This window comes from Gemmobacter serpentinus (assembly GCF_008973825.1).
GTDB lineage: Bacteria > Pseudomonadota > Alphaproteobacteria > Rhodobacterales > Rhodobacteraceae > Gemmobacter > Gemmobacter serpentinus.
The window spans coordinates 1-57,671 of the sequence record NZ_WCHR01000010.1 but is presented as its reverse complement, the minus strand read 5'-3'; the positions used below and the strand labels follow the sequence as shown (position 1 = coordinate 57,671).

At 63.2% G+C, this 57,671-nt stretch carries 48 protein-coding genes (1 of these 48 running past the window's edge); 27 read left to right on the top strand and 21 right to left on the bottom strand.

The features are described from left to right. Positions 1 to 28, bottom strand: the start of a protein-coding gene (locus GBJ34_RS06620; RefSeq protein WP_151718487.1) for a cell division protein ZapA. The gene continues 344 nt to the left of window position 1, outside the view; only the first 28 of its 372 coding nucleotides appear in the window; its start codon is at positions 26 to 28; its stop codon lies off the left edge, out of view. Next, the gene (locus tag GBJ34_RS06615) at positions 21 to 602 is read right to left on the bottom strand and encodes a hypothetical protein (RefSeq protein WP_151718486.1); all 582 of its coding nucleotides are present in this window, start codon (positions 600 to 602) and stop codon (positions 21 to 23) included. The genes GBJ34_RS06620 and GBJ34_RS06615 overlap by 8 nt, the downstream gene beginning before the upstream one ends. A 269-nt stretch (positions 603 to 871) precedes the next feature. Between GBJ34_RS06615 and tkt the strand changes: the two genes are divergently transcribed. Both tkt and GBJ34_RS06605 read left to right on the top strand, forming a co-directional pair. Continuing rightward, complete coding sequence (tkt, locus tag GBJ34_RS06610) at positions 872 to 2,887, top strand: transketolase (RefSeq protein WP_151718485.1); 2,016 nt, start codon at positions 872 to 874, stop codon at positions 2,885 to 2,887. A 94-nt stretch (positions 2,888 to 2,981) separates the two neighbouring features. Further along, complete coding sequence (locus GBJ34_RS06605) at positions 2,982 to 3,188, top strand: hypothetical protein (RefSeq protein ID WP_151718484.1); 207 nt, start codon at positions 2,982 to 2,984, stop codon at positions 3,186 to 3,188. Between the two features lie 37 nt (positions 3,189 to 3,225). Here GBJ34_RS06605 and GBJ34_RS06600 read toward each other — a convergent pair whose 3' ends face one another. After that, positions 3,226 to 4,194 (bottom strand): DUF808 domain-containing protein, encoded by a 969-nt coding sequence (locus GBJ34_RS06600; RefSeq protein ID WP_151718483.1) that lies wholly within the window; start codon positions 4,192 to 4,194, stop codon positions 3,226 to 3,228. Positions 4,195 to 4,396: 202 nt separating this feature from the next. Between GBJ34_RS06600 and gap (GBJ34_RS06595) the strand changes: the two genes are divergently transcribed. From gap (GBJ34_RS06595) to GBJ34_RS20485, 4 genes are all read left to right on the top strand, one after another. Continuing rightward, positions 4,397 to 5,401 carry a type I glyceraldehyde-3-phosphate dehydrogenase gene (gene gap / locus GBJ34_RS06595; protein ID WP_151718482.1) on the top strand — a complete coding sequence of 335 codons (1,005 nt, stop codon included), beginning with the start codon at positions 4,397 to 4,399 and terminating at the stop codon, positions 5,399 to 5,401. An 11-nt stretch (positions 5,402 to 5,412) separates the two neighbouring features. Further along, positions 5,413 to 5,556, top strand: a complete 144-nt coding sequence (locus GBJ34_RS20490) for a hypothetical protein (RefSeq protein ID WP_192931129.1) — start codon at positions 5,413 to 5,415, stop codon at positions 5,554 to 5,556. A 102-nt stretch (positions 5,557 to 5,658) separates the two neighbouring features. Continuing rightward, entirely contained in the window at positions 5,659 to 6,660 is a 1,002-nt protein-coding gene (gap, locus tag GBJ34_RS06590) for a type I glyceraldehyde-3-phosphate dehydrogenase (protein WP_151718481.1), read from the top strand. Between the two features lie 204 nt (positions 6,661 to 6,864). Further along, complete coding sequence (locus GBJ34_RS20485) at positions 6,865 to 7,035, top strand: hypothetical protein (protein WP_192931128.1); 171 nt, start codon at positions 6,865 to 6,867, stop codon at positions 7,033 to 7,035. 72 nt (positions 7,036 to 7,107) lie between these two features. Here the strand turns inward: GBJ34_RS20485 and GBJ34_RS21040 are convergent, their stop codons facing one another. The 4 genes from GBJ34_RS21040 to GBJ34_RS06570 form a co-directional block, all read right to left on the bottom strand. Beyond that, the gene (locus tag GBJ34_RS21040; RefSeq protein WP_151718480.1) at positions 7,108 to 8,754 is read right to left on the bottom strand and encodes a calcium-binding protein; all 1,647 of its coding nucleotides are present in this window, start codon (positions 8,752 to 8,754) and stop codon (positions 7,108 to 7,110) included. 176 nt (positions 8,755 to 8,930) lie between these two features. Next, a complete protein-coding gene (coaD, locus tag GBJ34_RS06580; RefSeq protein WP_151718479.1) occupies positions 8,931 to 9,434 on the bottom strand; it encodes a pantetheine-phosphate adenylyltransferase in 504 nt (167 codons plus the stop codon). Between the two features lie 88 nt (positions 9,435 to 9,522). Next, positions 9,523 to 9,957: a CBS domain-containing protein gene (locus GBJ34_RS06575; RefSeq protein ID WP_151718478.1), complete on the bottom strand. Its 435-nt coding sequence runs from the start codon at positions 9,955 to 9,957 to the stop codon at positions 9,523 to 9,525. Positions 9,958 to 10,007: 50 nt separating this feature from the next. After that, the gene (locus tag GBJ34_RS06570; RefSeq protein WP_151718477.1) at positions 10,008 to 10,895 is read right to left on the bottom strand and encodes a LysR family transcriptional regulator; all 888 of its coding nucleotides are present in this window, start codon (positions 10,893 to 10,895) and stop codon (positions 10,008 to 10,010) included. A 102-nt stretch (positions 10,896 to 10,997) separates the two neighbouring features. On the opposite strand from GBJ34_RS06570, the gene GBJ34_RS06565 reads away from it, so the two are divergent. The 4 genes from GBJ34_RS06565 to mmsB all read left to right on the top strand — a co-directional run bounded on the left by GBJ34_RS06565 (position 10,998) and on the right by mmsB (position 15,847). Further along, positions 10,998 to 12,497 carry a CoA-acylating methylmalonate-semialdehyde dehydrogenase gene (locus tag GBJ34_RS06565; protein ID WP_151718476.1) on the top strand — a complete coding sequence of 500 codons (1,500 nt, stop codon included), beginning with the start codon at positions 10,998 to 11,000 and terminating at the stop codon, positions 12,495 to 12,497. 312 nt (positions 12,498 to 12,809) lie between these two features. Beyond that, on the top strand, positions 12,810 to 13,949 hold the full coding sequence (locus GBJ34_RS06560) for an acyl-CoA dehydrogenase family protein (protein ID WP_151718475.1): 1,140 nt from the start codon (positions 12,810 to 12,812) through the stop codon (positions 13,947 to 13,949). Beyond that, positions 13,946 to 14,971 carry an enoyl-CoA hydratase/isomerase family protein gene (locus GBJ34_RS06555; RefSeq protein WP_151718474.1) on the top strand — a complete coding sequence of 342 codons (1,026 nt, stop codon included), beginning with the start codon at positions 13,946 to 13,948 and terminating at the stop codon, positions 14,969 to 14,971. The genes GBJ34_RS06560 and GBJ34_RS06555 overlap by 4 nt, the downstream gene beginning before the upstream one ends. A gap of 3 nt (positions 14,972 to 14,974) precedes the next feature. Further along, positions 14,975 to 15,847, top strand: a complete 873-nt coding sequence (gene mmsB / locus GBJ34_RS06550) for a 3-hydroxyisobutyrate dehydrogenase (protein ID WP_151718473.1) — start codon at positions 14,975 to 14,977, stop codon at positions 15,845 to 15,847. A gap of 76 nt (positions 15,848 to 15,923) precedes the next feature. On the opposite strand, the gene uvrA is transcribed toward mmsB, so the two are convergent. From uvrA to GBJ34_RS06515, 7 genes are all read right to left on the bottom strand, one after another. Then, positions 15,924 to 18,782 carry an excinuclease ABC subunit UvrA gene (gene uvrA, locus GBJ34_RS06545; protein WP_151718472.1) on the bottom strand — a complete coding sequence of 953 codons (2,859 nt, stop codon included), beginning with the start codon at positions 18,780 to 18,782 and terminating at the stop codon, positions 15,924 to 15,926. A gap of 136 nt (positions 18,783 to 18,918) precedes the next feature. Continuing rightward, complete coding sequence (locus tag GBJ34_RS06540) at positions 18,919 to 20,091, bottom strand: MFS transporter (protein WP_151718471.1); 1,173 nt, start codon at positions 20,089 to 20,091, stop codon at positions 18,919 to 18,921. Positions 20,092 to 20,323: 232 nt separating this feature from the next. Further along, positions 20,324 to 21,721: a dihydrolipoyl dehydrogenase gene (gene lpdA, locus GBJ34_RS06535; RefSeq protein ID WP_151718470.1), complete on the bottom strand. Its 1,398-nt coding sequence runs from the start codon at positions 21,719 to 21,721 to the stop codon at positions 20,324 to 20,326. Positions 21,722 to 21,805: 84 nt separating this feature from the next. Then, positions 21,806 to 22,387, bottom strand: a complete 582-nt coding sequence (locus GBJ34_RS06530; protein WP_151718469.1) for a DUF924 family protein — start codon at positions 22,385 to 22,387, stop codon at positions 21,806 to 21,808. A 68-nt stretch (positions 22,388 to 22,455) separates the two neighbouring features. After that, positions 22,456 to 23,709, bottom strand: a complete 1,254-nt coding sequence (locus GBJ34_RS06525) for an MFS transporter (protein WP_151718468.1) — start codon at positions 23,707 to 23,709, stop codon at positions 22,456 to 22,458. A gap of 112 nt (positions 23,710 to 23,821) precedes the next feature. Then, positions 23,822 to 24,874 (bottom strand): tRNA preQ1(34) S-adenosylmethionine ribosyltransferase-isomerase QueA, encoded by a 1,053-nt coding sequence (gene queA / locus GBJ34_RS06520; RefSeq protein ID WP_151718467.1) that lies wholly within the window; start codon positions 24,872 to 24,874, stop codon positions 23,822 to 23,824. Between the two features lie 2 nt (positions 24,875 to 24,876). Next, positions 24,877 to 28,269: a YhdP family protein gene (locus GBJ34_RS06515; protein ID WP_226341071.1), complete on the bottom strand. Its 3,393-nt coding sequence runs from the start codon at positions 28,267 to 28,269 to the stop codon at positions 24,877 to 24,879. A 170-nt stretch (positions 28,270 to 28,439) separates the two neighbouring features. On the opposite strand from GBJ34_RS06515, the gene bcp reads away from it, so the two are divergent. The 4 genes from bcp (at position 28,440) to GBJ34_RS06495 (ending at position 31,962) form a co-directional block, all read left to right on the top strand. Further along, positions 28,440 to 28,931, top strand: a complete 492-nt coding sequence (bcp, locus tag GBJ34_RS06510; protein WP_151718466.1) for a thioredoxin-dependent thiol peroxidase — start codon at positions 28,440 to 28,442, stop codon at positions 28,929 to 28,931. Next, positions 28,928 to 29,758: a ferritin-like domain-containing protein gene (locus GBJ34_RS06505; protein WP_151718465.1), complete on the top strand. Its 831-nt coding sequence runs from the start codon at positions 28,928 to 28,930 to the stop codon at positions 29,756 to 29,758. Before bcp ends, GBJ34_RS06505 begins: the two co-directional genes overlap by 4 nt. 397 nt (positions 29,759 to 30,155) lie before the next feature. Further along, positions 30,156 to 31,493 carry a DUF5930 domain-containing protein gene (locus tag GBJ34_RS06500; RefSeq protein WP_151718464.1) on the top strand — a complete coding sequence of 446 codons (1,338 nt, stop codon included), beginning with the start codon at positions 30,156 to 30,158 and terminating at the stop codon, positions 31,491 to 31,493. After that, entirely contained in the window at positions 31,483 to 31,962 is a 480-nt protein-coding gene (locus GBJ34_RS06495; protein WP_151718463.1) for a bactofilin family protein, read from the top strand. The genes GBJ34_RS06500 and GBJ34_RS06495 overlap by 11 nt, the downstream gene beginning before the upstream one ends. 273 nt (positions 31,963 to 32,235) lie before the next feature. Here the strand turns inward: GBJ34_RS06495 and gstA are convergent, their stop codons facing one another. Next, entirely contained in the window at positions 32,236 to 32,838 is a 603-nt protein-coding gene (gene gstA, locus GBJ34_RS06490) for a glutathione transferase GstA (protein WP_151718462.1), read from the bottom strand. 443 nt (positions 32,839 to 33,281) lie between these two features. Between gstA and GBJ34_RS06485 the strand changes: the two genes are divergently transcribed. The 3 genes from GBJ34_RS06485 (at position 33,282) to ilvN (ending at position 36,090) form a co-directional block, all read left to right on the top strand. Continuing rightward, on the top strand, positions 33,282 to 35,048 hold the full coding sequence (locus tag GBJ34_RS06485) for an acetolactate synthase 3 large subunit (protein WP_151718461.1): 1,767 nt from the start codon (positions 33,282 to 33,284) through the stop codon (positions 35,046 to 35,048). 77 nt (positions 35,049 to 35,125) lie between these two features. Beyond that, on the top strand, positions 35,126 to 35,530 hold the full coding sequence (locus GBJ34_RS06480) for a hypothetical protein (protein ID WP_151718460.1): 405 nt from the start codon (positions 35,126 to 35,128) through the stop codon (positions 35,528 to 35,530). Next, positions 35,530 to 36,090 carry an acetolactate synthase small subunit gene (gene ilvN, locus GBJ34_RS06475; RefSeq protein ID WP_151718459.1) on the top strand — a complete coding sequence of 187 codons (561 nt, stop codon included), beginning with the start codon at positions 35,530 to 35,532 and terminating at the stop codon, positions 36,088 to 36,090. The genes GBJ34_RS06480 and ilvN overlap by 1 nt, the downstream gene beginning before the upstream one ends. A 77-nt stretch (positions 36,091 to 36,167) precedes the next feature. Here the strand turns inward: ilvN and GBJ34_RS06470 are convergent, their stop codons facing one another. The 4 genes from GBJ34_RS06470 to GBJ34_RS06455 form a co-directional block, all read right to left on the bottom strand. Beyond that, positions 36,168 to 36,941: an enoyl-CoA hydratase-related protein gene (locus GBJ34_RS06470; protein ID WP_151718458.1), complete on the bottom strand. Its 774-nt coding sequence runs from the start codon at positions 36,939 to 36,941 to the stop codon at positions 36,168 to 36,170. A 64-nt stretch (positions 36,942 to 37,005) separates the two neighbouring features. After that, positions 37,006 to 37,452, bottom strand: a complete 447-nt coding sequence (locus tag GBJ34_RS06465) for a cytochrome c-type biogenesis protein (RefSeq protein WP_151718457.1) — start codon at positions 37,450 to 37,452, stop codon at positions 37,006 to 37,008. Between the two features lie 4 nt (positions 37,453 to 37,456). Then, entirely contained in the window at positions 37,457 to 39,484 is a 2,028-nt protein-coding gene (locus GBJ34_RS06460) for a heme lyase CcmF/NrfE family subunit (RefSeq protein WP_151718456.1), read from the bottom strand. Between the two features lie 254 nt (positions 39,485 to 39,738). Continuing rightward, positions 39,739 to 40,176: an Lrp/AsnC family transcriptional regulator gene (locus GBJ34_RS06455; RefSeq protein WP_151718455.1), complete on the bottom strand. Its 438-nt coding sequence runs from the start codon at positions 40,174 to 40,176 to the stop codon at positions 39,739 to 39,741. 108 nt (positions 40,177 to 40,284) lie between these two features. Here GBJ34_RS06455 and rocF point away from each other — a divergent pair, with 108 nt between their 5' ends. The 8 genes from rocF (at position 40,285) to GBJ34_RS06415 (ending at position 52,381) form a co-directional block, all read left to right on the top strand. Then, positions 40,285 to 41,211, top strand: coding sequence for an arginase (gene rocF, locus GBJ34_RS06450; protein ID WP_151718454.1), 927 nt, complete (start codon positions 40,285 to 40,287; stop codon positions 41,209 to 41,211). 7 nt (positions 41,212 to 41,218) lie between these two features. Then, positions 41,219 to 42,268: an ornithine cyclodeaminase gene (locus tag GBJ34_RS06445; RefSeq protein WP_192931127.1), complete on the top strand. Its 1,050-nt coding sequence runs from the start codon at positions 41,219 to 41,221 to the stop codon at positions 42,266 to 42,268. A gap of 194 nt (positions 42,269 to 42,462) precedes the next feature. Beyond that, the gene (gene gyrA, locus GBJ34_RS06440; RefSeq protein WP_151718507.1) at positions 42,463 to 45,186 is read left to right on the top strand and encodes a DNA gyrase subunit A; all 2,724 of its coding nucleotides are present in this window, start codon (positions 42,463 to 42,465) and stop codon (positions 45,184 to 45,186) included. 139 nt (positions 45,187 to 45,325) lie between these two features. Further along, on the top strand, positions 45,326 to 45,676 hold the full coding sequence (locus tag GBJ34_RS06435) for a DUF6614 family protein (RefSeq protein ID WP_151718452.1): 351 nt from the start codon (positions 45,326 to 45,328) through the stop codon (positions 45,674 to 45,676). A 27-nt stretch (positions 45,677 to 45,703) separates the two neighbouring features. Continuing rightward, positions 45,704 to 47,035: a methylenetetrahydrofolate--tRNA-(uracil(54)-C(5))-methyltransferase (FADH(2)-oxidizing) TrmFO gene (gene trmFO, locus GBJ34_RS06430; RefSeq protein WP_151718451.1), complete on the top strand. Its 1,332-nt coding sequence runs from the start codon at positions 45,704 to 45,706 to the stop codon at positions 47,033 to 47,035. Further along, positions 47,023 to 47,862 carry a tRNA glutamyl-Q(34) synthetase GluQRS gene (gene gluQRS, locus GBJ34_RS06425; RefSeq protein WP_151718450.1) on the top strand — a complete coding sequence of 280 codons (840 nt, stop codon included), beginning with the start codon at positions 47,023 to 47,025 and terminating at the stop codon, positions 47,860 to 47,862. The genes trmFO and gluQRS overlap by 13 nt, the downstream gene beginning before the upstream one ends. Before the next feature lie 121 nt (positions 47,863 to 47,983). Continuing rightward, a complete protein-coding gene (locus GBJ34_RS06420; protein ID WP_192931125.1) occupies positions 47,984 to 49,291 on the top strand; it encodes an efflux RND transporter periplasmic adaptor subunit in 1,308 nt (435 codons plus the stop codon). A gap of 3 nt (positions 49,292 to 49,294) precedes the next feature. After that, positions 49,295 to 52,381 (top strand): efflux RND transporter permease subunit, encoded by a 3,087-nt coding sequence (locus tag GBJ34_RS06415; protein WP_151718448.1) that lies wholly within the window; start codon positions 49,295 to 49,297, stop codon positions 52,379 to 52,381. A 101-nt stretch (positions 52,382 to 52,482) separates the two neighbouring features. On the opposite strand, the gene metH is transcribed toward GBJ34_RS06415, so the two are convergent. Continuing rightward, positions 52,483 to 55,176 carry a methionine synthase gene (metH, locus tag GBJ34_RS06410; RefSeq protein WP_151718447.1) on the bottom strand — a complete coding sequence of 898 codons (2,694 nt, stop codon included), beginning with the start codon at positions 55,174 to 55,176 and terminating at the stop codon, positions 52,483 to 52,485. Next, complete coding sequence (locus GBJ34_RS06405) at positions 55,173 to 56,225, bottom strand: homocysteine S-methyltransferase family protein (protein ID WP_151718446.1); 1,053 nt, start codon at positions 56,223 to 56,225, stop codon at positions 55,173 to 55,175. The genes metH and GBJ34_RS06405 overlap by 4 nt, the downstream gene beginning before the upstream one ends. 242 nt (positions 56,226 to 56,467) lie before the next feature. On the opposite strand from GBJ34_RS06405, the gene GBJ34_RS06400 reads away from it, so the two are divergent. Together GBJ34_RS06400 and GBJ34_RS06395 are read left to right on the top strand one after the other, a co-directional pair. Further along, complete coding sequence (locus tag GBJ34_RS06400) at positions 56,468 to 56,887, top strand: Fur family transcriptional regulator (protein ID WP_151718445.1); 420 nt, start codon at positions 56,468 to 56,470, stop codon at positions 56,885 to 56,887. A gap of 132 nt (positions 56,888 to 57,019) precedes the next feature. Beyond that, a complete protein-coding gene (locus GBJ34_RS06395) occupies positions 57,020 to 57,298 on the top strand; it encodes an SH3 domain-containing protein (RefSeq protein ID WP_151718444.1) in 279 nt (92 codons plus the stop codon). The last annotated feature ends 373 nt before the right edge of the window (positions 57,299 to 57,671 follow it).

Genomic DNA, 57,671 nt, shown 5'->3' with positions numbered 1-57,671 from the left:
CGCCGATGGTGACATCCAGTTCAGGCATCCTCGGCCTCCTTCCCGATCAGTGTCGTCAGTTCCGCGATGATCTCTTCCAGCTCCACCGTCTCGGACGACCGGGCGGCGCGCAGCGCCTCCAGCTCGGCCAGCAGGGCCTTGTTGATCATGGCGGCATCGATCGTGCCCGCCTCCGAGGCCTCGCGCAGCACGCGCAGCGCCTCGCGCAGCTGGATCGTGCCCTTGCGCAAGCGATGCAGTTCCAGCCCCTGCACATCAAGCTGCTTGGTCAGCTGTTCGATCCGCGCCTCCAGCCCGGCCTCGTTGCGGCTTTCGCGCTGCTTAAGGCTGCGGACCCGGTCGGTCAGCTGGGTATTGCTGCGCCGCTCGGCCTCCAACTCGCCCTCAAGACGGGCGATGGTGGCCTGGGCAGCAGCCAGATCGACGGCAAGGCCGGTATCGAAAGCCTCGGCATCGGCCCCGACCTCTTCCTCTGGCACGGCCTCTGCGGCAGCAGGCACCGCGGCGGCCTGGCGGCGCAGATCCTGCCAGCGGTCCAGCCCGGCATCAATCCGCCCGAGCGCCGCGACGATCCTGCGTTCCAGCTCTGCCAATTCCGTCATGCTTTTTGCCTTTGGTCTGCTTCTTTCCCGGGCCGCGATCCTGCGCACGCCTTGCCCCTATACTCGCGCCGGAACGCAAGGGCCACAAGCGCCCCGAATCGTCGAAACCGGGTCAAAATCGATCTTAACGCAAAGATTGGCGGGATTGCGCCCCCCAATGGGCGTTTTCCCCCGCCTTTCCACGCCCATGCGTTGCGCCCGCGCTTGATCTTGGCGGCGGGGCTGCTAGGACACGGATCGAGAGCCCGTCATTGAGAAGGATCGCCGTCTTGGATATTGCCAGCCTGCGTGAACAGCACCCCGACCACTGGAAGAAAGCCTGCGCCATCCGCGTTCTGACCCTGGATGCCGTGGCCGCCGCCAATTCCGGCCATTCCGGGATGCCGATGGGCATGGCCGATGTGGCCACCGTGCTGTTTGAAAAGCACCTCAATTTCGACCCGACCGATCCGAAATGGCCGAACCGCGATCGGTTCATCCTGTCGGCGGGCCATGGCTCGATGCTGATCTATAGCCTGTTGCACCTGACGGGTTACAAGCAGGCCACGTTGGACGAGCTGAAGAACTTCCGCCAATGGGGCGCGCGCACGGCGGGCCACCCGGAATATGGCCATCTGGAAGGGGTGGAAACCACCACCGGCCCGCTGGGGCAAGGCATCTCCAACGCCGTGGGCTTTGCCATGGCCGAGGAATCGCTGCGCGCCCGCTGGGGGGCCAAGGTGATGGATCACTACACCTATGTCATCGCGGGCGATGGCTGCCTGATGGAAGGCGTGAGCCAGGAGGCCATCGGCATCGCCGGCAAACACCAGCTGTCGCGCCTGATCGTGCTGTGGGACAACAACGGCATCACCATCGACGGCAAGGTCGAACTGTCGGATATCACCGACCAGAAGGCACGTTTTGCCGCCTCGGGCTGGGATGTGTTCGAATGTGACGGCCATGACCCGGTCGAGATCGACGCGGCGCTGGACAAGGCCAAACGCTCGCCCCGCCCGGCGCTGATCGCCTGCAAGACCCATATCGCGCTTGGTTCCTCGGCGCAGGACACCTCCAAGGGTCATGGCGCGCTGACCGACAAGCAGCTGATCGCCGATACCCGTGCCGCTTACGGCTGGACCCATGGCCCCTTCGACATTCCCGCCGATGTGAAATCGGCCTGGGAGGCGATTGGCGAACGGGGCGTTGCGACCCGTCGTGAATGGGACTCGCGCATGGCCACCCTGCCGCAAGGCAAACAGGCCGAGTTCAAGCGCATCTTCGCGCTGGATGCGCCCGCCAAGCTGGCCTCGGCCATCCGTGGCGTGAAAAAAGCCGCGACCGAGACGCCGAAGAAACTCGCGACCCGCTCGGCTTCGGAACTGGTGCTGGCCGCGGTGAACCCGGTGATGCCGGAAACCATTGGCGGCTCGGCCGACCTCACCGGCTCCAACAACACCAAGACCGCCGATCTGGGCGTGTTCGATCCGCTGAACCGCAAAGGGCGCTACGTCTATTGGGGTATCCGTGAGCATGGCATGGCTGCCGCGATGAACGGCATGGTGCTGCATGGCGGGGTGCGCCCCTATTCTGGCACCTTCATGTGTTTCACCGACTATGCCCGCCCCTCGATGCGTCTGTCGGCGCTGATGCAGGTGCCGGTCGTCTATGTGATGACCCATGACAGCATCGGTCTGGGCGAAGATGGCCCGACCCACCAGCCGGTCGAACATCTGGCGATCAGCCGTGCCACGCCGAACACCTGGGTGTTCCGCCCCGCTGATCTGGTGGAAACCGCCGAGGCCTGGGAACTGGCGCTGTCGACCAAGACCACGCCTTCGGTGATGGCGCTCAGCCGTCAGGGTGTGGCAGCGGTCCGTCTGACGCATAGCAACCAGAACCTGACCGCCAAGGGCGCCTATGTTCTGGCCGAGGCCACCGGCAAGCGTCAGGTCATCCTGATGGCGACCGGCACCGAGGTCGAGATCGCGCTGAAGGCCCGCGAGGCGCTGGAGGCCGAGGGCATCGGCACCCGTGTCGTCTCGGTCCCCTGTATGGAACTGTTCGCCGAACAGGATGAGGCCTATCGCAAGAAGGTGCTGCCCGCAGGTCCGGTGCGCATCGCCATCGAGGCGGGCGTGCGTCAGGGCTGGGATCGTTGGCTGCTGGGTGAGCGTGGGCGCGAAGCCAAAGCCGATTTCGTCGGCATGTCGTCCTTCGGTGCCTCCGCCCCGGCAGAGCGGCTTTATACCGAATTCGGCATCACCGCAGAGGCCACTGTCGCCAAGGCCAAGGCGCTGCTCTGAGCCGCGATTTTTCGTCGAAAAATCGGAAAGGGCCGCGTGATGCGGCCCTTTTCCTTATGGTGATGGTCTGTTCGGCAAGATGGGCAAGAAAACGATGCGCGTGATCCGGATCTTCTGCCTGATCGCCATGACCTTCATCGCCATCGCCTCGGGGCTGCTTGCAGCGGCGGCCATCACTGACAGCCGCGATCACTGTCCGGGCATCCAATGCAGCGATGCCATCCAATCCGGGGTGATCTTCGGATCCGCCGCCTGTGTCGCCCTGATCGCGTTCTGGCTGACCTACCGCTTCATGCGATAAGGCGCGCGGCAGATGGGATCCACCGCGCTTGTCTGGATCAATGCGCCGCCTGCTTGCCGGTGACCTTGGCAATCATCGGACCAATCACCCGCGTGGCGACCGGGATCAGCAGCACGCCCAGGATCAGGCCAAGGATGCCATCACAGATCGCCGTAACCAGCCAGGTGACAAAGCCTTGCAAGCTGGCCGGCATATTATGGGCGGCCAGTTCGGCCCAGTGATGAATGGTGCTGTAAGGCTCGTGCAGGCCGAGCCCATGCAACCCATGCACCACGATATTGCCACCAACCCACAGCATGGCCAGCGTGCCGACCGTGGACAGGAAGGCCATGAGTTTCGGCATCGCCACCACCAACCCACGCCCGACCGCCTGCGCCGAGCCATTTGCGCGCCCGGCAAGATGCAGGCCGACATCATCCATCTTCACGATCAGCGCCACGGCCCCGTAAACCACCGCCGTGATCAGCGTGCCAACGACGGCCAGTGTGATCGCCTCCATCCACAGCGTGCTTTCCGGGATCGCCGACAGGGCGATGGTCATGATCTCGGCCGAAAGGATGAAGTCGGTCTTGATGGCCCCTGCGACCTTTTCCTCTTCCAGATGCGCGGAATCCCTGGTGTCGAAATCCTCGGCCACGGCGGCATCGGCATGGGGGGCAAAGGCGTGAACCACCTTCTCTGCCCCCTCAAAGCACAGATAGGCACCCCCAAGCATCAAAAGCGGCGTAATCACCACCGGCGCAAAGTAGTTCAGCGCCAGCAGGCCCGGCAGCAGGATGATCAGCTTGTTCTTCAGACTGCCGCGCGCGATCTTCCAGATGATCGGCAATTCGCGTTCCGCCGCGAAGCCATGCACATATTTCGGTGTCACCGCCGCATCATCGATCACGACGCCTGCGGCTTTGGACCCGGCCTTGGCCGCCGCCGCCGCCACATCATCGACCGAGGCCGCTGCCATTTTCGCAATCGCCGCCACATCATCGAGCAGCGCCAGCAATCCACTCATCCGTTCACCCCTTGAACCTGTTGCGCAGAGACTATCCGAGCCGCAGTGCGGCGAAAAGATGGTTTGGATCGCGGCATGTTAGCGAAAACACCTCATGTTTTCGCTAACATCATGAAAATACGTCGCTTTTATCCTTTGCGCATCCGCCCCGTCGGGCTATAGCCGCCCTTGTAGCGGGGCTGACCAGACGGAGACGCGAGACATGACCATCACCATCGGCATCAATGGCTTTGGCCGCATCGGGCGCTGCACTCTGGCCCATATCGCGGAATCGGCCCGCAATGACGTGCAGGTCGTGGCGATCAACGCAACCGGCCCTATTGAGACCAACGCCCATCTGCTGAAATATGATTCGGTCCATGGCCGCTTCCCCGGCACGGTGAAACTGGACGGCAACACCATCGATCTGGGTCGCGGCCCGATCCGGGTGATGTCGACCTACAACCCGGAAGAGCTGGATTGGGAAGGCGTCGATGTCGTGCTGGAATGCACCGGCAAGTTCAATGACCGCGACAAGGCTGCCGTCCATCTGGGGCGCGGTGCCAAGCGCGTTCTGGTCTCGGCACCCGCCAAGAATGCCGACAAGACCGTGGTCTATGGGGTCAACCACCGCCAGCTGAGCCTGGATCACCTTGTCGTCTCCAACGGCTCCTGCACCACCAATTGCCTGGCCCCGCTGGCAAAGGTGCTGAATGATGCCATCGGCATCGAATCCGGCATCATGACCACGATCCATTCCTATACCGGCGATCAGCCCACACTGGACCGTCGCCACAAGGATCTGTATCGCGCCCGCGCCGCCGCAATGGCGATGATCCCCACCTCGACCGGCGCGGCCAAGGCCATCGGCGAAGTGCTGCCCGAGCTGAAGGGCAAGCTGGATGGTTCCGCCATCCGCGTGCCGACCCCGAATGTCTCGGCGGTCGATCTGACCTTCGTCGCCTCCAAGGACGTCACCGTCCAGGACGTGAACGAGATCGTGCGCGAAGCCGCTGCCGGCTATATGGGCATGGTTCTGGCCTATGACCCGGAGCCCAAGGTCTCGATCGACTTCAATCATACGCCGCAATCGTCTATCTTTGCCCCGGACCAGACCAAGGTCGTGGGCGGGCGCACCGTCCGCGTGCTGGCCTGGTATGACAATGAATGGGGCTTCTCCTGCCGGATGGCCGATGTGGCCGGTGCGATGGGGCGGCTTCTCCAGTAACCGGAGGGGACGTGCCGGATCGCGTTGCATTCACGCTTGCCGCAATCATCTTCGCGCTTTGCGCGCTGGACCTTCTCGCCAATGGCGGGGAGGCCATTCTGTTTCTGGGCCGCAAAATCCTTGATCTGAGCGAATATCTGATATTCTGGCGCTGACGGCGCGAATTTCAGTTGCATTTTGTGCCGTTCCGGCGATGTTAGCGCTAGCAGCGCCCACGCGAGTCGCGGGCAGCTTTGTGCATGGCTCAGGAGGCAGACATGACCGTCAAAGTGGCAATCAACGGATTCGGCAGGATCGGGCGCAATGTGCTGCGCGGCATCATCGAATCGGGGCGCACCGATATTCAGGTGATCGCGATCAATGACCTTGGCCCGGTCGAAACCAACGCCCATCTGCTGCGTTTTGACAGCGTGCATGGCCGTTTCCCGGTCGAGGTGACCACCGGCGAAGACTGGATTGATGTCGGCCGTGGCCCGATGCGGGTCACCGCGCTGCGCAACCCGGCCGATCTGCCCTGGGGCGATGTCGATGTGGTGATGGAATGCACCGGCATCTTCACCAGCAAGGAAAAATGCGCGGCCCACCTTGAGAACGGCTCCAAGCGAGTGCTGATCTCGGCCCCCGGCGACGGTGCTGACAAGACCATCGTCTATGGCGTGAACCACAACACGCTGACCAAGGATGACATCGTCGTCTCAAACGCCTCCTGCACGACCAACTGCCTCAGCCCGGTAGCCTCGGTGCTGAATGCCGCGATCGGCATCGAAAAAGGCATGATGACCACGATCCATTCCTATACTGGCGACCAGCCCACGCTGGACACCATGCACAAGGATCTCTATCGCGGCCGCGCCGCCGCACTCAGCATGATCCCGACCTCGACCGGGGCGGCCAAGGCCGTGGGTCTGGTGCTGCCGGAACTGAAGGGCAAGCTGGACGGATTTGCGATCCGTGTGCCGACGCCGAATGTCTCGGTCGTGGATCTGAAGTTCATCGCCAAGCGCGCCACCTCGGTCGAAGAGGTGAATGCCGCGATCCAGGCGGCAGCAGACGGCCCGCTCAAGGGCATTCTGGGCTATACCAAGTTCAAGAATGTCTCGGTCGACTTCAACCATGACCCGCATTCCTCGATCTTCCACATGGATCAGACCAAGGTAATGGACGGCACCTTTGTGTCGATCCTGACCTGGTATGACAATGAATGGGGCTTCTCCAACCGGATGGCGGATACCGCAGTCGCCATGGGCAAGCTGATCTGATATCGGCCGTAACGGCCGGTCACGGGCGCCCCCTGGGGCGCCCGTTCTGCTGTCAGCCATGCGGTTTCTGCATCGCGGCATTGCGCGCGCCCATATTGTTAGCGCAAGCACAATGCACCATCTGTCCCATGCGGACGGGGATACGCCCCGCTGCCCCGGGCCGGTCTGGCCCAGGATGCCACTGAACGTGGAAAGGAAAGAAAAATGACCAATCTGATCGAGCGACTGAAATCTGCGGCCGATAAACGCGCCCGCTTTGTCCGCACCCGTGACGAGATCGCGCGTATGCCGCTGGATGTGGCGCTGGACCTCAATATCTATCCGGGCGACGCGCATCGCATCGCCTATGAAACGGTCTATGGCCGCGCCGCCTGAGGTATATGAACCGGGGCATCGCGATATGAGTGGACCAAGGCCGGATCTTGCATCCGGCCTTTTTCGTTATGCCTAGCTGATGATGATATCCGACGCGCTCAGGGACAGGTCGGTGCTGAAATCGGCCAGCAGAATCAGCCCGCCCTTGCGATTGCCATTGCTGTCAAACCAGAGCGTGTCATCGGTGGTGCGGAAGATGAAGCGGTCATTGCCGTCCTGCGCCTGGTTATCCGCCCGCGAGACGAAATGCTTGGAGGCGAGTGTGCCTGTGGCCATCGTCGGATCAAAGGCCGAGGCCGCGATCTCGATCTTGTCCTGCCCCCGCACGAAATCGGTGATGACATCGCCTTTGTCGGTGCGCGCGGTAAAGACAAAACGGTCAGCCCCGGCCCCGCCGGTCAAGGTATCGGCCCCCGCGCCGCCGATCAGCCGATCGTTGCCTGCACCGCCATCCAGACTGTCCTTGCCTACCCCGCCATCCAGCCGGTCATTGCCAAGCAGGCCTTTCAGCGTATCATTGCCCGCAACGCCATTCAGCGTATCGTTCCCTGCCGCGCCGGTCAGCAGGTTGTTCAGCGTGTTGCCGGTCAGCGCACGGCTGGTATTGGACAGAATCGTGCCGGCCTCGATATTGGCGACCAGCATCAGGTTCACCCAGGTCTGCACCAGATCATACCCACCGCCTGCGGCCTCGATCACCATATCGCCGCCGGTATCGACGATATAGCGGTCATTGCCGGCCCCGCCATCCAGCCGGTCCGCCCCGGAACCACCATCCAGCAAATCGTCGCCGGCACCGCCCAGCAGATTGTCGACGCCGCCCATGCCCTGCAGCGTGTCATTGCCGCCCTGCCCGTTCAGCAGATTGCCCAGATCGTCGCCCTGCAACAGATCGGCACCAGTCAGCGATCCGGTGATATTTTCAAACCCACCATAGGTGTCGCCCGCCGCCGCCCCGGTATTGGAGGCCGCGTCCATCAGATAGACCTTCACCGCCCCCGAATTGGAGAAATCGAGCAGATCGATGTCGCCGCCGCCAAGGACATTCTCGATATTTGCCCCCGGACGCAGTGTATCATTTCCGTCATACAAGTTGATCTGCCCAGTGATCTTGCCGCCGACATTGTCAAGAAAATCGGCCTTGTCGCTGGCCCTTACTCCGCCACGCATCTCGCCGCGGTTGGTGATCCTGCTGGATATGCTCGACGTCGCCTCGAAGGCAAAGCTCCCGCCCCAGATCAGCCCGGTATTGACGAGTTCCAGCGTGCCACGGCTGCCGGCGCTATTATAGGTCACCCCCAATGAGCTGCCCACGATATGGCCGGAATTGACGATCCGCATCATGTCGGTCTCTGCGGTCAAATCATAAAGGATGCCGTAGCTTCCGCCCATGATGTGACCACGGTTGGTCACCATGGCACCATCGCCATAGACCGCCGCGCCAAAAGCACCGCCAACGACCATCCCGCCTTGCTCAACTTCAAGCCAGCGTCCGGTGCCACCACCTTCGAGGTTGAGCCGGACCCCGCCGTTGCTGACCCCGCGCACAACGGCACCTGCCCCTACATAGACCCCGACACCGGCCTCTCCGCTGCTGATGGCATTCGAGGTAGAAGATTCGATGGTCACCCCGGGTGCGATGTAAACTTCCACATTTGCCGTCGGAGCGATGCGCACACCCGCACCGATGCTATTCGTCGAGTAAATCCAAAGCGGCATGACAATCTCTCCCTGACATGACGGCCCGATTGGGCGCCCGGCCGTCGAATGCACTTAGCTCAATGCCCCGGCGATGCCGGATCCGGCGCAGCCAGAGTCGTGTCCAGAGTCGTTCAATGTCGCGGATACTGCGCCCGAACCGGGCGGCAATCAAGCCTGATGGCAAGCGGTGATATTCAGCCCGGGCGGTGCAGCCGCCCGGCCAGGGCCGTGGCGACGGCGGGCGTTACAAATTTCGACACATCGCCGCCAAGCCGGGCGATTTCCTTTACCAGCTTGGAGGCGATGGCCTGTCTGCGTGCATCCGCCATCAGGAACACCGTCTCGATGCTGCTGTCGAGGGCGCGGTTCATGCCAACCATCTGGAATTCATACTCGAAATCGGCCACCGCCCGCAGGCCGCGGATGATGACACCTGCCCCCACATCACGGGCGCAATCGATCAGCAGGTTTTCAAAAGGATGCACCACGATCTCGGCCCCGCCACAGGCGCGGCTGATCTCGGCGCATTCGGCCTCGACCATGGCCACCCGGGCCTCAAGCGGAAAAAGCGGCCCCTTGTCGCGATTGATCGCAACCCCGATGACCAGCCGGTCCACCAATTGCACCGCGCGCTGGATGATATCGACATGCCCCAGCGTGATGGGATCGAAGGTTCCCGGATAAAGGCCGATACGCATGGGCTCCCCCTCTTGCCTGTGCCGCGACACGCAACAATATTGCGCGACGCTTGGCAAGAGGCAAAGCGCCGCGCCGCAGCAATCGGGGTCAGAAGCCCTTGATCATTCCCTCCAGCGCGTCCTTCTCGGCGGCCAGTTCCATCAGCCGCGATTTCACCACATCGCCGATGGAGATGAAGCCGACCATCTCGTCGCCCTCCAGCACCGGCATGTGACGGAAGCGCCCGTCGGTCATCTTTTGCAGCACGTCATGGGTGGTATCGGTCGCGGCACAGGAAATGACTTTCGTGGTCATCAACTTGTCGACCGGATCGGCCAGACAGCTCGGGCCCCGTTTGCCCAGTTCGCGCACGATATCACGCTCCGACACGATGCCCGCCATATGCTTGCCATCGCTCGAGACCACAACCGCCCCGATCCGGCGCATGGACAGCACATGCGCCACCTCGGCCACGCTGGTTCCGGGGGTGACGGTGATCACCTCGCCAACGGGTTTTGTCTTGAGAATCTGCGCAACGTGCATGGGTGTCTCCTCTGCCTATGGTGGAAGCCTTGCGCCTGCGCAATTTCCTGTCAAGCGGCAGCTTCCAGACGCAACACTTCCTTGCGGAGTCCGGCGCTTAGCTGATCGGCAAAACGGTTCAACCGCGTCACCCGCCCGTCATCGGCATGACGGATCAGCCAGAAGCTGCGGCTCAGCTGCAGCTCGGGCAGGATGCGCACCAGTTCGGGCGCCGAAGGCCGGGCAAAATCGTGCACGACGCCCACGCCCGCGCCATGGCGCAGCCAGTTCAGCTGGACCGAGACCGAGTTGGAGGCCAGCGGCACCTGATCCAGCCCAAGCTGGCCGAGATAATCCAGTTCCTTGTCGAAGATCATGTCACTGATATAGCCGATGATCCGGTGGTTGCGCAGATCCTCGGGCGACCGGATCGGTGGATGCTGCGCCAGATAGTCGCGCGCAGCGGCAAGGCTCAGACTGTAATCGGCCAGTTTCTGCACCGTCAGCCGCCCCGTCGAGGGCCTGCTGACCGCCACGGCCATATCCGCTTCGCGCTTGGACAGGTTGAAGACCCGGGGCAGCGCCACGATCTGCACCTCCAGCCCCGGATTGGCATCGCAAATCCGCGCCAGAACCTGCGGCAACAGGTAATTGGCGCAGCCATCGGGCGCGCCGATGCGGATCTGTCCAGTCAGACCCTGCCCCTGCCCACGCAATTCCTCGGCGGCCCCCGTCACCGCCTGCTCGGCCTTCTCGGCATGGGAAAGGATGCGCGCGCCCTCTTCGGTCAGACTATAGCCCTGCGGGCTTTTCACAAAGAGCCGCGCCGCCAAAGCCTCTTCAAGCCGCGCCACACGCCGTCCCACCGTGGCCGGGTCCAGCCGCAGCACCTTGCCCGCGCCCGACAGGCTTTCCGCCCGGGCCACTGCCAGAAACAACTTCAGATCATCCCAATCCAATCCCGGACCCTTTGCAAAATTGCAAAATGCTTTTGGAATCTTGCCGCTTTTTCGCGCGAAAATGCAAGGCTAAGCTGCGGGCAATCATCCGAGGAGGATCAGATGAAAGAGATCGGACACTGGATCAACGGCAAGATGGTGGCAGGCACCTCCGGCCGCTTTAGCGAAGTCTATAACCCCGCCACCGGCGAATTGCAGGCCCGCGTCGCGCTGGCTTCCGACGCCGAACTGGCCCATGCCATTGCCGAAGCTGAAAAGGCCCAGATCGGCTGGGCCGCCACCAACCCGCAGCGTCGCGCACGGGTGATGATGAAGTTCGGCGACCTCATCAACAAACATATGGACGAGCTGGCCGAGCTGGTCTCGATCGAACATGGCAAGACCCTGCCCGACGCCCGCGGCGATGTGCAGCGCGGCCTTGAGGTGATCGAGGTCTGCATGGGCGCGCCCGCCCTGCTGAAAGGCGAATATACCGACAGCGCAGGCCCGGGGATCGATCTTTATTCGATGCGCCAGCCGCTGGGTGTTGTGGCCGCGATCACGCCGTTCAACTTCCCCGCCATGATCCCGCTGTGGAAAATGGGCCCGGCGCTGTCTTGCGGCAATGCGGTCATCCTGAAACCGTCCGAGCGCGTGCCCTCGACCTCGCTGCGCCTGGCCGAACTGGCAAAAGAAGCCGGTCTGCCGGATGGCGTGCTGCAGGTGGTGAACGGCGACAAAGCCGCTGTGGACGGGTTGATCGACAGCCCGACCATTCAGGGCATCGGCTTTGTCGGCTCCACCCCGATCGCGCAATATATCTATGGCCGCGCCGCCACCAATGGCAAACGCGCGCAATGCTTCGGCGGCGCGAAGAACCATATGATCATCATGCCCGATGCCGATCTGGACAAGGCGGCGGACGCCCTTGTCGGCGCAGGTTTCGGCGCGGCGGGCGAACGCTGCATGGCGATCTCGGTCGCGGTGCCGGTTGGCCAGAAAACCGCCGATGCGCTGATCGAAAAGCTGATCCCGCGTATCGAGAAACTGAAGGTCGGCCCCTATACCGCCGGCGCGGATATCGATTTCGGGCCGGTCATCACCAAAGCGGCGCAGACCCGCATCCTTGGCCTGATCGATTCGGGCGTGGCACAGGGCGCGAAACTGGTGGTCGATGGCCGTGGCCTGAACATCCAGGGCTATGAGGAAGGCTTCTATGTCGGTGCCAGCCTCTTTGACAATGTCACCCGCGACATGGACATCTACCAGCAAGAGATCTTCGGCCCCGTGCTGTCGACCGTGCGGGCGGACACCTATGAAGAGGCGCTGAACCTTGTCATCGACAATGAATATGGCAATGGCACCGCCATCTTCACCGCCGATGGCGACACCGCGCGCGATTTCGCAAGCCGGGTGAATGTCGGCATGGTCGGCATCAACTTCCCGATCCCGGTGCCGCTCAGCTACTACACCTTCGGTGGCTGGAAGAAATCGGCCTTTGGCGACCTGAACCAATATGGCCCGGACGCCTTCCGCTTCTACACCAAGACCAAGACCGTCACCGCGCGCTGGTTCTCGGGCATCAAGGATGGTGCCAGCCTGAACTTCAAGGCGCTGGACTGACCGCACCAGAGAGGGGGCGCTTGCGCCCCCTCTTGAGCCTGCAGCTCAATGCCCGCCCGGGGATACTGACGGACAGAAATCCCGAGCAACTCCGATGCTCATTTTCTGTCCCAATATACCCCCAAGGGGCAGGCCCGGCACGGGCCGTGGGCGCACAAACGCCCCAGCCTACGCCGACAAAATGCGCCTTCGCCCGCCATTCGCGCCTTCGGCCGACAAAAGGACGCAGGCTCCAGGCCAGAGACGCCTTGCAAAACTCTCGCAACATTCCAGAAATAAACAGATGTTCAATTCCAGAGAGGGAGGCTCGGGATGGATTTTGCCTTGTCTGAAGAACAGCAGGCCATTTTCGATATGGCCCATGCATTCGGCCAGGAACATATCGCGCCTTTCGCACGGGCCTGGGAGGCCGAGGGCGATATCCCCAAGGCGCTATGGCCCCGCGTCGCGGAACTGGGGCTTGGCGGGATCTATGTCTCGGAAGAACATGGCGGATCGGGCCTGTCACGGCTGGATGCCACCCTGGTATTCGAGGCTTTGGCAATGGCCTGCCCCTCGGTCGGATCGTTCCTGTCGATCCACAACATGTGCGGCGGCATGATCGACAAATTCGGCAGCCCGGAATTGAAGGCGCGCCTGTTGCCCGATCTGTGCAGCATGACCAAGGTCTATTCCTATTGCCTGACCGAGCCCGGATCGGGTTCTGACGCGGCGGCTTTGAAAACCCGCGCACTACGCACGAATGAGGGCTGGCGGCTGACCGGCACCAAGGCCTTCATCTCGGGTGGCGGCTACTCCGACGCCTATCTGGTCATGGCGCGCAGCGGCGAGGATGGCCCCAAGGGCATCTCTGCCCTGATCGTGGAGACCGATGCCCCCGGTCTGTCCTTTGGCGGGCTGGAAGACAAGATGGGCTGGCGCGCCCAACCCACCCGGCAGGTGCAGTTCGACGATTGCCTCACCGCCAGCGACAACCTGATCGGGGTTGAGGGCAAGGGCTTTGCCTATGCCATGGCGGGCCTTGATGGCGGGCGTCTCAATATCGCGGCATCCGCACTTGGCGGCGCGCAGGCAGCGCTGAATGCGACGCTCACCTATATGTCGGAACGTCGCGCCTTTGGTCGCAGTCTGGATCAGTTCCAGGCGCTGCAATTCCGGCTGGCCGAGCTGGAGGTCAAGTTGCAATCCTCGCGCATCTTCCTGCGCCAAGCGGCCTGGAAGCTGGACAATGCCGCGCCGGATGCCACGAAATTCTGTGCCATGGCAAAGCTCTATGTGACCGACGCCGCCTTTGATGTCGCCAATCAATGTCTGCAACTGCATGGCGGCTACGGCTATCTGGCCGATTACGGGATCGAGAAACTGGTGCGTGATCTGCGGGTGCATCAGATTTTGGAAGGCACCAACGAGATCATGCGCATGATTGTCGCGCGCGGTATGGTGGCGGCATGAGCGATATCTCGATCCGGGTCGAGGGACGCGCGGGCCGTGTTACCCTGACCCGCCCGCAGGCGCTGAATGCGCTCAGCTATGAGATGTGCAAGGCATTGGATGCAGCCCTCATCGCCTGGGCCGATGATCCTGCCATCGCGCTTGTGGTGATCGACGCCGAGGGCCCGCGCGCCTTTTGTGCCGGCGGTGACATTGCCGAACTTTACGCACAAGGCACCCAAGGCCATCACGATTACGGGCGCGCCTTCTGGCGTGACGAGTACCGCATGAATGCAAGGATCGGGCGCTATCCGAAGCCGATCGTGGCATTGGTGCAGGGGTTCTGCATGGGCGGGGGTGTGGGGATCGCCTGCCATGCCAGCCACCGCATTGTCGGTGAGACTGCGCAACTTGCCATGCCGGAATGCGCGATCGGCCTCGTGCCCGATGTCGGTGGCAGCGCGCTTCTGGCGCGGGCGCCGGGCCAGATCGGTGCCTGGCTCGGCCTGACCGGCAACCGTATGGGAGCGGGTGACGCGATCTTCGCGGGCTTCGCCGATCATTTCGTGCCGATCGTGGAATGGCCCGCGCTGATCGCCACCTTGTGCGAAACCGGCGACGCGGCGGCGGTGCTTCAGGCCGCACAGCCCGCGCCTGCGGCCAGCCTGCCCGCACTGCAGCCGCAGATCGACCGGCATTTTGCGCAAGACAGCCTGGCGCTGATCCGCGCCTCGCTGGCATCTGAAAACAGCGATTTCAGCCGTGACAGCCTCAAGGCGCTGGATCGGGGGGCCCCATTGGCTGTGGCCACGACACTCGCCCTGCTGCGCGCGCTCGGGCCTCGGCCGGGTCTGGAAACCGCACTGGAGATGGAATATCGCGTCACCCACCGCGCACAGGCGGAGACCGATTTTCTGGAAGGCGTTCGCGCGATGATCATCGACAAGGATCGCAATCCGCGCTGGCGCTATGGCGGAACCCCGGCCGAAGTTGCGGCGCTTCTGGCACCGCTTGGCCCCGAAACCCTTGATTTTACGGAGTAACCCATGCAGATCGGATTCATTGGCCTCGGCAATATGGGCGGGCCCATGGCAGCCAATCTGGCGCGGGCGGGTCACAGCGTTGCGGGCTTTGACCTGACCGCACCGATGCCGGAAGGCGTGACCCGCGCAGCCACGGCGGCAGAAGCTGTCGCCGGCGCCGATGTCGTCCTCACCATGTTGCCCAATGGCGCGATCCTGCGCAGCGTTGCAGCCGAAGTGATCCCCGCGATGCAGACCGGAGCGGTGCTCTGCGACTGTTCCACCGTCGATGTCGACAGCGCGCGGGCGGTGGCGGATCAGGCGCAGGCTGCGGGCCTCAATGCGCTGGATGCCCCGGTATCGGGTGGCATCGGCGGGGCGTCGGCAGGCACGCTGACCTTCATGGTCGGCGGCACGGACGCAGCCTTTGCCACCGTCGCCCCCCTGTTCGAGATCATGGGCCAGAAGGCCGTGCATTGCGGCGCAGCCGGGGCCGGTCAGGCCGCGAAGATCTGCAACAACATGATCCTCGGCGTCACCATGATTGCAACCTGCGAGGCATTCGCATTGGCCGACAAGCTGGGTCTGGACCGGCAAAAGATGTTCGACGTGGTCTCCACCTCCTCGGGCTATAGCTGGACGATGAACGCCTATTGCCCCGCACCCGGTGTCGGGCCGGCCTCACCCGCCGATAATGGCTATAAGCCCGGCTTTGCGTCGGAGCTGATGCTGAAGGACCTGAATCTCAGCCAGCAGGCCGCCGCCTCTGCCGATGCCGATACGCCGATGGGCCAGCTTGCAGCAGAGCTGTATCGCCGCTTTGTCGAGGATGAAGACGGGCGCGGCATGGATTTCTCGGCCATGCTGCCACGGTTCTCAGCGCGTAACCGCGCCTGAGCTTCACCGTGCAGACCATTGAAAGACAATAAAAACGGTGCCCATTGGGCACCGTTTCCCATTTCGCCGCTGCTGTCTACTTCGCCGCCGCCCGATGGGCCTTCAGCATCGGTGCCAGATAGCGTCCGGTATGACTGGCTTCAACCTTGGCCACATCCTCGGGCGTGCCGGTCGCCACGATCGTGCCACCGCCATCCCCCCCTTCAGGGCCGATATCGATGATCCAGTCGGCGGTCTTGATCACATCCAGATTGTGTTCGATCACCACAACCGTATTGCCCTGATCGACCAATTCATGCAGCACTTCCAACAGCTTGCGCACATCTTCGAAATGCAGGCCGGTGGTCGGCTCATCCAGAATGTAAAGCGTTCGGCCCGTCGCCCGGCGCGACAGTTCCTTCGACAGCTTCACGCGCTGCGCCTCACCGCCCGACAGCGTGGTAGCCTGCTGGCCAACCTTCACATAGCCAAGGCCGACCTGACACAGTGCCTCCATCTTGTCACGGATGGCGGGCACGGCCTGGAAGAACTCGCGCCCATCCTCACATGTCATATCAAGAACGTCAGCGATGCTTTTGTTCTTGAACTTGATTTCTAAAGTCTCGCGATTGTAGCGCTGCCCCTTGCAGGTCTCGCAAGTCACATAGACATCGGGCAGAAAATGCATCTCGATCTTGATGACCCCATCACCCTGACAGGCCTCACACCGACCGCCCTTCACGTTGAAACTGAAGCGCCCGGGCTGATAGCCGCGCGCCTTGGCCTCCGGCAGACCGGCAAACCAGTCGCGGATCGGTGTGAAGGCCCCGGTGTAAGTAGCTGGATTTGAACGCGGAGTGCGCCCAATTGGTCTTTGGTCAATATCGATGACCTTGTCGAGATGCTCAAACCCCTTGATCGTCTCGCAGGGCGCGGGCGTCTCATGCGCACCATTCAACCGGCTGGCCGCCGTCTTGAACAGCGTCTCAATGGTCAGCGTGGATTTGCCGCCCCCCGAAACCCCGGTCACGCAAACGAATTTGCCCAGCGGAAACTCGGCCGTCACATCCTTTAGGTTGTTCCCCGAAGCCTTTACAACAGTTAGCTTTTTCCCGTTCCCGGAGCGCCGCACCTTCGGCACCGCAATTTCCCGCGCGCCCGAAAGATACTGCCCGGTCATGCTGGCCGGATCGGCGGCAATCTCGGCCGGTGTGCCGCGCGCCACGATCTGCCCGCCATGCACCCCGGCGCCGGGCCCGATGTCAAAGACATAATCCGCCTCGCGGATCGCATCCTCATCATGCTCCACCACCAGAACGGTGTTACCCTGATCGCGCAAACCCTTGAGGGTGCCCAACAATCTGTCGTTGTCGCGCTGGTGCAAGCCAATGCTTGGCTCATCCAACACATAAAGGACGCCGGTCAGACCCGATCCGATCTGGCTGGCCAGGCGGATCCGCTGGCTTTCGCCGCCCGACAGGGTGCCCGCATTGCGCGACAGCGTCAGATAATCCAGCCCGACATTGACAAGGAAACCAAGGCGTTCGCGGATTTCCTTGAGGATCGCGCGGGCAATTTCGTTCTTCTGGTTGGTCAGGGAGGCAGGCACGGTATCGATCCAGGCATGGGCCTCACGGATCGACATTTTCACCACCTGACCCACATGCAGCCCGGCGATTTTCACCGCCAGGGCCTCTGGCTTCAGACGATAGCCATTGCAGACATGGCAAGGCCGGTTGTTCTGATACCGTTCCATCTCCTCGCGCGACCAGGCACTGTCGGTCTCGCGGTAGCGGCGTTCCATATTGGGGATCACCCCCTCGAACACCCGGCTGACCTGATAGACCCGGCCCCCCTCATCATAACGGAACTGGATCTCCTCACCGCCCGAGCCGCGCAGGAAGACCTCGCGCACCTTCTCGGGCAGATCCTTCCATTTCTTCTTCTTGTCAAAATCGTAATGCTTGGCGATGGCATCGATGGTCTGCAGGAAATAGGGGCTCTTCGATTTCGACCAGGGCGCGATGGCACCGCCTGCCAGCGTCAGGTTCTGGTCCGGCACCACCAGACGCTCGTCAAAAAATAGCTCCACCCCCAGCCCGTCACAGGCCGGGCAGGCCCCAAGCGGCGCGTTGAAGGAAAACAGCCGCGGCTCGATCTCAGGGATGGTAAAGCCCGAAACCGGACAGGCGAAATTCTCGGAAAAGGTCTTGCGCTCCGGCTCGCCCTCGGCGGGCGCGGTTTCCAGCACCACGATGCCATCGGCCAGATCCAGCGCGGTGCGGAAACTGTCGGCCAGCCGCGTCGCGATATCGCCACGCACCACGATGCGGTCCACCACCACGTCAATGTCATGGCGGAACTTCTTGTCCAGGCTGGGCGGCTCGTCCAGGTCATAGAACTGGCCATCGACCTTCACACGCTGAAAACCCTGCTTGCGCAGCTCCAGAAATTCCTTGCGATACTCGCCCTTGCGGTCGCGCACGATGGGCGCCAGCAGATAGGCGCGCGTGCCTTCCTCCATCGCCAGCACGGCATCGACCATGTCCTGCACCTGCATCGCCTCGATCGGCAAGCCAGTCGCGGGGCTATAGGGCGTGCCGACCCGGGCAAACAGCAGGCGGAGATAGTCGTAAATCTCGGTCACCGTGCCGACCGTGGAGCGCGGGTTCTTCGAGGTGGTCTTTTGCTCGATGGAAATGGCGGGCGACAGGCCGCTGATATGGTCCACATCGGGTTTGCCTGCCATATCAAGGAATTGCCGCGCATAGGCGCTCAGGCTTTCGACATAGCGCCGCTGGCCTTCGGCATAGATCGTATCGAACGCAAGGCTGGATTTCCCCGAACCCGACAGGCCGGTGATCACCACGAACTGATCGCGCGGAATATCCAGATCCACGTTTTTCAGATTGTGCTCGCGCGCGCCGCGCACCTCGATGAACTTCTGTTCCGCCATGATACCCTCGCTACGCGACGGCACAGATCTAGGGCATCCCGGCCGAGTCTCCAACTGAAAAACGTGAACAATGAATGAACACGAGGCGTTTTTCTGCGATATGCCGGCAAAGTGACGGCTTCCGCCCTGATCGGGCTCAAGTGCGGGCGCGGCGCCGGGCCTGCCACAGATGCAAAACGATCCCGAGGGCGGCAAATCCGCCAACAAAGACCGGCAGCGCCAATACGCCTTTCGCCGCCACCAGCGCCGAAAGAAGCGGCGTGCCCAGCGTGGTACCCAGATTGCCAAGCTGGGCAATGGCCCCCGCCGCCCGGGCGCGATCGGCAGCACTCTGGTTCAGGGCGGGGATCGCCGCAAAGCTCGCCCCCTGCACCAGACCAAGCGCCCCGCCGATCCACAGGCTGGCAATCAGCTGCGGCAAGACCTGCCCCCAGACCAGAGCAAGCGCGATCCCGCCCAGCAGCGCCATCGCAAAGCCGATCATCACCGCCCGCACCGCCCCGACACGCCCCAAAAGCCAGACCCCAAGGCCCAGCGAAACGGCAATGGAGACCAGCGGCAGAAGTGTGGCCAGCAGCGGCTGCAGCCGCGTGCCGGAAAGCCCCGGCAACAGCGTCAGCAAGGCGACATAGGTGATCGTGTAGCAGACAAAGCCACAGGCCGGGGCGGCGATACGCGGCGAGGCATAGATCACCGCATGATCGCGCAGCAGCCCGCCAAGGCCAAGCCGCGCCAGATGCGCAGGCGGATCCCCGGGCAGGATGCGCCAAAGCAGCCCCGCAAACCCCAGCATCCAAATCGCATGGGCCACCAGCAAGGCCGAAGGCCCGGCAAGATCAACCAAAGGCCGCCCCAGCAGCGCCAGCAGCGTATAGGTCACCCCGAAGAAGCTGGACCACAAGGTCATGGCCAGTCCCTGCCGCGCCACGGGTGCAACCTGCGCAATCAGCACCGGAGCCGCCACCACGATCGCCAGATGGCTTAACCCCTCCAGCACCCGCAAGGCCAGCATCACCGGCAGCGGCGGCATCAGGGCCTGCACCAGCGACAAGCCCGAAGCCGCCGCAAGCGCCACCACAAGCACCCGCCGCCATCCCAGGCCCTGCACGAAAATCCCCGCCGTGGTGCCCAGGATCAATCCGGGGAAACCGGCGATGGAGACCAGCAGCCCAAGCGCAAGCGGGCCTGCCAGGGGATAGCTTGCATCAAGCAGGTCATAGATGATCGACATCTTGCCGAACTGCGCCGCAGCGCCAAGGCCCGCGCCCCAAAGCGCCAGCACAACCCATAATGGAGACGTGGTTTTCATGCGCGGACCCTAGCCCGGCTTGTCACGGGTTTCCAGACGGATCGCGACCTGAAGAAAGGGGCGCTCGCGCCCCTCTTGAGCCTATGGCTCAATTCACCCCCGAGGATATTTTAGAACAGATGATTAACAAGACGGCCCATCTTCAGCTGTTCATAAATATCCTCAGGGGGTGAGCGGCGACAGCCGCGAGGGGGCGCGAGCGCCCCCTACAGGATCCTTCGCAGAAGGATCGTCAGATATGCAGCGCGCGCCCATAAGCGTCGAGCACCGATTCATGCATCATCTCGCTCAGCGTCGGATGCGGGAAGACGGTGTTCATCAAGTCTTCCTCGGTGGTCTCGAGGCTGCGCCCCACGACATAGCCCTGGATCAGTTCGGTCACTTCGGCACCGACCATATGGGCCCCCAGCAACTCGCCGGTCTTGGCGTCGAAGACAGTCTTGATCATGCCCTCGGCCTCACCCAAGGCAATCGCCTTGCCATTGCCGATGAACGGGAAGCGGCCGACCTTGATCTCAAAGCCCGCCTCTTTTGCCTTCGCTTCGGTCAGGCCGACGCTTGCAACCTGCGGATGGCAATAGGTGCAACCGGCAATCGAGTTCGGCTTGATGGCATGGGGATGCAGCCCCGCGATCAGTTCGGCCACCATCACGCCCTCATGGCTGGCCTTATGCGCCAGCCAGGGTGCGCCGGCGATATCGCCAATCGCAAACAGGCCTTCCACGCCGGTGCGGCAATATTCATCGGTCACCACATGGGTGCGGTCGATCTTCACGCCAAGCGCCTCGAGCCCCAGACCTTCGACATTGCCCACGATCCCCACGGCGGAAATCACCGTGTCAAATTCCTGCGTCGTGGTGCCCTTGGCATCTTCCAGATGCGCGGTCACGCCAACGCCCGGCTCGCGGTCCAGCTTTTTGACGGTCGTCTTTTCGAGGATCTTCATCCCCTGTTTCACGAAGGCTTTCTTCGCAAAGGCGCTGATCTCGGCATCTTCCACCGGCAGCACGCGGTCCATCACCTCGCAAACGGTGACATCGGCACCCAGCGTATTGAAGAAGCTGGCAAATTCGATACCGATGGCACCCGAGCCGATCACCAGCAGCTTCTTCGGCATCCGCTTGGGTTGCAGCGCGTGCTTGTAGGTCCAGACCAGATCGCCATCGGCCTCAAGCCCCGGCAATTCACGGGCCCGGGCGCCGGTGGCCAGAATGATGGCAGGCGCGGTCAGGTCTTCGGTGCCTTTGTCGGTTGTCACCGAGACACGGCCCTTGGCGGGCAGGGTTGCGGCCCCCATGAAGACGGTGACCTTGTTCTTCTTCATCAGATGGCCGATGCCACCCGAAAGCTGTTTTGCCACCCCGCGCGAGCGCGCGACGACGGCATCCAGATCATAGCTGATCCCGGTGGCGCTGAGGCCGAATTCCTTGGCGCGATGCATCAGGTGGAACACTTCGGCCGAACGCAGCAGCGCCTTGGTGGGGATACAGCCCCAGTTGAGGCAGATGCCGCCCAGATGCTCGCGCTCGACGATGGCCACGGTTTTGCCCAGCTGGGCCGCACGGATCGCAGCCACATAGCCACCCGGCCCCGCCCCGATCACGATCACATCAAATGTCTTGGCAGCCATATTTCCCCTCCTCTGGAAAAGTAGTTTGCCATTAAACTATCAGAAAAACCCAAGCAATACACCTGGACGCATGGCCCCTTGCGCCTATTGCATGGCTGAAGCGCGGATCTCTGCCACCATGGCGGCATAGCCGCCCTGTTCCAGAAACGCGGTCTCCTCCGGCGTGGTTTCGCGGCCAAGGGCCGCATTGCGATAGGGAAAACGCCCGAAACGGGCGATCACCGCCTGATGGGCGCGGGCATGGATCAGCAGCTCCGGCTCCGATGGCATACGTTCCGCCATCAGCTGCACGCAGAGCGCCTGATCCTCGGGATCTTCGCTATGTTCAAACGGCATATAGAAAAATTGCCGCTCCGGTTCCGGGGCGTCCTGGTCCCATCCCGCCTCCAGCGCGCGGCGCGCGGTGGCCAGCGCCAGCGGATCGGTGGCAAAGGCGCGCGCATCGCCGCGCCAGATATTGCGGGAGAACTGGTCGCAGATCACGATCAACGCCAATGACCCGACCGTGCCTTCCGCCCAATGATCCAGATGACCATCGGCGGCGGATTGCCACAGATCGGCCCAAAGCGCGCGGATCTCGCCGTCAATCTCCGCGCCCCCGGCATACCAGCCCTCGGGACCAATCGCGCCCAGCCAGTAGTCCAGAACCTCGATCGGATCGGACATCCCCGCCCTCCTCATGTCAGTTATCGCTAACGTGGCAGGCTTTGATCCGGGCTGCAAGCGCCCGCAGTTCAGCCCTGCTCGGGCGGGCGGGCTGGCGCGCCGGTATCGGCCTCTTCCATCACCGCACCGACAGCGAGTGCCGAGGCGGTCGGGGCCACGGTCGCGAAATTGCCGGTGACACCCGGCGCCGCGCGCCGCGTCATCCGCCAGGCCGCATAGGCGGCCAGCGCGATGAAGTTCAGCGCAATATAGAAGAAGTAACCGTACGAGCCCACAGTTTCCATGATCCAGCCGGTGGCAAGCGGCCCGAAGATCGCGCCCAATCCGTTCAGGAACAACAACCCCGAGGAGGCCGCCGCCATGTCGTCTTTGGTCAGAAAGTCATTGGTATAAGCAATCAGCAGCGAATAAAGCGGGTTGGTCACCCCGCCCAGCACCATCGCCACCCCCAGCAGGGCCCAGAACGGCAGCGTCACCGTTCCGGCGATCAACATGACCACGGCGGCGGCGGCCGACAGCCAGAGGATCAGCTTGCGCCGGTCGCTGCGATCCGACAGCCAGCCGATTGGATATTGCAGCACCAGACCACCGACATACATCGCGCCGACAAAGATCGAGATTTCCTTCACCGAAAGCCCGGATTTGGACCCCCAGACCGCCGACATGCCGAACATCGCGGCAAAGATCCCGCCGGTCAGCAGCATCCCCATGCAGCCCAGCGGCGAAATGCGCCACAGCTTGGGGAAGGACAGGCGCTGCGTGGTCTCAAATTGCGGGGCCGGGGTATTGGCCAGCAGGATCGGAATGAAGGCAAAGCTGACCAGCACCGAGGGAATCACGAACAGCGTGAAACTTGCCGGGCTTGCCACGTTCAGCAGGACCTGACTGCTGATGATGCCGATCATCTGCACCATCATATAGGCCGAAAGGGCCTGGCCCCGGGTTTCATTGGTGGCGGTGTTGTTCAGCCAGCTTTCGGCGGTGATGTAGACTCCGCAGAAACTGAACCCGATCAACATGCGCAGCCCCGACCAGACCATCCAGTCCGGCGCGGTCGGATACAGCACCAGCACCGCCGAAATAACAGAACCAAGCGCCGAGAAGACCCGCACATGCCCCACGCGGCGCAGCATGTCGGGCACGATCAGCGACCCGAGCAGGAACCCCGCGAAATAGGAAGACATCACCACCGAAAGTTCAAAGGTCTTGAAGCCCTCGATGGTGCCCCGGATACCCAGCAAACTGCCCTGCATCCCGTTGCCGACCATCAGCAGCATCACCCCCAGAAGCAGGGGCCAGGCGGTGGTGATGACCTTGATCATGGGGGGCTCCGGGTTGACCCTTGAAGACTAACATATTGACATGGCACCGCTTGCGCGAAAAGCGACATCGGCGGGCAGCCCTGCGCCTTCCTTTTGCGCCAACCCGCGCGCCTTAGCGCGGCGGGATCAGCAACGAGGCATCACCATAGGAAAAGAAGCGATAGCCGTCGCGGATCGCATGGGCGTAAACCTTCAGTATCCGCTCGCGCCCCATCAGGGCGGAAACCAGCATCAGCAGCGTCGACTTCGGCAGGTGGAAATTGGTCATCAGCGCATCCGCGATCTGGAAGCGGAAGCCGGGATAGATGAAGATATCGGTGGTGCCGCGCCATTCCCGCAACTGCCCGCCCTGGGCCGCGCTTTCGATCAGGCGCAGCGCGGTGGTGCCGACCGGGATCACCCGCCCGCCTGCCGCCTTGGTGGCATTCACCGCCCCCGCCGCCTGCGCCGTCACCTCGCCCCATTCGGCATGCATCCGGTGTGTGGTTACATCCTCGACCTTCACCGGAAGGAAAGTGCCGGCCCCGACATGCAGCGTCACTTCGGTGAACTCCACGCCTTTCGCGCGCAGACGTTCCAGAAGGTCTGCGTCGAAATGCAGGCTGGCGGTCGGGGCGGCCACCGCACCGGAATGGCGGGCAAAAACCGTCTGATAATCATCCAGATCCTGCGCATCGGGCGCGCGTTTGGCGGCGATATAGGGCGGCAGCGGCATCTGGCCGGCCTCGGCCAAGGCCGCATCGAAATCGGGGCCGGTCAGGTTGAAGGCCAGCGACAGATCGCTGTCGCCGCGCCGCACCACCTGCGCCGAAAGCTGATCGGAAAAGGCGATCACCTCGCCCTGTTCCAGCTTGCGCAGCGGTTTTGCCAGCGCGCGCCAGCTGCCGCCCGCCTCAGGCTCCAGCAAGGTGATCTCCACTTTGGCGCTGACACGGCCCTGCGCTGAATCCCGCCAGCGCAGGCCGGGCAGGCGCGCCGGGATCACGCGGGTATTGTTCAATACCAAACGATCGCCCGCGCGCAGCTCGTCCACCAGATCGGTGACGATCCGGTCGCGGATCGCATCGCCCTCGGCCACCAGCAGCCGGGCCGAGGATCGGGGCTTGGCGGGCCGGGTCGCGATCAGCGTCTCGGGCAGATGAAAGTCGAAATCCGAAAGCTGCATCACTACTCCTGCAAGCGCGGAACGGGGCGGCGGAAGATCTCGCGGAACATCCCGGGTGTCAGGATCGACAGCGGGTTGACCGAGATATCAGGCCCGGAGGACGCGCCGCTGAGCCGGTAATTGAAGCCAAACAGCCCCTCGCCCTGCCGGGTCAGCGCGGCGCCGATGCCGTTCAGCATATAGATCGGCGAAATCACGCCCTGCATATCGATCCGCTTGCTCCGCGCGTCATAGGTCCCCGCCATGGAAACGCCCATCGACAGGCCCACGGCGGCGCCTCTCTGGACCTCGACGCCTGCGGGCGTCAAGCGGAACTGTGCCTCGCCTTCGGAAAACACCAGCCCTTCGGAGCTGAGCTGTTCCAGAAGTCCCACGACCGAGACGGCTGACAAAAGCCCCGCCAGCACCGGCGCATTCCGCACCCGGAATGCGGTGGCATGTGCGCTGCCCGCGTAATGGCCCTTGGGGCCAAGCGGCACCAGTTGCAGGTCCATCACCCCGCCTGCAGCCTTGGAAAAGATCCCCGCCGCCGCCAGCACGCCGCCCGCATCCTGCGAGGTGACGCGGATCGCCGTGCCATGGCGCGCGGGGACCAGCGTGCCACGGATCGGCGCGGTGCCGTTCAGACTGGCCGCAAAGCTGCCATTGAAGCCGCCACGGGTGGCGAAATCGCCGTTCAGCCCCCAAAGCGCGATGCTGTCGGTCACCACAACCCGGTCCAGCCGCGCCTTGATCGGGGTGTCACCGCCGCTGCCCGCACCGCCGCCGCCGCTGCCCAGATCGGGAAGGTTGCGCAGATCCAGCCGCCCGCCGGTGGCATCGACGCTGATGCTGCGGCCCTGCCCGCGCCCGCGCAACACCGCCTTGCCGTCAAACCAGCTGGCGATTTTCGCGCGGTCCAGCTCGACCCGGTCCAGCCCGCCATCGGCTTTCAGCACCACCCGGCCCGCAGCCTCCAGCCCCGGGGCGGTCAGGCTCAGCTTGTCCACCATGACCGGCTTGCCGAGCGTCGCCGAGACCGACAGCTTGCCCCCTGTGCCTGCAGCCTTGGAAAAGCCGATCTCCGGCAGGCGCAACGCCAGCCCCTTCAGATCGCTTTCCAGCGTCAGCCGGGGGGCCGCACCCTTTGGCAGATCGATCTGCATCCGGCCGGTGCCCTTGCCACTGACAGATCCCTCCGGCAGCCCGATCTTGAAGGCCTTGATCGCGCGCGGAGACAGTTCCACCGTGCCTTCGACATGGCCCCCCGTCGCGCCCTTGCCAAAGGGCAGATGATAGCGCGCCTCGAAGGGCACGCCATCCATCGCGCCCGGCCCTTTGATATCCATGCCGCGTGGCGTGGCGGTCAGGGTCAGCGCCTTGGCCTCCAGCACCCGGCCCGGCACCAGCACGTCAGAGCGCACCTCGCTCAACTGACCATCGATCTGAAAGCTGACATCCTTGGGTTCCACCTTCTTGACCAGCGGCAGGCGCATCACCGCCTGCAACCGTGCCTGGCCCGTGCCGAGATCGACCGAACGCCCGGCTTTGGTCAGGAAGTTGAAGGGTTTCTCATCCAGAAGCGACAGTGCCGCTGTCAGGCTCGACTTGGTGTTCAGGCGGATCTCGGCCTGTGCGGGCTTTTGCAGGATATCGAGGACCGAAAAGACCGATCCGCCCATATCGATCACCCCGCCCTTGGGGGGCGTGATCTGGCCCTTGTCCAGCACCATCGTATAGCTGTTGCCCTCAATCGTGGCATAGCCAGATCCGTTGCGGATCGGCGGCAGGGTTTTCAGGAACCGCACATCGCCATCGCTGAAATCATAGCCCAGCGACAGGCGCGGCTCTTGCCCCTGTTCCAGCCGCAGCGCGACCCTCACATCCTGCAAGAGCCCTTCATAGACATTCTCCACCAGCCAGGCCCGGGTCTTGGGCACCGCCGATACCGGCCAAAGCGCCAGCATCCGGTCATGGCGGATCGCATCCAGATCCATATCGGATGACAGACGCCAGCCGGTCTCGCCCACCTCGGCCCAGCCCTTGGCGCTGATCTGGCGGCCTTCCTCCAGCAAGGTGAACTGGCCCACATCGATGCGGAACGGATCAAGCCGCAAGCGCAGGTCAAGCGCGCCCTGCTTGAAGGTGACAGGTTCGGTGAACAGGCCTTCGGGATCGACCTTCAACTCCTCCAGCGCGATCTGCGCCAGAAACGCCTCGGGCAGCCCCTTGGACACACCCGGCGCATCGACATGGCCGCTGGCATTCAGGCGCAGCGTGCGGCTTTCAACCTGCAAGCTTTGCAGCAGCACCCGCTCGCGCTTGGGGTCATAGGTCAGGCCGAGCGTGGCACTGTCAAATCCGATCGGTCGCGCGGCGGGGCTGGGTTGCAAGGCACCTGCGCCAAGGTTCAGCGCGCCCTCGACCACAATCACCCGTCCGTCCGGGGCAAGCCCGGTGATCAGACGGCCCGAAATCGGGGCATCCAGCGCCGACAGAAAGCCCAGCACCGGGGCCTGCGCCGCGATATCGCGCGCTTCGACCCCATCCACCGTGGCACGCAGCCGCGCGCCAGAGCTGTCCTTGCGGGTTGCGACCGACAGCAGCGCCTGCGCGGGCGCATTGCCCTCGCTCAGCAGGGTCATGGTCAGTTGCGCCTTCACCTCATCGGGTTGGTTCAGCAGCACTAGCCGCCCGTCGCCCACCGTCCAGACCCGGCCCGCCCGCGCATCTTCCAGCCGCAGCGACAACGCCTCGGCGGTCACGTCATCCAGCTCGGCCAGGGCAGGCAACGCGAAGACCGCATCCAGCCGGTCCAGCATCTCGGCAAAGCCGCCCAGATCCCGCATCGGCGCGCCATTGCCCAGATCGAGGTCGAAACGCCCTGCGTGGTCGCGGCGCAGCCGCAAGGTGGCCCCCGACAGCACGACCGATGACGGGCGCAGCGCGCCCCGCAGCAGACTTGCAGGGTCAAAAGCCACCCGCGCCTCTGGCAGACGCAGCAGCGCCGGGCCGTTATGGCGCGTCAGCGTCACATCCTCCAGCCGCAGCCGGGGCACCCAGTCGCGATCGACCATGACCTCGATCGCCCCGATGGAGATCGAGGCGTCGCGCAGCGGCAGCTTCTCGTTCAGCCGGGCCTCGGCCTCGGCCACCACCCAGACCGGAAGGCGCAGCGGTTTGCCGGTCAGCGCCAACAGGCCGATGCCCCCGGCCAATGCGATCAAGACCAGCGACGCCAGCAGCCAGAGCGAAAACCGCGCCCGTTTGCGCATCCGCCGCCGCGGCGGCGCATCAGGCAGATCGGGATCGGGCGGGCCAATCTCATCGGGCGCAGAACCGGCGCCATGGCCGACAGCGGGCGCGCCATGGGCGGCCCCCGTCTCCATCAGCCTGTCACGCTCCGTATCCTGCATACCAATCCCATTCGGGTCATAGCCCGGCGCATCTTCTGCGCCTATCACCCGTCTCACGCGTCACGGGCTTGCCTTTATCCGCAGGGGAAGGCAACTAAAACCCCGTAACGCCAGAGTAACACCTCTGGCATGATACGGGGATGCGGGCGGATTCCGTCTGCGCTTCCCCCATGAAAGGAGCCACGCCCTTGGATCAGACCGCCGTGCAAGCGGGCCAGATGGCCCCCGATTTCACCCTGCCGCGCGATGGTGGTGGCAGCGTCACGCTGTCGGACCTGTGCGGGGGCAAGGTGGTGCTGTATTTCTACCCCAAGGACAACACGCCCGGCTGCACGGTCGAGGCGCTGGATTTCACCGCCGCCGTCGCGGATTTCGCGGCGGCAGGCACAACGATCCTTGGCATTTCCAAGGACAGCGTGAAGAAGCACGAGAATTTCGTGAAAAAGCAATCCCTTGGCATCGCGCTTCTGTCGGATGAGCAGGGCAGGACCTGCGAGGATTACGGCGTTTGGGGTGAGAAATCCATGTATGGCAAGCTGTTCATGGGGATCGAACGCGCAACCTTCCTGATCGGGGCCGATGGCACGGTTCTGCAGGTCTGGCGCAAGGTGAAGGTGCCGGGCCATGTCGCCGAGGTGCTGGCAGCCGCGAAAAGCGCATGACCACGCTGACCGAGATGGCGGTGGAGGTTTTGGCCACCTCTGACGGCCGCGCGAAATGCGCATTGTCGCGCCATCATGCCGAAACATGGTTTGCCGCGCGCGCGGCGGGCACCCCGATCCCGGTCGGCACGGCGCTGCCCCCCGATCATCCTGCCCGCCCGGCGCAGCCGGAGCTTTTGGCACCACGCGATGTGCCGCGCCGCCGCCCCGGCAGCCCGCTTGGCCGCATTGCCCTTCTTCATGCAGTGGCGCATATCGAATTGAACGCGGTCGACCTGCATTGGGACATGATCGCGCGTTTTGGCCATATCGCCTTCCCGCTGGGCTTCTATGATGACTGGGTGAAGGCTGCGGCCGAGGAATCCAATCATTTCAACCTGATCTGCGATTGCCTCGAACGGATGGGCAGCCATTACGGTGCCCTGCCCGCGCATCGCGGCATGTGGCAGGCGGCGTCCGACACCGCGGGCGATCTGTTCGGGCGGCTGGCGGTGGTGCCCATGGTGCTGGAGGCGCGCGGGCTGGACGTGACGCCCGGCATGATCGAGATCTTCCGCAAGGCGGGCGAAGATCACGCCATTGCCGCGCTGGAGGTGATCTATGCCGAAGAGGTCGGCCATGTCGCCTATGGGTCCAAGTGGTTCAACTGGCTGTGTGGCCGCGACGGGCTGGACCCCAAAGAACGGTTCCATGCGCTCGTGCGGCAATATTTCCATGGGGCCTTGAAGCCGCCCTTCAATGAGGAAAAGCGCGCCGAGGCCGGTTTGCCGCCCGATTTCTATTGGCCTCTGGCCGATGAGATCAAACCCCCACCCTTTGCGGGTTAAGCAAGGCCGATGGCTTCGGACCCTGAGATCTTGATCGGGTCTGGGGATCGGACTTGGGGAAAAGCGGGCCCAGGGTTCGGACCATGTAAGCGGCCCCTGTGATCGGAACCTGTGAAAAGCGGATGGCAACATGCATGGGAAATGCCGCCATCCCCTTCGGCGGGATCGGCAACATATTGCCGAAACCTGCCGGTTGCCGCGGCAAGGCCGATCCGAGGCGGCCAAAGTTATTGCAGCCCCGCCCCCCGGGCCGTTAATCAGTGCCCCAACGATCCGGCGCCACAGAGCGCCCTCTGTCCGATAGACCTGTCCTTCGATGGGCGGTGTCAGATCGGCAGGGTCGGGGTTTGATCCGGGGCGCGCAGGCGTCCCCTTCTGAAATCTGGGGAACCGCCGCGTGCTGACACGACTTGCCTACCGGATCAATGCCGCCCTTGAGGCAAGGCTGCCGGAACAACGCCTGTTCCTGAAATCCGACGAAGGCACCCGCTTCATCCGCCTGCGCCCGGCGACACAGGCGCTGGTTCTGGCCACCGGCGGACTGTTGATGGCCTGGACCTTCATCGCCTCGTCGATCATCCTGATGGACAGCATCGCCGCCGGATCCGACGAGGATCAGGCCGGGATGCAGCAGGCGCTGTTCGAACAACGCCTGACCGCATTGTCGACTGACCGCGATCTGCGCGCCGACGAGGCTTCGCGCGCGCAAGACCGCTTCAACCTCGCCTTGGCCGAAGTCAGCGACATGCAGGCGCGGCTGCTGGCATCGGAAGATCGCCGCAAGGAACTGGAGACCGGCATCGACGTGATCCAGAACACGCTGCGCCGCACCATTCTGGAACGCGACGAGGCGCGCGCCGCGCTGGAACGCACGACGACCGAACTGGCCGCCCAAACCGGGGCCACCACCGAACTGGGCCGCGCCCGTGATGCGCTGGCCACCATTTCCATCATGTCGGGGGCGCTTGGCCAGACCGCGCGCGAGCGCGACGAGATGGTGAAGATGGCCGACAGCGCCCGCGACGAGGCTGATCGCATCCAGCGCGCCAAGGAAGAGCTGGAGCTGCGCAATGATGCGATATTTGCCCGTCTCGAAGAGGCGGTCACCGTGTCAATGGAGCCGCTGGACAAGATGTTCCGCGCAGCCGGCATGTCGCCCGATGCCCTGCTCGATCAGGTGCGGCGCGGCTATTCCGGGCAAGGCGGGCCGATGACGCCGATCGTGTCGACCAAGGGGCAGGTCCTCAGTCCCGACGAGGCGCGGGCCAATATGATCCTTCAGGGGCTGGACCGGATGAACCTTTACCGGCTGGCCTCGGTGCGCTCACCTTTCGCCAATCCGATCCCATCGGGGAACTACCGTTTCACCTCTGGCTTCGGCTACCGTCGCGACCCCAAGGGCATGGGCACCCGGATGCATCAGGGCCTCGATTTCGCCGGCGCCTATGGCACGCCGCTTTACGCCACCGCCGATGGCGTGGTGGTGAAGGCGGGCTGGGGCAACGGCTTTGGCCGCATGGTCCAGATCCGCCACGACTTCGGTGTCGAGACACTTTTCGCCCATATGTCGCAAATCCGCGTGTCCGTCGGCCAAAGGGTATCGCGCGGCGACCGGATCGGTGATATGGGCAATTCAGGCCGGTCTACCGGCACCCACCTTCACTATGAGGTTCATGTCGGAGGCCGCCCGGTTAACCCGATGACCTTTATCAAGGCAGCAAGCGATGTTTTCTAAATCCAGAATCAACGAACCCGGTCCGAAACAGGTTGAGGCTGACAAGCCGAAAGCCCCGGAGCTGCCCGCCACCAAACCCGCCATGGATTTCGGCACCTCCGCCAGCAAGGCCAAGCCCAATGCCTCGGTCCTGTCCTCGGATCTGACGGTTGTCGGCAATCTGAAAACCACCGGCGACATTCAGGTCGAAGGCACCGTTGAGGGCGATATCCGCGCCCATCTGCTGACGGTTGGCGAAACCGCCACCATCCGCGGCGAGATCGTCGCCGATGATATCGTGGTGAATGGCCGCGTGATCGGCCGCGTGCGCGGCCTAAAGGTCCGCCTCACCTCTACCGCGCGGGTCGAGGGTGACATCATCCACAAGACCATCGCCATCGAAAGCGGGGCGCATTTCGAAGGGTCGGTGCAGCGTCAGGACGATCCGCTGAACGGCGTGAAGGCGATTGCCGGCCCGAAGGCCGAGTGACAGACGGCTTGGGTGCCTGTCACCCCGGCGAAGAATGCGGGCGCCCCTTTGGGCGCCCTTTTTCATGGCACAAGGCCCGAACCTGGCGTTAGCGGCTTTCCCTTTGCGCCGGCCAAAGGCCTGGAACCAGATCGGACTTCAGCCATAGGCAGTTTCAGATCAACCTTCGGCCGGGTGCCCTTATCAGATCAGGCCTTCGGCCGCGTGCACTTATCGGATTAGGCCTTCGGCTTGGTGCCACTATCAGATCAGGCGTTCGGCCTGGTGCCTGTGTCAGATCAGGCCTTCGGCCTTCAGGGCCGCCTGCACCGCCGGGCGTTGCCCCACCCGCTCGCGCAGCGCAAGAATATTGGGATAGCGCGACAGGTCATGCCCGATCAGCCGCGACCAATTGGTGATGGTGAAGAAATAGCCATCGGCAATCGAATAATCCGCACCGCCAAGGAAGGCACGGCCATCCGACAGCCGGTCCTCGATCACCTGCAGCCGCTTATCCAGCAGCGCCAGTTGCGCGGCCTTGGCCTCATCCTTCATCGGGTGGAACATCGGCGCGGCAACCTTATGCACCTCGGTCGCGATGAAATTCAGCATCTCTTGCAAGCGCGCTCGTGCCAGGGTGCCCGTGGCGGGTAGAACGCCCGGCGTCAGGCTGTCTGTCACATACTGCATGATGGCCACACATTCCGTCAGCACCGCGCCGTCATCCAGCTCCAGCACCGGCACCGCACCGCGCGGCGAGACGGTCAGGAAATTCGCGCCCTCCGCCATCGTCTTGGCGCGCAGATCCACCTTGACCAGTTCAAACGGCGCGCCGGTTTCACGCAGCGCGATATGCGAGGCCAGCGAACAGGCACCGGGCGTGTAGTATAGTTTCATGGGTCTCTCCTCCAGGCGGGTCCGCCGGTGCGCCATGAAAAGCCCGAAACCCGGGCAAGGTCCAGCCCCTGCCCGCATCACTGGCGGCTCGATGTCGACTCAGGGCCGTCATCAAGCGCACAAGAGACGCGACACACCACATGAATTTCATGATATTTCTATTTTTGCACCAGAAACGAAATAAAGATGTGAATTTAACACCACAAACGACACATTACCTGTCGATTTGGCATTGACGCTCCGGTTTCAGCCCCATAAGGTCCGGCTCATCGAAACGCTCAAGGGAGGGGAAGGCGATGATCGCGCTTCTCGTCATCGTAGGGGAAAGGCGCATGGGCCGGTAACGGCAAACCATAATGGTTCCCCATGCGCCCCCGCGGAAAACCTCCCGGGGGCTTTTTCGTATCCAGCCAGCCGCGCGTGGCGGCCCAGAGGAAGAGAACATGACCAAGGCGAATGCGAGCACCATGTCGGGTGCGAAGATGATCGTGAAGGCGCTGAAGGATCAGGGGGTCGAGGTTGTCTTCGGCTATCCCGGCGGCGCGGTGCTTCCGATCTATGACGAGATCTTCCAGCAAAACGACATTCGCCACATTCTCGTCCGTCACGAACAAGGTGCCATCCATATGGCAGAGGGCTATGCCCGTTCCACCGGCAAGCCCGGTGTGGCGCTGGTGACATCTGGCCCGGGTGCGACCAATGCGGTGACGGGGTTGACCGATGCGCTGCTGGACAGCATCCCGCTGGTGGTGCTGTCGGGCCAGGTGCCGACCTTCATGATCGGCACGGACGGCTTCCAGGAGGCCGATACCGTGGGCATCACCCGCCCCTGCACCAAGATGAACTGGCTGGTGAAGGATACCGAACGGCTGGCCGAAACCATCCACACCGCTTTCCATGTCGCGACCTCGGGCCGTCCGGGTCCGGTGCTGATCGACATCCCGAAAGATGTGCAGTTTGCCACCGCCGATTATGTGGCAAGGGAAAAGGTCAAGCCCTCGCATTACCAGCCCAAGCTGAAGGGGGATCTGGACCAGATCACCCGGCTGGTGGAGCTGCTGGAAACCGCCGAACGCCCGCTGTTCTATACCGGTGGTGGCGTGATCAATTCCGGCCCGGCCGCAAGCCAGTTGCTGCGCGAACTGGTCGAGGCCACGGGCGTTCCGATCACCTCGACCCTGATGGGTCTGGGGGCCTATCCGGCATCGGGCAAGGCCTGGCTCGGCATGTTGGGGATGCACGGTCTCTATGAAGCCAATCTGGCCATGCATGGCTGCGACCTGATGATCAATATAGGCGCGCGCTTTGACGACCGGATCACCGGACGGCTGGCTGATTTCAGCCCGAATTCGGTGAAGGCGCATATCGATATCGACCCGTCCTCGATCAACAAGGTGGTGCGGGTGGAGGTGCCGATCATCGGCGATGTCGGCCATGTTCTGGAAGACATGCTGCGGATCTGGAAATCGCGTGGCCGCAAGGTGAACAAGGAAGGTCTGGCCAAATGGTGGGCGCAGATCAAGGAATGGCAGGCGGTGAACTGCCTCGACTACAAGCCTTCGACCAAGACCATCAAGCCGCAATACGCATTGCAGCGGCTTGAGGCTTTGACCAAGGGCATGGATCGATACATCACCACCGAAGTGGGCCAGCACCAGATGTGGGCGGCACAATTCCTGGGCTTTGAAGATCCGAACCGCTGGATGACCTCGGGTGGCCTCGGCACCATGGGCTATGGCCTGCCCGCTTCGATCGGCGTGCAGATCGCCCACCCGGAGGCCTTGGTCATCAACGTCGCCGGCGAGGCGTCCTGGCTGATGAACATGCAGGAAATGGGCACGGCGATGCAGTTTCGCGCCCCGGTCAAGCAGTTCATCCTGAACAACGAACGCCTCGGCATGGTGCGCCAGTGGCAAGAATTGCTGCATGGCGAACGCTATTCGCATTCCTGGTCGGAAAGCCTGCCCGATTTCGTGAAACTGGCCGAGGCCTTTGGCTGCAAGGGCATCAAATGCTCTGACCCCAAGGATCTGGATGACGCGATCATGGAAATGATCCGCTATGACGGCCCGGTGATCTTCGATTGCCTCGTTGAGAAGCATGAGAACTGCTTCCCGATGATCCCGTCGGGCAAGCCGCATAACGAGATGCTGCTGGGCGAGGCCGATACGCAAGGTGTCATCAAGGCTGGCGGCGCGGTGCTGGTGTGACCCGATATAGCGAGGCTGAATTCTTTATCGAAACAGCGCTTTTCCGGCGGACCGCCGGAGAAGCCAGGATCGACGGCATGTCGGAAGCCGAGCTTGAAGCACATGAGCGAAACCTCACTCCAGACGAACAGGATGACTATATTCAGGAGGGTGTTTTTGCCAAGGAGCTTGCCGCCTGGCTTGAGGCCGGGCTGCGACAGGCTGGCCTGAACCCCGACGATAACTATGCCGCAGACTTCGGGCGCGTGCTTCTTCTGCAGGCTCCGAGCGGCGGCAAGGTCATGGTCACATGCTGCAACTATGACGAAGCAGACGCGACAGAAGATGGCCTCAGTCATATTGTCGGGGTCAAGGCTCAACCCGGTTTCAAGGCACGGTTCTTTCACGATCCGGCCTTGCAGGCCTTTAACGACAAGATCGCCGCGGCCATTGGCCAGATGATCGACGCGACCCCAGAAATCAAGCGTGTCAGGGAAAACTGATGTCCGCACTCAATATCAAAAAAGGCTCGGTGAGCCATTCCGCCTATGAGCTTCGCGACCCCTATGCCGAAGTGATCGAAAGCCACACGCTGGCCGTCATCGTCGCCAATGAAAGCGGCGTGCTGGCACGGGTGATCGGGCTGTTTTCGGGCCGGGGCTACAATATCGACAGCCTGACCGTGGCCGAGGTCGATCACGAGGGGCACCGCTCGCGCATCACCATCGTGACGCGCGGCACGCCGCAGGTGATCGAACAGATCAAGGCGCAACTGGGTCGGCTGGTGCCGGTCCATGCCGTACATGACCTGACGGTGGAAGGCCCCAGCGTGCAGCGCGAACTGGCGCTGATCAAGGTGGCGGGCAAGGGCGATGCCCGGATCGAGGCGCTGCGCCTGTGCGAGATCTTCCGCGCCAAGGTGGTCGACAGCACGCTGGAAAGTTTCGTCTTCGAGATGACCGGCACGCCGGAAAAGATCGACGCCTTCGCCGAATTGCTGCGCCCGCTGGGGCTGAGCGAGATCGCCCGCACCGGCGTTGCTGCCCTGTCGCGCGGCGTCTGAGGCCTGATCAAGAACACAAAGGCCCCCGGTTCATACCGGGGGCCTTTGTTTTTGCTGGCAGATCAAAGTCGAGATGGTCATGCGCCCTTGAACCGGGGCGCGCGCTTTTCAAGAAAAGCCGCCACACCTTCACGGAAATCCTCGGTCTGGCCGGCAGCCCCTTGCAGCCTTGCCTCCAGCGCCAATTGCCTGGGCAGATCATTGGACAGTGATCCGCGCAGCGCCTGCTTCAACGCGGCGTAAGCGGCGGTTGGCCCCTGCGCCAGATGCGCCGCGCGTTCCGCCACCCTTGCGGCAAAGCCGTCATCGGCCACGCATTCATAGATCATGCCCCAGCTTTCGGCCTGCCTTGCGCTGACCTTGTCGGCGAAGAGACAGGCCCCCATCGCCCGCGCCGCCCCGATCTGGCGCGGCAACCACCAGGTGCCGCCGGCATCCGGGATCAGCCCGATCCGGGTGAAGGCCTGAATGAAACTCGCGCTTTCCGTGGCGATCACCACATCCGCCGCCAGCGCCAGATTGGCCCCCGCGCCCGCTGCCGCCCCATTCACCGCAGCAATGGTCGGCAGGCGGCAATCATAGATCGCATTCAGCAGCGGCACATATTCTTCATTCAGGATCGCCTCGAACGGCACATCGCGGCCAAGGCGTTGCGCATCGGCCAGATCCTGCCCCGAACAGAAAGCGCGCCCGGCGCCGGTGATCACGATCACCCGCGCCTCAAGCTCGGCCCGGGCAATCGCCGCGCGCATCTGCAACCGCAGTTCCGAAGACAGCGCGTTCATCACCTCCGGGCGATTGAGCGTGATCGTGGCAATATCGTTCTCGACCGTCAGCAGGACCGGATCCATGGCAAGCCTCCCTTTTGCGGGCAAGCCTAAGGGCCGGGCCGTCTGGGGCAACCGGAACGGCGCGTCACTCTTTCAAGATCTCGCGCAGCCGCGCCTCTTCCTCCGGGGTCAGCGCCTCGGGCGGGACGGCCTGCCTGCGCCCGCGCAGCCAGATCCAGGCCATGCCGCCACCCAGCACCAGCATCCCCGGTCCGGCAAGCCACAAGACCCAGTTCGCCCCGCTGGCGCGCGGCTTGAACAGCACATATTCGCCATAGCGATCGACCACGAAATCGATCACCTGATCGTCGCTGTCACCCGCAACCAGCCGCTCGCGCACCAGAATGCGCAGGTCACGGCTGATCACCGCATTGCTGTCATCGATATTCTCGCCCTGACAGACCGGGCAGCGCAGCAGCTTGGATATTTCGCGCGCCCGCGATTCCAGCGCCGGATCGGGCAGGATCTCGTCGGGCTGCACCGCAAAGGCGGGCGTTGCAAGGAAGGCCAGCAGGATCAGCAGCTTGCGCATCAGATCACTCCGCCGGAACGGCACGCGCATTGCGCGCGCCCGCCGCCACCCGATAGCGCCGGTCGGTCAGCGACAGCAGGCCCCCAAGCGCCATCAAGCCGCAGCCGATCCAGATCCAGTTGGCAAAGGGCTTCCAATAGCCGCGCACGGCATAACCGCCGCCGACCTGCGGATCGCCGATCACCAGATAGATGTCGCGGAACAGCCCGTAATCCAGCGCGGCCTCGGTGGTGGGCATCGCCTGCACCGGATAGACCCGTTTTTCGGGGAACAGCACCGATACCGGCTTGCCACCCTGCGTCACCGCCATCTCGGCCATGGTGGAGATGTAATTCGGCCCCTTCTCCTCATGCACATCGACCAGTTTCACCTGATAGCCGCTGAGGTCGAAACTTTCGCCGATCCGCACCACCTTGATGACCTCAGTTGCCCAGCCGGTCATCGCGGCCACGGCAAAGATGGTGACGCCAAGGCCTGCATGAGCGGTGGCCTTGCCCCAATCGGCGCGCGGCAGCCGCGTCAGGCGGCCAAAGCGCCCCGACAGATCGCCGCGCCCCGTCCGCGTCCACAGATCGACAAAGGCACCGCCCAGAACCCAGAGACCAAGCGCCGCCCCCACCGGCACAAGGGCCGAGCGGCCGGTCTGAATCGCAAAGACCAGGGCCCCCACAGCAAAGGCCAGCACCGCCACCGGCACCAGTTGCCGCAGCACGCGACCTGCCTGCGCCCGTTTCCAGGGCAGCATGGCCCCCACCGGCAGCAGCAGCGCCAGCGCCACCATGAAGGGCGTGAAGGCCGCATCAAAGAACGGGGCACCAACCGACAGGACCTGCGGCCGGGTGAACAGGCCAAGCGCATAGAACGGGTTCTGCATCGCGCCCCAATAGGGATCCTGCGAGGCGATCTCGACAAAGAGCGGCCAGACGGTTCCCACAAAGACCACAAAGCTGGAAACCGCGAGCAGCAGATTGTTCGTCACCAGCGCGCTTTCGCGGCTGACCATGGAGAACACGCCCTTCGCCTCCATCGCCGAGGCGCGCAGGCCGAACAAGAGCAGCGCGCCCCCCATGAAGACCCCAAGGATCATCAGGATGAAGATGCCGCGCTCAGGGTCCGAGGCAAAGGAATGCACCGAAGTGATGACGCCCGAGCGCACGATGAAAGTGCCGATCAGGCTGAAACCGAAGGCGAGGATCGCGAGCAGGATCGTCCAGGCCTTCAGGCTTTCGCGCTTTTCCACCACGATGGCGGAATGCAGCAGCGCCGCGCCGAACAGCCAGGGCATGAAGCTTGCATTCTCCACCGGATCCCAGAACCAGAACCCGCCCCAGCCCAGCTCGTAATAGGCCCACCAGGAGCCAAGCGCGATGCCGATGGTCAGGAAGATCCAGGCGGCCAGTGTCCAGGGCCGCACCCAGCGACCCCAGGCGGCATCAACCCGACCCTCCAGCAATGCTGCCACCGCAAAGCTGAAGGCCATGCTCATGCCGACATAGCCAAGATACAGAAACGGCGGATGGAAGGCGAGGCCCGGATCCTGCAAGAGCGGGTTCAGGTCCTCGCCATTCATCGGCGGCACCGACAACCGCAGGAAGGGGTTGGAGGTGAACAGCATGAAACTGAGGAACGCCACCCCGATCAGCGCCTGCACCCCCAGCACCCGCGCCCGGAGCGTCGGGGGCAGATTGGTGCCAAACAGCGCGGCACAGGCCCCGAACAGCGCCAGGATCAGCGACCAAAGCAGCAGCGAGCCCTCATGATTGCCCCAGACGCCGGAGATTTTATAGAGCATCGGCTTGTCGGTATGGCTGTTCATCACCACCAGCCGCAGCGAGAAATCCGAAGTGACAAAGGCCCATGTCAGGGCCCCGAAAGCCACGGCGATCAGCATCAACTGCACGACCGCTGCGGGCTCGGCTACCGCCATCCAGCCATTCCAGCGCCGCCAGGCCCCGATCAGCGGCAAGACCGCCTGCACCATGGCGACACCAAGCGCCAGCACCAGTGCGAAATGCCCCAATTCAACGATCATCCGCGTCTCCCTTGTCGCGGGCGATCATAGGCGAAAGGCGATCGCCCCGCCATGGGGCTGCGCGCGATCGTCGCAGGGCTGCGACAGGCGTCCGCAAGAAAGGGGGCATTCTGCCCCCTCGGGCCTGCGGCCCTCACCCCCGAGGATATTTTCGAACAGATGAATGAGGCCAATGTCACACATGCCCCTCACCTGTTTCCAAATATCCTCAGGGGGTGAATGGAGCGCAGCTCCAGAGGGGGCGCGAGCGCCCCCTAGCCCGGCCTGCGCCCGGCACGGCGGGTGGAGAGCAGCAGATTGGTCTCTGATGTCATCACCCCTTCGATATTGCGGATGCGGTGGATCACCTCATCGAGTTCCAGCAGGGTCTGCGTCGCCAGTTCCACGATCAGATCCCATTTGCCATTGGTAGAATGCACTGCCGTCACCGCGGGAAGCCCGCCCAGCCGGGCCATGATCTTTTCGCCGCCACGCCCCTCGATGCCGATCATCATCAATCCGCGCACCGGGGCCGAGGTCACATCCGAGCGCGTCACCACCGTATAGCCCGCGATCTCGCCGCGCTGCGCCAGCCGTTCCATGCGGGCGCGCACGGTGGCGCGGCTGAGGCCCAGCCGATCGGCCAGTTCAGACAGCGCCGCCCGCCCGTCCCGGCGCAATTCCGCGATCAGACGCAGATCCGCATCGTCCATAATGGCAGAATCCCCCTCCGTTTCGCGCAGTATATGCAACAGTTCGAACATGATTCTACTGGAAAGCATCCACATCCAGCGAGAGGCTGGCGACAACAGGAGATAAGCATGACCCAGACCATTCTGATCGGTGCACCCGTCGATTCCGGCCAACGCCGCCCCGGCTGCCTGATGGGTCCGGCGGCCTATCGCGTGGCGGGTCTTGCGCAGGCGATCCGTGACCTCGGCCATGGGGTGGAAGACCGCGGCGACCTGACGCTTGGCGATCTGCCGCAGGCGGATTGCCCCAATCCAGCGGTCGATCAGCTGCCCGAAACGCTGGGCTGGACAGCGGCACTGACCGAGGCCGTCGATGATGCCCTAAGTGCGGGCGGAATGCCGGTGGTATTGGGCGGCGACCATTCCCTTGCGCTTGGTTCGGTGGCGGGTGCCGCCCTTCATGCGCGGCGGATCGGGCGGCCGCTATTCCTGCTTTGGCTCGATGCCCATAGCGATTTCCACACGCCGATCAGCACCGCATCGGGCAATCTGCACGGCACGCCCGTGGCCTATATCGCCGGGCGCGAGGGGTTTGATGCCTTTCCGCCCTTTCCGACCCCGATCCCGGCGGAGCGGATCTGCCTTTACGGCATCCGCTCCGTCGATCCGGCGGAACATGCAGCCCTCCTCAAGCACGACATTGCGATCAACGACATGCGGGTGCTGGATGAACATGGCATCGTAGCCCCTCTGCGTGCTTTTCTGGAACAGGTGCAGGCGGCAGGCGGGATGCTGCATGTCAGCCTGGATGTCGATTTTCTCGACCCGTCGATCGCGCCGGCGGTCGGCACCACCGTGCCCGGCGGCACAACCTTCCGCGAGGCCCATCTTGTGATGGAGTTGCTGCATGAAAGCGGCCTTGTCACCTCGCTCGATCTGGTGGAGCTGAACCCGTTTCTCGACGAGCGCGGGCGCACCGCGAAACTGATGGTGGATCTGGTCGGCTCGCTCATGGGCCGCAAAGTGTTCGACCGTCCGACCCGCAGCTATATCTGAGGCCATGATGACCCTGCCCTCGCGCAATGCTTTGGTGCCATTTGTCAGCGTTGACAATATGATGCGCCTCGTCCTTCACATCGGCATCGAACAGGTGCTGCGCGATCTGGCGGCGGAGATCGAGGCTGATTTCCGCCGCTGGCCGCAATTCGACAAGACCCCGCGCGTGGCCAGCCATTCCGAGATTGGCGTGATTGAGTTGATGCCGACCTCGGATGGCGAAACCTACGGGTTCAAGTATGTGAACGGCCATCCGTCGAACATGAAGAAAGGCCTGCAAACCGTTACTGCCTTTGGGCTTTTGGCAGATGTTCAGACCGGGTATCCGCTGATGCTGAGCGAGATGACGATCCTCACCGCGCTGCGCACCGCCGCGAGTTCCGCCATGGCCGCCAAACATCTGGCCCAGCCCGGTGCCACCACCATGGCCCTGATCGGCAATGGCGCGCAGGCAGAGTTTCAGGCGCTGGCCTTCAAGGCCGTCTGCGGCATCACCGAGGTCCGGCTTTACGATATCGATCCGGCGGCCACCAGGAAATGCGCGCGAAACCTGACCGGGCTTGGTCTGAATATCTTGCAATGTCAGACACCTGAAGCCGCTATTGAAGGCGCGCAGATCATCACCACCTGCACCGCCGACAAGCAATATGCCACCATCCTGACCGACAACATGGTCGGCGCGGGCGTACACATCAACGCGGTCGGCGGTGATTGCCCCGGCAAGACCGAACTGCATCGCGACATCTTGCTGCGATCCTCGATCTTTGTCGAATATCCGCCCCAGACCCGGATCGAGGGCGAGATTCAGCAGCTTGATCCCGACCATCCGGTGACCGAGTTGTGGCAGGTTCTCACCGGCGCGGCCCAGGGGCGCAGCAATGCCCGCGAGATCACCTTGTTTGATAGCGTAGGCTTCGCGATCGAGGATTTCAGTGCGCTGCGCTATGTGCATTCGCGCCTGCGCGGCAGCGGTCTGTTTCAGGATCTGGACATGATCGCCGACCCCGATGATCCCCGCGATCTGTTTGGCATGATCCTGCGCGCGGCCTCTGCCTGATAATCTATCAAGATCAATATGTTCCGTGATATACCGTAGATCACCGTCCCAACCGCCCGCACGATGGGCGGTTGCACCCCATATCCGCGATGGTCTATACTGCTGACACCTAGATCTTGAGGGGCTGCCCCTCGCAGCAGAAAAGGCGGACCGGGGTGAGCGATCAGCCGGAAGATACTGATAACACTGAGGAAATGCCTCGCTCCAGCTATGATGGGCCGCAGGTCTCCATTGAGCAGGAGATGAAGACGGCCTATCTCGATTACGCGATGAGCGTGATCGTCAGCCGGGCGATCCCCGATCTCCGCGACGGATTGAAGCCGGTGCATCGCCGCATCCTTTATGCGATGAATGAAACCGGCAATACCCATGACAAATCCTATCGCAAATCGGCGCGTCCGGTTGGCGATGTGATGGGGAAATACCACCCCCATGGTGACATCGCGATCTATGACGCGCTGGTGCGGATGGCACAGCCTTTCAGCATGTCGCTGAAACTCCTTGATGGACAAGGGAATTTCGGTTCCATGGATGGCGATATGGCAGCAGCCATGCGCTATACCGAAGTGCGGATGGACAAGCCCGCCGCCTTCCTGCTGGCCGATATCGACAAGGACACTGTCGATTTTCAGGACAATTACGACGGCAAGGACCGGGAACCTACAGTTCTCCCGGCGCGCTTCCCGAATATGCTGGTCAATGGCGCGGGCGGTATCGCCGTCGGCATGGCGACCAATATTCCCCCGCACAACCTTGGCGAAGTGATCGACGGCTGCCTGGCCATGATCGAGAACCCCGACATCTCCAGCGAGCGCCTGATGGAGCTGATCCCGGGCCCGGATTTCCCCACCGGCGGCCAGATCCTCGGCCGTGGTGGCATCCGCAAAGCCTATCTCGAAGGGCGTGGCTCGGTCATCATGCGGGCGAAAACCCGTGTGGAGGAGATCCGCAAGGACCGCTGGGCCATCGTGGTCGATGAAATCCCCTATCAGGTCAACAAGGCCTCGATGATCGAAAAGATCGCCGAGCTTGTGCGCGAAAAGCGCGTCGAGGGCATCGCCAATATCGCCGATGAATCCGATCGGATCGGCGTGCGCGTGGTGGTGGAGCTGAAACGCGACGCAACGCCGGATGTGGTGCTGAACCAACTGTTCCGCTTCTCGCCGCTGCAAACATCGTTCGGCTGCAACATGCTGGCGCTGAACGGCGGACGGCCCGAGACGCTGATCCTGCGCGATTTCATCAGCCATTTCATAACCTTCCGCGAGGAAGTTGTGGCACGCCGCACCGCCTATGAGCTGCGGAAAGCCCGCGAGCGCAGCCATATCCTCTGTGGTCTTGCGGTCGCGGTGTCCAATGTCGATGAGATCGTGGCGACCATCCGCTCCTCCGCCGATCCGGCAGAGGCGCGCGAGCGCCTGATGACCCGGCGCTGGCCTGCCCATGACATCGTCGCCTATATCAAGCTGATCGACGACCCGTCGCATACGGTTAATGACGATGGCACCTATAACCTGTCGGAAATTCAGGCCCGCGCGATCCTTGATCTGCGGCTGCAACGCCTGACTGCGATGGGCGTCAAGGAAATTACCGACGAGCTTGAAGAACTTGCTGCAAAGATCAAGGATTACTTGGAAATCCTGTCTTCGCGTGAACGGATCATGTCGATCATCTCTTCCGAACTGGCCGAGGTGAAGGCTTTGTTTGCCATCCCGCGCCGGACCGAGATCATCGACTGGGCCGGTGACATGGACGACGAGGATCTGATCGAGCGCGAGGATATGGTCGTAACCATCACCTCCGGCGGTTACATCAAGCGCACGCCGCTGGCGGAGTTCCGTTCGCAGAACCGTGGTGGCAAGGGCCTGGCTTCGATGGCCACCAAGGAAGACGATGTGGTGACCACGCTCTTCGTGGCCAACACCCATACCCATCTGCTGTTTTTCACAACAGATGGAATGGTTTACAAGCTGAAGTGCTGGCGCCTGCCCTTGGCTGGCCGCACCGCGCGCGGCAAGGCCATCGTCAATATTCTGCCGATCGAGACCGGGATCTCCATCGCTGCGCTGATGCCGGTCGATGTGCCCGAGCTTGAATGGGACAGCCTGCAGATCGTCTTCGCGACCTCGGATGGCGATGTGCGCCAGAACGACCTCAGCGATTTCACCAATGTGATGCGCAACGGCAAGATCGCGATGAAACTGCCCGAGGGCGTCAGCCTGGTGAATGCAGCCATCGCGGACGAGAATGACGATGTGATGCTGGTGACCTCCTCCGGCCGGGCCATCCGCTTCTCGACCACCGAGATCCGGGTGTTCAAATCGCGCGGCTCCACCGGCGTGCGCGGCATCCGGTTGGGTGATGGCGACAAGGTCGTGTCGATGTCGATCATCCGCCACTTCGAGGCCGACCCGGCAGAGCGCGCCGCTTATCTCAAGCAACGCAGGCTGATGGCGGGCGTTGTTGAGGAAGAGGTTGAAGTTGAGGAAGAGGATGCGGTGGCCGAGGGGCAGCTGTCGCCCGAACGCTATGCCGAAATGTCGGCGGCCGAGGATCTGATCCTGACGGTCACGTCAAAAGGTCTCGGCAAGCTCACATCCAGCCACGATTATCCGGTGCGCGGGCGTGGCGGCATGGGGGTCACCGCCTTCGAGAAATCGATGCGTGGCGGGCCGCTTGTCGCCTCCTTCCCGGTGGATCTGGCCGATCAGATCATGCTGGCAACCTCGACCGGGCAATCGATCCGGGTGCCGGTCGATCAGGTCAGCTTCCGCTCGCGCTCGGCGGGTGGGGTCAAGGTGTTCAACACCGGCGGCGATGAAGAGGTCGTCTCGGTCGCGCGCGTCGCCGATCAGGGCGACGAGGGCGAAGGCGCGGCACCCGATAGCGCGCCGCCCGCACCTGCGGCGGAAAGCTGACATCGAGTCAGAACATCACCAAGGCCGGGGCAGATCGCCCCGGCCTTTGTATTTCCGGGGATTGTCATTGGCTGGAATGGTTTGGCCTTAACGCTTTCGTAGGACGAGTCGGCTTTGATGACAGGGAAAGGAGGGTCCGATGAACCTCTATCACTGTCTGATCGAATTGCGGTCAGAGGCGCGGGCGCTGGCCTTTGCCTCGGCTGTTGAGGCCTGGATGGACTATCTGGCGACGCAGGGGCTGATCGGCCAATGGCGTCTGATGCGGCGCAAATTTGGCCTCGCCTCTGGTGCGCATCGCGATTTCCTGCTGGAGATTGAATTGCCGGACTTGGCGACGCTGGATACGGCCTTCACCACATTGGCCGCGGCCGATGACCAGGCGCAGCGACGATACGATCTGATGCATCAGATGATCGCCGATGTGCAGGTCGGGCTTTATCGACCCTATCCTGATCCGGCGCAGCGGGAACGCATCGCCTTGATCTGAGACGCGCATGGGTCTATCCCACAGCCCATGCGCGAGACACTTCATATCATCGGCGGCGGAATGGCCGGATCAGAGGCAGCATGGCAGGCGGCAGAGGCCGGCGTGCCCGTGGTGCTGCACGAAATGCGGCCCACCGTGGGCACCTTTGCCCATCGCACCGGCAGCCTGGCGGAGATGGTCTGTTCCAACTCCTTCCGGTCCGACGATGACGAGCGGAACGCGGTCGGTCTGCTGCATTGGGAAATGGGCGCGGCCAATGGGTTGATCATGGCGACGGCGCGGGCGCATCGCCTGCCCGCTGGTGGCGCGCTGGCGGTGGATCGCGATCCCTTTGCCGAAGCGGTGACCGCAAAGATCAAGGCGCATCCGCTGATTTCGGTTGAATATGGCGAAATCACCGAACTGCCGAAAGACGGGCATTGGATCATCGCGACCGGCCCGCTGACCTCTGGCGCGCTGGCCGAAAGCATCCGGGCCGAGACCGGGGCAGAAAGCCTAGCCTTCTTCGACGCCATCGCCCCGATCGTCTATGCTGATAGCATCGACATGTCGGTGGCCTGGCTGCAAAGCCGCTATGACAAGGGCGAGACCGAGGAAGAGCGCACCGCCTATATCAACTGCCCGATGGACAAGCCGCAATATGAGGCCTTCATCGATGCGCTGCTGGCGGCCGAAAAGACCGAATTCCATGAGGGCGAAACCGCCGGCTATTTCGACGGCTGCCTGCCGATCGAGGTGATGGCGGAACGCGGGCGCGAAACCCTGCGCCATGGGCCGATGAAGCCCGTCGGGCTGACCAATAGCCACAAGCCGCAGGAAAAGGCCTATGCGGTTGTGCAGCTGCGCCGCGACAATCAATTGGGCACACTCTACAATATCGTGGGCTTTCAGACCAAGATGAAATACGGCGCGCAAACCGCTGTTTTCAAGATGATTCCGGGGCTTCAGGATGCGAGCTTTGCCCGCCTTGGCGGCATTCACCGCAACACTTTCATCAACTCGCCACGCCTGCTGGATGATCAGATGCGGCTGAAATCGCGGCCCAATATCCGCTTCGCCGGTCAGATCACCGGCGTTGAAGGCTATGTCGAAAGCGCCGCCATGGGTCTGCTGGCGGGCCGGATGGCCGCCGCCGAGATCAAGGGGGAGATCCTGCCGCCGCCGCCGGCCGACACGGCCATGGGGGCCCTGATCACCCATATCACCGGCGGGGCCGAGGCCAAGACCTTCCAGCCGATGAATGTGAATTTCGGGCTGTTCCCGCCGATTGATGCCAAAGGCGGACGGCGCGGCCGCAAGGATCGCTACAAGGCCTATACCGACCGTGCGAAACAGGCCTTTACGGAATGGCTTTCGTAACGCGTTTCGCACCATCGCCGACCGGGCCGCTGCATCTGGGGCACGCCTATTCCGCCATTCTTGCGCATGACCGCGCGCGCGCCGCGGGCGGGACGTTTCTGCTGCGGATGGAAAACACAGATCTGGAGCGGTGCCGCCCGGAATATGCAGCCGCGATCTGCGAGGATCTGCGCTGGCTCGGCCTGACATGGGATGGGCCGGTGCAAGAGCAGGCCCCGAAAATCGCCAGCTACAATCACCGGCTGGAGGCCTTGGCCGAACGCGGTCTGCTCTATCCCTGTTCCTGCACGCGCGCCGATATCCGCGCCGCGCTGTCTGCCCCGCAGGAGGGCGTCGCGCATCAGGTCTATCCCGGCACATGTCGCGGCCGTCCGATGAAAAGCCGTCTGCCGGGCGATGCGCTGCGCCTGGATCTGGGCCTCGCCCTGGCACGGCTTGCCCCGGCCTTGCCCGCATTTGAGGAAACCGGCCCGCATTTCGCAGGCCACCATCCCATCCAGCCCGCACAGGCCCTGACCGAGATCGGCGATGTGGTGCTGTCGCGCAAGGGCGAGGATATCGTCGCCTATTTTCTGGCCTCGGCTTTTGACGATGCCGATCAGGGCATCACCCATGTGATCCGGGGCGAGGATCTGTTTACCTTCACGCCCATTCAGGTCATCCTGCAACGTCTGCTGGGCCTGCCAACGCCGATCTATCACCATCACCCTCTGATCCGCGACGATCAGGGCAAGCGGCTGGCCAAGCGCGACGATGCGCGCGCCCTGGCAAAATTTCGTGCCGAAGGTGCCAGTCCCGAAGATATTCGTCACATGATCGGATTATGAGCGACGGAAACCCCGCACGGCGTCGTTCACGCTCGTGCAACTGCGGTTGCCGCCACGCGTCATGCCCCCTAGGTTTCGGGGAATGGGTGCCGGGGCGGCACCGCCGCATCAGGATGACCGCATGACGCTTTCCCCTCTGGCCCCATCTTCCCCGGCATCTCATGGCCTGGCCGGGTGCCTGCTGCTGATGACCGCCCTGCTGGCCCCCTTGGCCGCCCATGCCCAGGGGGCCCCCGCGGGAGGTGGGGCCAAGGGGCCGACCAAGGTGGGCGTGATGGAGATGCAGCGCACGGATGTAAAGCGCCGCTCCATCCTGCCCGGGCGTGCCGTCGCCTATCAGGAGGCCAATATCCGCCCGCGGGTCACTGGTCTCGTGACCGAGATCCTCTATACCCCCGGCCAGCCGATCGAGGCGGGCGCGCCGATGTTCCGGCTGGATCGCGCCAGCTATGAGGCCGCGCTGGACAGTGCCCGCGCGACGGTCGCCCGGTCCGAGGCTGCGTTGACGCTGGCCGAGGCTGCGGCCAACCGTGCCCGGGCCCTGGAGGGGTCGGGCAGCACCCGTGTCACGGTGGAAAGCGCCGAGGCAGAGGCCGCGCAGGCCCGCGCCACGCTGCGCGGCGCCGAGGCAGATCTGCGTCTGGCCGAACAGCAACTGGCCTGGACCGAGATCAACAGCCCGATCCCCGGCATTCCCGGCTTTCCGGCGGTTTCGGTCGGTGATCTGGTCACCAATGGGCAAAGTGACGGCATGGCGACGGTGACCACACTGGACCCGATTTATGTCGATCTCTACGAGCCCGCCGCCCGGCTGCTGTCGATCCGCGAACAGGTGGAGAGCGGGGCTCTGATGCCGCAGGAGCGTCTGGAGGTCACGCTGACGCTGGAAAATGGCCAGACCTATACCGGCAGCGGCACCCTGGCCGCGCCCTCGGTCAGCGTCTCCACCACCACCGGCACGCAGGATATGCGCTTCCGCTTCGACAACCCCGACAGCCGCATCCTGCCCGGCATGTTCCTGCGCGGCGATGTCGTGCTGGGTCGGATGGAGGCGATCCGCGTGCCGCAACGCGCAGCGACCATCGGGCCGAACGGGATATTGTCGCTGTTCATCGCGACCGAGGGCAAGGCCCGCAAGATCGAGGTCATGCCCGCCGGCAGCGACGGCAATGAATGGCTGATCACCGAAGGGCTTGCCCCCGGATCGCTGCTGATCGTCGATGGTCTGACCAATCTCCGCGATGGCGCGGAGGTTGAGACCGTGCCCGTCAGCATCGATGCGGCAGGCGTGGTGCAGGATCTGGCCAAAGCGCCCGACAGCACCGGCGCATCCGGCGGCGCATCCGCGGCCACGGGCACATCCTCAGCCACGGGCGCGTCCTCCGCCACAGGCAAGGGCACGGCCACGGGCGCGGGCACGGGGAACTGATCCATGGCAGAATTTTTCATTCATCGCCCGGTCTTCGCCTGGGTGCTGGCGCTGATTACCATGCTGGCGGGCGGCTGGGGGCTGACCACCCTGCCGATCTCGCAATATCCTGATATCGCGCCGACCACGATCCGCATCCAGACCAGCTATCCCGGGGCTTCCGCCGAGACGACGGAAAACTCGGTCACCACCGTGATCGAGGATGGTCTGACCGGGTTGGACGGGCTGCTTTACATGACCTCGTCCTCGTCCGCGACGGGGCGGGCCTCGGTCAGTCTGGTCTTCGATGAAAGCGTTGTGCCGGACATGGCGCAGGTGCAGGTGCAAAACAAGCTGCAGCTGATCGAATCCGGCCTGCCCGAAACCGTGCAGCAGCGCGGGATCAGCGTCACGCGGTCGACCTCGTCGATCCTGATGGTGGCGGCGCTGGTGTCGCAGGATGGCAGCTATACCTCGTTGCAGCTTGGCGATCTGATGGGCCGCATCGTGGAGGGGCCGATCCTGCGCACCCCCGGCGTGGGCTCGATCAATGCCTTTGGCTCTGGCTATGCGATGCGGATCTGGCTCGATCCGCTGAAAATGGCGCAATATCAGGTGACGACTGCCGATATCACCAGCGCCGTTTCGGAACAAAACAGCACGGTGACGGTGGGCAGCCTTGGCGCGCAGCCGGTGGTGCCGGGGCAGCAGCTTTCGGTGGCGCTTTCGGCGCAGGCCCAGCTGTCTTCGGTCGAGGAGTTCGAAAAGATCATCCTGCGCACCGCCGAGGATGGATCGACGGTGTTTCTGGGCGATGTCGCGCAGGTCGAGATCGGGCAGGAAAGCTATGGTTCGGCCTCGCGCTATAACGGGGTGCCTGCGGCGGGCTTTGGCATCAATCTTGCCATCGGGGCAAATGCAGTGGAGACGGCAGATGCCGTGCGTGCCACGCTGGACCGGGTAAGCGCCGTCCTGCCCGAAGGGGTGACGGTCGAATACCCCTTTGACACCTCACCCTTCGTCGAAGCCTCGATCAACCGGGTTTATGCCACGCTGGCCGAAGCCGTGGTTCTGGTCTTTCTTGTCATCCTTGTCTTCCTGCAAAGCTGGCGCGCGACCATCATCCCGACCATTGCGGTCCCGGTGGTGCTGTTGGGCACTTTTGGCATCCTTGCGGTGGCGGGTCTGACCATCAACACGCTGACGATGTTTGCACTGGTGCTGGCCATTGGCCTGCTGGTCGATGATGCGATCGTGGTGGTCGAGAACGTCGAAAGGGTGATGGAGGAAGAGGGGCTGGATGCCCGCGCCGCCACCTCCAAATCCATGGGGCAGATCACGCCTGCACTGGTGGGCATCGCGCTGGTCCTGTCGGCGGTCTTCCTGCCCATGGCCTTCATGTCGGGATCGACCGGGGTGATCTACCGCCAATTCAGCGTCACCATCATCTCGGCCATGATGCTGTCGCTGGCGGTCGCGCTGATCCTGACGCCCGCGATGTGCGCGAGCCTTCTGAAGCCGCGCAAGCATGGCGGCGGCATCGCGCCGGTGCGCTGGTTCAACCGCGGCCTCGACAAGACGACCGAGGGCTATGCCGCCAGCGCAGGCTGGACCGCGCGTCGCCCGATCCGTATGGCGATCCTGTTGATCGGTGTGGGTGGCGCCGCCTTCTGGACCTATCAGCACCTGCCCTCATCCTTCCTGCCGCAAGAGGATCAGGGCGTCTTGATGGCGCAGATCCGCCTGTCGGAAGGATCGACCACCGCGCAAACCGAATCCGTGCTGCAAGAGGTGGAACATTGGCTGCTGGAGGAGCGCGGCGATGTGGTGCAAAGCGCCTATGGTGCGCTTGGCTTTTCCTTCGGGGGCGGCGGGCAGAACACCGCCATGCTGTTTGTGCGGTTGCGACCCTATGCCGATCGCCCTGACGTGACGGCCGCACAATTTGCGCAGGAGGCCTCTGCCCGGTTCAGCAACCACCGTGCGGGACGGATCGTCTTCAACCAGCCGCCCGCCATTCAGGGCCTTGGCAATTCGGCCGGGTTCAGCTTCTACCTGCTGGATCAGGCGGGCCATGGGCCTGCGGCGCTGCAACAAGCGGCGGTGGATCTGGTGGCGGCCGCCGAGGCCAATGCGATGACCGGATCCTTCCGCGGGCATGAGACGACCTTCCGCCCCTCGCTGCGGCTGGACATCGACCAGCAAAAGGCCCGCGCCATGGGCCTGACGCTGTCCGAGGTGAATGCGATGCTGTCGGTCATCTTTTCGGGGCGCGAGGTCAATGACTTTGCCCTTGGCACCGAGCTGAAGCCGGTGATCGTGCAAGGTCTGGCCGAATGGCGGATGCAGCCCGACCAGATCGATGGCTGGTTTGCCCGCAACAAATCCGGCGAGATGGTGCCCTTTGGTGCCTTCATCACCCAGGTCTGGGACGAGGCCTCGCCCTCGCTCGATCGCTATGCCGGATCGCGGGCGCTGGAGATTTCCGGCTCACCGCTGGCGGGTGTGTCGACCGGCGCCGCCATGGACGAGATGGAGGCGCAGGTGGCGGCCCTTGAGGGCGGCTATGGCGTGGCCTGGACCGGGATCTCCTATCAGGAGCGCCTGTCGGGCAATCAGGCCCCGATGCTGTTTGCGCTGTCGGCGCTGGTGGTGTTCCTGTGCCTTGCCGCCCTTTACGAGAGCTGGTCGGTGCCCTTTGCGGTCATGCTGTCGGTGCCGGTCGGCATCCTTGGCGCGATGCTGGCCGCGATGACCTTTGGCCAGTCGAATGACGTCTATTTCAAGGTGGGGTTGCTGACGACCATCGGCCTTGCGGCACGGAACGCGATCCTGATCGTGGAGTTTGCGCAAAGCCTTGTGTCCGAGGGCAAATCGCTGATCGATGCCGCCGTGATTGCGGCGCGCCAGCGTCTGCGCCCGATCCTGATGACCTCGTTTGCCTTCCTGCTCGGCGTGTTGCCGCTGGCCACCGCCACCGGCGCGGGTGCCGCCGCACAACGCGCCATCGGCATCGGGGTGTCTGGCGGAATGATCGCCTCGGTCCTGATCGGCATCTTCATGGTGCCCGCCTTCTTTGTCGGCGTCCGGCGGCTGTTCGGGCGCGGCTGACAGGCAGGCACACCGCAAAGCAAAGGCCGGGCACCCTGCCCGGCCTTTGTCATGTCTGCGATCCCGATCAGTTCGGCGGCCCGATCAACCTGACGGCCCGGTCAGCTTGGCTGATAGTTCAGGATCGGTGCCAGCCAGCGTTCGGCCTCGGCCAGATCCATGCCCTTGCGCGCGGCATAATCCGCCGCCTGATCGCGTTCGATCTTGGCCACCCCGAAATAATAGCTGTCCGGGTGCCCGATATAGAGGCCCGAGACCGACGAGCCCGGCCACATCGCCATGCTTTCGGTCAGGGTGACGCCGGTTGCGGCCTCGGCATCCAGCAGGCGGAACAGGGTCAGCTTTTCGGTATGGTCAGGCTGGGCCGGATAGCCCGGTGCCGGGCGGATGCCGCGATAGGGTTCGGCAATCAGATCGGCGGGGGCAAAGGCCTCATCCGCGCCGTAACCCCAATGTTCCTTGCGGACACGCTCATGCAGCATCTCGGCCATGGCCTCGGCATAGCGGTCAGCCAGGGCTTTGACGAGGATCGCACCGTAATCGTCATTGGCGCGTTCATAGCGCGCGGCGATCTCGTTTTCTTCCGGCCCTGCGGTCACCACAAAGCCGCCAACCCAATCGGGCTGGCCAATGGGGGCCACGAAATCCGACAAGGCGAGATTGGGCCGCCCGTCGCGCTTGGCGGTCTGCTGGCGCAGCGTGTGCAGCGTCGCCAGCGGTTGGGTGCGGCTTTCATCGGTGAAGACGCGGATATCATCACCCACCGCATTCGCGGGCCAGAAACCCACCACCGCGCGCGGACGGAACCAGTTTTCCGCGATGATCCGGGCCAGCATCTCTTGTGCATCGGCAAAAAGCTGGCGCGCGGCCTCGCCCTGTTTCTCATCCTCAAGGATGCGGGGATAGACGCCCTTCAGCTCCCATGTCTGGAAGAACGGGGTCCAGTCGATATAACGCGCGATCTCGGCCAGATCCCAGTCTTCGATGATCCGGGTGCCGGTAAAGCGCGGCTGAGTCGCCTGATAGGCCGACCAGTCGATCTTCATCGCATTGGCCCGCGCGGTCGCCAGCGGCAGACGCTGCTTCGCCGCCTCGGACCGTTCATGGCGTTCGGCCACTTCGGCATATTCGGCGCGGATCATGTCGAGATAGGCGGGCTTTTGGGTCGCGCTCAGCAATTGGCTGACGACGCCCACGGCGCGGCTGGCATCGGTCACATAGACCGCCTGCCCGCGATGATAGCGCGGCGAGATTTTCACCGCCGTATGCACCTTGGATGTGGTGGCCCCCCCGATCAGCAGCGGGATATCGAAACCCTCCCGCTCCATCTCGGCGGCCAGATGGACCATTTCGTCCAGCGACGGCGTGATCAGGCCCGACAGGCCGATCACATCGACCTGTTCCTGTTTCGCGATCTCCAGGATTTTTTGCGGCGGCACCATCACGCCTAGATCGATGATATCGTAATTGTTGCAGGCCAGCACGACGCCCACGATATTCTTGCCGATATCGTGCACATCGCCTTTCACCGTGGCCATCAACACCCGGCCCGCGCTTTGGCGCCCGTCGCCGCCGCCATTGGCGGCCTTTTCGGCCTCCATCCACGGCAGCAAGACGGCAACCGCCTGCTTCATGACACGCGCGGATTTCACCACCTGCGGCAGAAACATCTTGCCCGCGCCGAACAGGTCACCCACCACATTCATGCCCGCCATCAGCGGGCCTTCGATCACATGCAGCGGGCGTTCCGCCGCCAGCCGCGCCTCATCGGTATCGGCCTCGATAAATTCGGTGATACCGTTGACAAGCGCATGTTCCAGCCGCTTTTCAACCGACCAGTCGCGCCATGCCAGATCGCGGGCCTTTTCCTCGCGCGCGCCGCCACGATAGCGTTCGGCAACCTCCAGCATCCGCTCGGTCGCGTCATCGCGGCGGTTCAGCACCACGTCCTCGCAGGCCTCGCGCAGATCCGGTTCGATCTGGTCATAGACCGCAAGCTGGCCCGCATTCACGATCCCCATATCCATCCCCGCCTGAATGGCGTGATAGAGAAAGACCGCGTGCATCGCCTCGCGCACGGTCTCATTGCCGCGGAAGCTGAAGGACAGGTTCGACACCCCGCCCGAGACATGGGCATAAGGCAGGTTCTGGCGGATCCAGCGCGTGGCCTCGATGAAATCGACGCCGTAATTGTTATGCTCCTCGATCCCGGTGGCGACCGCAAAGATATTGGGATCAAAGATGATGTCTTCCGGCGGAAAGCTCATCTCGTCCACCAGGATACGGTAGGCGCGGGCGCAGATCTCGGTCTTGCGCTGGAAGGTATCGGCTTGGCCGGTCTCGTCAAAGGCCATGACGACGACCGCCGCCCCATAGGCCAGGCAAAGGCCCGCGTGATGGCGGAAGGCCTCTTCGCCTTCCTTCAGGCTGATGGAGTTCACCACCGCCTTGCCCTGCACGCATTTCAACCCGGCCTCGATCACCTCCCATTTGGAGCTGTCGATCATCACCGGCACGCGGGCGATATCGGGTTCTGACGCCACGAGGTTCAGAAACTCGACCATCGCGGCGCGGGAATCGATCAACCCCTCATCCATGTTGATATCGATGATCTGCGCGCCGTTTTCGACCTGATCGCGCGCCACGGCCAAGGCCGCCGCGTAATCGCGATTGGTGATCAGTTTGCGGAACTTGGCCGATCCGGTGACATTGGTGCGTTCGCCCACGTTCACGAAAGGGATATCGGGGGTCAGAACGAAGGGTTCCAGACCGGACAGACGCAGGTAACGGCTCATGCGCGAAGCTCCCCGTTGTGCATGGATCGCGGAGAGAAGGGTTTTACAGCCTCGGCAATGGCCTTGATGTGATCTGGCGTGGTGCCGCAGCAGCCGCCCACCACATTCACCAGCCCCTCGCGGGCGAAACCGGCCACCTGCACGGCAGTATCCTCCGGGCCTTCGTCATATTGGCCAAAGGCATTTGGCAGGCCCGCATTGGGATAGGCGCAGATCGCGGTCTCGGCCACGCCCGACAGCTCGGCCAGGTGCGGACGCATGGCGTTTGCCCCAAGGGCACAGTTCAGCCCGACAGTGAAAGGCCGCGCATGGGACACCGAATGCCAGAAGGCGGTGGGCGTCTGCCCGGTCAGCGTGCGCCCCGAGGCATCGGTGATGGTGCCCGAAATCATCAGCGGCAGGCGTTGGCCATGCGCCGCGAAAGCCTCGAAACAGGCAAAGATCGCGGCCTTGGCGTTCAGCGTGTCAAAGATCGTCTCGATCAGGATGATATCGGCACCGCCCGCGATCAGGCCCTTGACCTGTTCACCATAGGCAATGCGCAGATCGTCAAAGCTGACCGCGCGGTAACCGGGATCGTTGACATCCGGGCTGATCGAGGCCGTGCGATTGGTCGGCCCCACCGCCCCCGCCACGAAGCGCGGCCGCCCGTCGATCCGGGTTGCCTGATCCATTGCCCGTCGCGCCACCCGCGCGCCTTCGGCATTCAGATCAAACACCGCCGCCTCCAACCCGTAATCGGCCTGCGCAATGGTGGTGGCGGAAAAGGTGTTGGTCTCCACGATATCGGCCCCAGCCAAGGCATAGCGCAGATGGATCGCCTCGATCGCCTGCGGCTGCGTCAGGGTCAGCAGATCGTTATTGCCCTTTTGCGGATGGTCGGAAGGGTGGCGACAAGCGCAACCGCCCTGCCCCTGATAATCCTCTTCCGACAGACCAAGCTGCTGGATCTGCGTTCCCATCGCGCCGTCCAGGATCAGGATACGGTCCTGCGCAATACGTTCAAGGGCGTCATACGCCGCCGTTTTCGGAAGATGATAGAGAGTCATGGCCTGCCTCGATTTGAAGGCGGAGATTAGCCTGCGCCATAGCGTGAAGCAAATTCATAGTTGTCATGAAGATGATGAACCTGTCTCATGTTCACGCTGGCACCCCACGGCCCATTGCCCCTGTGACACCCTCACGATGCGGCCCTGCGATGGACCCGGCCGCAATCATGGTCTAGGACTGCAGTCCGGTCGTGATTTGAAGACCCGGGCCGGTCCTGGCGATTTGGATGTGGAGGTTGAACATGTCGCACGCGGAGAGCGCCAATCTGGCGGAACGCTGCCGGATGCTCGGCCTGCGCCTGACTGCGCCGCGCCGGGTGATCCTGCAGGTCTTGGCCGAGGCCGATGACCACCCCGATGTCGAGGAATTGCACCGCCGCGTCCGCATCCTGGAACCCGGGATCAATATCGCGACGGTCTATCGCACGATGAACATGCTGGCCGAACACGGGCTGATCGAGCGTCACAGCTTTTCCGATGGTCGCGCAAGGTATGAGGCCACGCCGGAATCGCATCATGACCATTTCATCAATATCGAAACCGGCGCGGTGATCGAGTTCCATTCCCCCGAGATCGAGCGCATCCAGCAGGAAATCGCCCGCAAGCACGGGTTCGAGATCGTGAGCCACCGGCTGGATATCTATGTGAAGCCGCGCAATTAGGGCCTCGCAGCGCGGATGCAAGACGCCCCTTCATCGGCGGGTCTTTGCAATCACGGGCCCGCCTTGCCTATCGACCCGCTGTCATCTGACGCAAGGCTGTCGTAGAACGGGCAAAACGATGCAGGTCAGATCATGCGAACACATTTTCCCGCCCTTTTCGCCCTCATGTTCATCACCGGCTGCGCAGCCAGTTCCGGCGCGGTGGTCCGGGGGGTCGGGTCTGACGATCTTCTGAAATTGCGCAAGGGCCCGGGTCTCGATCACGCCATCATCATCGGCCTGCCCGATGGAACCCGCCTCACCCGGCAAAAATGCGCGCCGACAAACGGAAAGGTCTGGTGCCGCGTTTCGCTGACCGACAAGCCCGGCGTCTCGGGCTATGTCGCAGCGGATTATCTCGCGCCACGCTGACGGCAAGGCCGCCAGTGCCTGCCCCGCGACCGCTGGGCCAGCCGTCGCGCCAGACCTGCCAGACGCCTCCCGCGCAATTGGCAGCCCCTTCCGATCGCCACGCGGCGGCTGGTCACCACAATGGCCTGAGACGGCATCGGCATTGTTGCAGAAGTCGTGGATTGGCCGGACGCTCGCCTTTCCCCGCTGTGTTCATGCCACGCGTTCGATCTCGGCAGTGCCGAGTGCATTGAAGCGGCTTTGTTGCAGAAGTCCCTAGGGATCAGGATTCACACGGGGAATCCATAGGGTTAATGGTCTGCGATGACGCGACCTAAGCCTACCCGCTATCGGACGACGAACTGGAAGAGTTACAACGATGCCCTGAAGCGGC

What these genes read in the sequence shown, in the direction of transcription:
- GBJ34_RS06565 (WP_151718476.1), top strand. Translation starts at nt 10,998, where the DNA reads ATGAAAGAGATCGGACACTGGATCAACGGCAAGATGGTGGCAGGCACC.
- GBJ34_RS06600 (WP_151718483.1), bottom strand. Translation starts at nt 4,194, where the DNA reads ATGAGTGGATTGCTGGCGCTGCTCGATGATGTGGCGGCGATTGCGAAA.
- gap (WP_151718481.1), top strand. Translation starts at nt 5,659, where the DNA reads ATGACCGTCAAAGTGGCAATCAACGGATTCGGCAGGATCGGGCGCAAT.
- queA (WP_151718467.1), bottom strand. Translation starts at nt 24,874, where the DNA reads ATGCAGCTTTCGGATTTCGACTTTCATCTGCCCGAGACGCTGATCGCG.
- GBJ34_RS06415 (WP_151718448.1), top strand. Translation starts at nt 49,295, where the DNA reads ATGGCAGAATTTTTCATTCATCGCCCGGTCTTCGCCTGGGTGCTGGCG.
- GBJ34_RS06560 (WP_151718475.1), top strand. Translation starts at nt 12,810, where the DNA reads ATGGATTTTGCCTTGTCTGAAGAACAGCAGGCCATTTTCGATATGGCC.
- GBJ34_RS20485 (WP_192931128.1), top strand. Translation starts at nt 6,865, where the DNA reads ATGACCAATCTGATCGAGCGACTGAAATCTGCGGCCGATAAACGCGCC.
- uvrA (WP_151718472.1), bottom strand. Translation starts at nt 18,782, where the DNA reads ATGGCGGAACAGAAGTTCATCGAGGTGCGCGGCGCGCGCGAGCACAAT.
- GBJ34_RS06455 (WP_151718455.1), bottom strand. Translation starts at nt 40,176, where the DNA reads ATGGACGATGCGGATCTGCGTCTGATCGCGGAATTGCGCCGGGACGGG.
- mmsB (WP_151718473.1), top strand. Translation starts at nt 14,975, where the DNA reads ATGCAGATCGGATTCATTGGCCTCGGCAATATGGGCGGGCCCATGGCA.
- GBJ34_RS06555 (WP_151718474.1), top strand. Translation starts at nt 13,946, where the DNA reads ATGAGCGATATCTCGATCCGGGTCGAGGGACGCGCGGGCCGTGTTACC.
- GBJ34_RS06495 (WP_151718463.1), top strand. Translation starts at nt 31,483, where the DNA reads ATGTTTTCTAAATCCAGAATCAACGAACCCGGTCCGAAACAGGTTGAG.
- metH (WP_151718447.1), bottom strand. Translation starts at nt 55,176, where the DNA reads ATGAGCCGTTACCTGCGTCTGTCCGGTCTGGAACCCTTCGTTCTGACC.
- GBJ34_RS06540 (WP_151718471.1), bottom strand. Translation starts at nt 20,091, where the DNA reads ATGAAAACCACGTCTCCATTATGGGTTGTGCTGGCGCTTTGGGGCGCG.
- GBJ34_RS06435 (WP_151718452.1), top strand. Translation starts at nt 45,326, where the DNA reads ATGAACCTCTATCACTGTCTGATCGAATTGCGGTCAGAGGCGCGGGCG.
- gstA (WP_151718462.1), bottom strand. Translation starts at nt 32,838, where the DNA reads ATGAAACTATACTACACGCCCGGTGCCTGTTCGCTGGCCTCGCATATC.
- gap (WP_151718482.1), top strand. Translation starts at nt 4,397, where the DNA reads ATGACCATCACCATCGGCATCAATGGCTTTGGCCGCATCGGGCGCTGC.
- GBJ34_RS06615 (WP_151718486.1), bottom strand. Translation starts at nt 602, where the DNA reads ATGACGGAATTGGCAGAGCTGGAACGCAGGATCGTCGCGGCGCTCGGG.
- lpdA (WP_151718470.1), bottom strand. Translation starts at nt 21,721, where the DNA reads ATGGCTGCCAAGACATTTGATGTGATCGTGATCGGGGCGGGGCCGGGT.
- ilvN (WP_151718459.1), top strand. Translation starts at nt 35,530, where the DNA reads ATGTCCGCACTCAATATCAAAAAAGGCTCGGTGAGCCATTCCGCCTAT.
- GBJ34_RS06420 (WP_192931125.1), top strand. Translation starts at nt 47,984, where the DNA reads ATGACGCTTTCCCCTCTGGCCCCATCTTCCCCGGCATCTCATGGCCTG.
- GBJ34_RS06530 (WP_151718469.1), bottom strand. Translation starts at nt 22,387, where the DNA reads ATGTCCGATCCGATCGAGGTTCTGGACTACTGGCTGGGCGCGATTGGT.
- GBJ34_RS06575 (WP_151718478.1), bottom strand. Translation starts at nt 9,957, where the DNA reads ATGCACGTTGCGCAGATTCTCAAGACAAAACCCGTTGGCGAGGTGATC.
- GBJ34_RS06465 (WP_151718457.1), bottom strand. Translation starts at nt 37,452, where the DNA reads ATGCGCAAGCTGCTGATCCTGCTGGCCTTCCTTGCAACGCCCGCCTTT.
- rocF (WP_151718454.1), top strand. Translation starts at nt 40,285, where the DNA reads ATGACCCAGACCATTCTGATCGGTGCACCCGTCGATTCCGGCCAACGC.
- GBJ34_RS06480 (WP_151718460.1), top strand. Translation starts at nt 35,126, where the DNA reads ATGTCGGAAGCCGAGCTTGAAGCACATGAGCGAAACCTCACTCCAGAC.
- GBJ34_RS06470 (WP_151718458.1), bottom strand. Translation starts at nt 36,941, where the DNA reads ATGGATCCGGTCCTGCTGACGGTCGAGAACGATATTGCCACGATCACG.
- gyrA (WP_151718507.1), top strand. Translation starts at nt 42,463, where the DNA reads ATGCCTCGCTCCAGCTATGATGGGCCGCAGGTCTCCATTGAGCAGGAG.
- gluQRS (WP_151718450.1), top strand. Translation starts at nt 47,023, where the DNA reads ATGGCTTTCGTAACGCGTTTCGCACCATCGCCGACCGGGCCGCTGCAT.
- coaD (WP_151718479.1), bottom strand. Translation starts at nt 9,434, where the DNA reads ATGCGTATCGGCCTTTATCCGGGAACCTTCGATCCCATCACGCTGGGG.
- GBJ34_RS06605 (WP_151718484.1), top strand. Translation starts at nt 2,982, where the DNA reads ATGCGCGTGATCCGGATCTTCTGCCTGATCGCCATGACCTTCATCGCC.
- GBJ34_RS06525 (WP_151718468.1), bottom strand. Translation starts at nt 23,709, where the DNA reads ATGATCAAGGTCATCACCACCGCCTGGCCCCTGCTTCTGGGGGTGATG.
- GBJ34_RS06405 (WP_151718446.1), bottom strand. Translation starts at nt 56,225, where the DNA reads ATGACTCTCTATCATCTTCCGAAAACGGCGGCGTATGACGCCCTTGAA.
- GBJ34_RS21040 (WP_151718480.1), bottom strand. Translation starts at nt 8,754, where the DNA reads ATGCCGCTTTGGATTTACTCGACGAATAGCATCGGTGCGGGTGTGCGC.
- GBJ34_RS06460 (WP_151718456.1), bottom strand. Translation starts at nt 39,484, where the DNA reads ATGATCGTTGAATTGGGGCATTTCGCACTGGTGCTGGCGCTTGGTGTC.
- GBJ34_RS06485 (WP_151718461.1), top strand. Translation starts at nt 33,282, where the DNA reads ATGACCAAGGCGAATGCGAGCACCATGTCGGGTGCGAAGATGATCGTG.
- GBJ34_RS06515 (WP_226341071.1), bottom strand. Translation starts at nt 28,269, where the DNA reads ATGCAGGATACGGAGCGTGACAGGCTGATGGAGACGGGGGCCGCCCAT.
- GBJ34_RS06505 (WP_151718465.1), top strand. Translation starts at nt 28,928, where the DNA reads ATGACCACGCTGACCGAGATGGCGGTGGAGGTTTTGGCCACCTCTGAC.
- GBJ34_RS06445 (WP_192931127.1), top strand. Translation starts at nt 41,219, where the DNA reads ATGACCCTGCCCTCGCGCAATGCTTTGGTGCCATTTGTCAGCGTTGAC.
- GBJ34_RS06400 (WP_151718445.1), top strand. Translation starts at nt 56,468, where the DNA reads ATGTCGCACGCGGAGAGCGCCAATCTGGCGGAACGCTGCCGGATGCTC.
- GBJ34_RS06395 (WP_151718444.1), top strand. Translation starts at nt 57,020, where the DNA reads ATGCGAACACATTTTCCCGCCCTTTTCGCCCTCATGTTCATCACCGGC.
- bcp (WP_151718466.1), top strand. Translation starts at nt 28,440, where the DNA reads ATGAAAGGAGCCACGCCCTTGGATCAGACCGCCGTGCAAGCGGGCCAG.
- trmFO (WP_151718451.1), top strand. Translation starts at nt 45,704, where the DNA reads ATGCGCGAGACACTTCATATCATCGGCGGCGGAATGGCCGGATCAGAG.